The organism is Shewanella sp. 6_MG-2023 (assembly GCF_030547195.1).
Lineage (GTDB): Bacteria > Pseudomonadota > Gammaproteobacteria > Enterobacterales > Shewanellaceae > Shewanella.
In genome coordinates this window covers 1-57,671 of sequence record NZ_JAUOQU010000031.1, presented here as the reverse complement: position 1 = coordinate 57,671, position 57,671 = coordinate 1, and the positions used below count along the sequence as shown (strand labels likewise).

The window sequence follows — 57,671 nt, the reverse complement described above, 5'->3', positions numbered from 1 at the left end:
GCGGCCGTTACTCATGACAGCAGCGACTCAAGATGAAGACTTACAAAGCCTTGAAACCTATGTCGGCGCTGAATTTACCCCATTAGTGGTTAATGGTGAGCGTTATCGTGGCGTATTAGCCATGTTTGGCCATCGCTGCCAAACCTTAGATGCTCAACTAGGGTTTCACCTTTATTTATCTATTGATAGCCTAGATAGAGCGCCAGCGGAGTTTGTCAGCTTACTGCGGCAATGGCAGCAGCAATCTATTAAGCCCTAAAGCGATTATTTGTAGATATTGCTAACTTATAGCCAAAGCGCTAATTAAAAGTGCTTACAAAAAGAGATGTGTTTAATTATTAAATAATAACTTATCGAACGAATGCCAAACGTCGATGTTTGGCATTCGTTTTAGATATTCATGAAGGATAAGCCAAACGCTGAAATTGACTATGCCGATACAGCTGCAGTGAGTTGAGGCTTTTCTTTTTCAGTTTCAACAGTGGAAACCAATTTTTCATTATTTTCTAATGCTTTGCTTTGTTTATCGTAAGCTTTTCGATAACCAAGGAACTGGCCGTTATCTAAAATTTCCATACGCTTACTATATACTTCACCATCAAAAGTTCCGGTATTGCTAATGGTGAGTTTTTCGCAATTAATATTACCTGTCATTAAGCCAGAAACCGTCGCTTCCACACAAACAACACCACCGGTGACAACCCCAGTAGCTTCAACCGTTATGTTACCAGAAGCGCGAATTTCGCCATCAACTTTCCCTGCAATAAGTACGTCGCCGTTAACTTTGATATTACCGCTTAATTCACAATCATTGGCAATAAAACTCAGGTTACTTGTGGGACTTTTTTTACTAAACATATTCGCTCTCTTTATGCATTTTTGACCGCAATGACCAGGATAATTATGCGGTTAAATTTATTTTGTTGTTAGTATTTAACATTTAATATAGCGACAATTAATCGCAAAAAAAACAATTAAATTTTGACTATTAAGACTTTTTTGACTACCAAGACTTATTGACACAGTTTATTGATACAGCTTAGCTAAAACAGCATTAACTCGTAACGTTAAGCTCAATGACACTGATAGAAGCTGATGGGCAGGGGGCAACACAAGCGCCGCAGCCTGTACAAGCCTCAAGATCAATCATAGGTTTGGGTACTTGGCCAATGGCCATCTTAAAGCTTATTGCTGCGGGATCGCAGGCATCTTTACAGCTTTGACACCATACGCCTTGATAGGTTAAACAGCTGTCATTGACGCCGGCTTTTATGTTCCAAGGCGTGAGTTGAGAAAGATCAAAAATGGGCTCTTTGCATACTGTGGCGCATTGCTGACAGAATGTGCACTCGTCGTTTGTGAATGATATTTCAGGAAAACCACCATCACCTTTAATGATTACCTTAGTTTCGCAGGCATCGATGCAAGCATTACAGCGAGTACATTCGTCAGTGAACTCAATATCAGACTTAACCCAAGGCGGTCTTTGGGCATCAATTTTACGTCTGCGAAATAGGTTTCTGCGGCTGTGATTGACTGACTGACTCATACTTCTTCCACTATTTTTGGCTAACAATAACAAGGCTAACATTAATGAGACTAAAGTTAGCCAGTAAATATCTACAGGGCTTAAATAAATAGGCTCAAAAAGCTATGTCAACTAACCCCTTAACTTCGGTAGCCGTCAGGATTTTTAGATTGCCAATGCCAGCTAGATTCAACCATGGTTTCAAGGGACAGCTCAGCGTGCCAATCTAATGCCGTTTTCGCGTGAGACACGTCAGCAAAGTATGCCGCAAGATCGCCCTCTCTACGAGCACTAAAGCAATAGGGTATCGCTTTACCGGTTATTTGCTCAAAGGTATTAATAATTTCGATAACGCTGTACCCACGGCCTGTGCCTAAATTGTAGGTGGCAATGCCTGAATTACTGTTGAGCTTAGCTAATGCTTTTAGGTGGCCTTGGGCTAAATCAACCACATGGATGTAATCTCGTACACCTGTGCCGTCAGGGGTAAGATAATCATTACCAAACACCTGTAATTCTTTTAGCTTGCCCACAGCCACTTGGCATATATAAGGCATAAGATTATTCGGAATATCGCTAGGATCTTCACCGATCAGTCCGCTTGGGTGAGCACCAACTGGGTTGAAGTAGCGTAAAATAGTGATATCCCATTGATTATCAGCAGTATGTAAGTCAGCCAGTAGTTGTTCCACCATCAGCTTTGACTGACCATAAGGGTTCGTGGCTCCGGTTGAATCGGTTTCTTTAATAGGCAAGCCATCAGGGATGCCGTATACCGTAGCTGAAGAGCTAAAAACTAACTTTTTCACCTGATGTTCCGCCATGACTTGGCACAAAATTATTGTGCCGGTGACATTAGTTTCATAATACTGCAATGGCTTACACACTGAATCAGCCACCGCTTTTAAACCAGCAAAATGAATTACTGATTCAATGACATGATCAGTAAATATTTTATGTAATAGCGCTTTATTTAGCACACTGCCTTGATAAAAAATGCAGCTTTTACCGGTAATTTGTTCAATGCGAGATAAGGCGATGACATTGGCGTTGGATAAATTATCGACAATGATAACCTGTTGATTAGCATTTAACAGTTCAACTACAGTGTGGCTTCCTATATATCCGGCTCCGCCAGTGACTAAAATTGCCATGAAATGTCCTTAACTGTGGATGACATAAAATTGAATGCAAAAATGACAGTCTACTTAAAAGTTTAACTATAGCGCCAAAGTAAAGCGAGTTAATTGCTTGGATTTTATTCTACTTAAGTTATCAAGCTCACTAAAAAAGGTATCAAGCTTTAACCTGTTTAAAGCTTAAAAGTTTTATCCATTGACTTAAGACAGAATCGGGAGATGAGTTGTTGGCCACTTTGTAATTTAAAGGTGGCAGTTTATATGACTAATTTTATTAAGTTAAGTTTAGTAGAAACTGCTAATGTAGCGTTTTGTTTACGAATTGTACTGTCAAATCACTGAAGAATAAAACCCCAAGCAGTTAACAAAATGTGATCCTTAGCACACTATGAAGGGAGTGAAGTTTACGTAAAGTGGCACTTATGAGCAAAGTAACAAATTACACCGCGAAGATCCCTGATAGTCAGGGTTACATCCAATATACCGATGAAGAACATGACATTTGGCATCAGTTATATCAGCGCCAAGTGAACAATATGCCAGGCAGAGCTTGCGAGGCATATATGCATGGCCTTGATGCTTTAGCTATGCCCACGAATCGGGTACCGCAATTAAATGAAATCGATAAGGTGTTACTTGCATCTACAGGCTGGCAAACTTCAGGTGTGCCGGCACTTATTTCATTCGGTAAATTTTTTGAATTGTTGGCCAATAAGCAGTTTCCTGTGGCGACCTTTATTCGCTCAAAAGAAGAGTTCGACTACCTACAAGAACCTGATATTTTTCATGAAATATTTGGTCATTGCCCGTTATTAACCAATCCGTCATTTGCACATTTTTCGCATATTTATGGCCAATTAGGTTTGGCGGCATCTAAAGAAGAACGGGTGTTTTTAGCGAGATTATATTGGTTTACGGTCGAGTTTGGTTTAATGAAAGCCAAAGATGATCAACTTAATATCTATGGTGGCGGTATATTAAGCTCGCCAGGTGAAACCTTATACGCATTAAGTGATAAACCGGAGCGTAAGCCTTTTGAGCTACTGGATGTGCTGAGAACCCCATATCGAATAGATATTATGCAGCCGATTTATTACGTTATCGACAATATCGACTTTTTAGATGAAATCACTCGAATGGATATTATGGCTGAAGTCGCTAAAGCACGGCAGCTAGGTTTGTTTGCGGCTAAATTTGCCCCAAAACCCAACCCAATAGCCGTTTAGGGACTCGTTAAAACTAGTCATTCATTTATACATTAATAATATAAACACTAGATTAAACTAGTGTGATAATACAGGAGCTGTTATGTCAGATTTATCCGAACTAAAATGTGAGGCTTGCCAAATAGATGCCCCAAAAGTAACCGAGCAAGAGCTGGTTGAATTTAGTCAAATGGTACCCCAGTGGACCGTTGAAAACCGTGATGGTATTAATCAATTAGAGCGAGTTTTTAAGTTTAAAAACTTCAAACTGGCGATGGAATTCACCAATAAACTCGCTGATGTTGCTGAAGCTGATTTTCACCATCCGGGGATCTTAACTGAATGGGGCAAAGTGACAGTGACTTGGTGGTCACATTCCATTAAAGGTCTTCATAAGAATGATTTCATTATGGCGGCGAAAACCGACCAGTTAATTAACTAAAATCTTAGTTAATTATATCAGCAGGTTACGTTAACGTAACCTGTTTTAGCACGTCCTCTGTTACAATTATGCTGTAAACAACACTTGCCACGCGCCCGATAACCTTTTAACGTATCGCTCACAAATTAAGAAGGGCACCCTGACATGGTCAGAATCGAGTCCTCGGATATTCCAGAAAACAATATAATAGGGAATAGTTGTTTATGCGTTTGGAAGTCAGTTGTTTAGATCGTATCGGCCTTGCGAAAGATATTCTAGAAGTGCTAGAAAACTATGGCATTAACTTAATTGCAATTGATGCCAGCAATAGAGGCTTTTTGTACCTACAGTTTGCCGAAATTGGCTTTGAAACCTTAAGTGAATTAATGCCTTTAATTCGCAAAGTAGAAAGCGTCCATGATGTTCGTACCGTATCGTTTATGCCCTCCGAGCAAGAACATTACGCGCTCAAAACCTTATTACAAACCCTGCCAGACTCCGTTTTTTCAATTAATGCTAAAGGCCGTATTCGTATTGTTAATGAATCCGCATTATTAACCCTTAATATGCAAGAGCATGAAGTGATTGATGAATCGCTTAATCATTGGGTGCAAGGATTTAACTTTTCTCGCTGGTTAACTGAAGCCCCTGTATTAGCGCAAGCCACTCGGGTGCAAATTGGTAATAATGAATATTTAGCCGAAATGCTGCCTATCTATTTACCTGATGAAAACAATGCCAGTATTTTAGCGGGCGCGGTGGTGTCGCTAAAATCACCAGCCCGTGTCGGTAAGCAATTTAATGCGCTGCAAAATCAAACCACAGGCTTTGATAATGTGTTGGCCGTTAGCGATAAAATGAAAGATGTGCTTAAACAAGCCAAACGTATGGCCCAACTGGATGCACCGTTATTAATAACTGGTGAAACGGGTACTGGTAAAGAGTTGATGGCCAAAGCGAGCCATGATGCCAGTATGCGCCGAGAGCACGCCTTTATTGCTATTAACTGCGCTGCATTACCAGATAGCGTGGCAGAAGAAGAATTGTTTGGCTTTGTGTCAAATGGCCAAGTGGTAAAACGTGGCTTGTTTGAAGAGGCGAAAGGTGGCACTGTTTTCTTAGATGAAATTGCCGAAATGTCAAAAGCTGCTCAAGTAAAACTATTGCGTTTACTACAAGATGGCACTTTTAGACGCATTGGCGGCGATGAAGAAGTGCGCGCTGATGTACGTATAATTTGTTCTACCCAAAAGAACTTGGCAGAACTGTGCCAATCAGGTGAATTCAGAGAAGATCTTTACTATCGCATTCATGTACTTAGTTATCACATGCCGTCGCTCCGTGAACGTAAAGTGGATGTTATTCCGCTCACTGAAATGTTTTTAGAGCATTATAGCCAGCAGTTATCGAGTCCATTACGACGTATTTCAGCATCATGTCGGGACTACTTGTTCACCTATGCCTGGCCAGGTAATGTGCGTCAGCTTAAAAACGCTATTTTTAGAGCGGTATCGATGTGGGATGGCTCGGCAGAACTAACCGTTGAGCAACTTAAGTTACCTTCTTATGCTGAAGGCTTTGGCTACTTTGATGAAGAGTTTGAAGGCAGCTTAGATCAAGCCATGAAAGAATATGAGGCAAGCTTATTAAGGCGCTTATATCCAGCTTATCCAAGTACCCGTCAATTAGCTAAAAAGCTGGGTGTTTCTCATACCGCTATTGCTAACAAGCTGCGCGACTACAAAATATCTAAAAAACGTTAATTAATCGTAGCGGTTATTTTTAGTGTAACGATTTCATGCCATCAAAATGTCAGTAAGCCACTGGCATTTTGAGGTTTACCAGCCTGAGATCCGCATTCTGATACTGGGATCTCATTCTGTATTGAAACCTTTACAATTTAACTCTCAAGCAAACAAAGTGTGATTTATCTCACGCTATATTAATTCGGTTAAGCTTAGGGTATTTGTATCGTTAACAACGCTATTTTAGTTGTTATTACTCAGCATAGGCGCTTTACAGGTAGCATATTTGATTTAATCGAATTGCCAAGCCAGTTAGCACGTCTTGTAATCACATTGTCTTGAGTAGTAGCAACATTATTTGTACCCATCTAGGAGTCAAAATGAAACTTGCAAGTTATAACAACGGTCGCCGTGATGGCCAACTGATGTTGGTCAGTAAAGATTTAACCAAAGCCGTTGCCGTACCTGCTATTGCGCATACTATGCAGCAATTATTAGATGCTTGGGATTTATTAAACCCGCAATTACAAGAATTATATGAAGCATTAAATGCCGGTATGATGGACAACGCCGTTGATTTTGATGAAGCTAAATGTTTATCGCCATTGCCTCGTGCATATCAATGGGCTGATGGCAGTGCATACGTCAACCACGTTGAATTGGTTCGTAAAGCGCGCGGCGCAGAAATGCCAGCAACGTTTTGGACTGATCCATTAGTATATCAAGGTGGCTCAGATTGCTTTATCGCGCCAAAAGCCGATATTGAAATGGCCAGTGAAGAGTACGGTATTGATTTCGAGTCAGAAATCGCAGTGGTCACTGACGACGTTAAAATGGGCGTAGATGCAGATAACGCTGCCCAGCACATCAAATTATTGATGCTAGTGAATGACGTATCGTTACGTAATCTTATACCTGGGGAGTTAGCGAAAGGGTTTGGCTTTTTCCAATCAAAGCCTTCAAGTGCGTTTTCGCCAGTGGCGATTACCCCTGATGAATTAGGTGACAGATGGCAAGATAGCAAAGTGCACTTACCATTGGTAACTCATTTAAATGGTGATTTATTTGGTCGTCCTAATGCGGGCGTAGATATGACGTTTAACTTTAGTCAATTGGTCGCTCATGTTGCTAAGACCCGTCCATTGGCAGCGGGAGCTGTGATTGGTTCTGGTACTATTTCAAATTATGATCGCAGTGCCGGTTCTAGCTGTTTAGCTGAAAAACGCATGCTAGAAATCATTGCAGACGGTAAAGCTTCAACGCCATTTATGCGTTTTGGCGATACAGTAAGAATTGAAATGTTTGATGATCAAGATAACTCAATCTTTGGTTCTATCGATCAAAAAGTGGTTGAATACAAAGCTTAAATAAGTGTTTTCTGTGATAAAAAGCAATAGCGTCTAACGTTATTGCTTTTTTTATATCATCAATGCTAACTCAGTTAATTTGATAAGGATATACAATGAAATTATATGGTTATTGGCGCTCCAGTGCGGCATATCGGGTGCGTATCGCGCTTAATCTTAAGCAGCTGGGTGCAGAGCAAATTTCAGTGCATTTAGTCAAAAATGGCGGTGAGCAGCATAGTGATATGTTTGCCCAATTGAACCCACAGCATTTGGTTCCGGCATTGGTTGATGAAGATGACCATGGAGAGTTTAATTTAACCCAGTCATTGGCAATTATTGAGTATTTAGAAGAGCAATATCCGCAATATAGTTTATTGCCACAAGGGGCTAAAAATAGAGCCGTAGTGCGTGCCATGGCGCAATTGATCGCTTGTGAGATCCACCCACTGGACAACTTACGGGTATTACAGTATCTCGTAAAAGACATGGGCGTATCTGAAGAAGACAAAATGAACTGGTATCATCATTGGATCCATTTAGGTTTTGCGGCGCTAGAAAAGCAATTAGCTGTTCACTCTGGTAAATTTAGTTTTGGCGACAGTCCAAGCTTGGCAGATATTTGTCTTATCCCTCAGGTTTACAATGCCTATCGCTTCAACGTAGATTTATCTGCATACCCTAATATTGTGCGGATTTGGCACACATGTCAGGCTCACCCAGCCTTTGCTGCAGCTGCGCCTGAGCAGCAAGATGATGCCAGTTAACCCAGCATTTTTTAGATAAGCTCGAGTAAAATATGGACTATGAAGCTCAGTTAAAAAATTGGATTGTAGCAGACAAGATGCGCATTAGTGCCTTGCAGCAAGTTGCAGCGCTTTTTACTGAGCTTAATATTACAGATTGGTACATTGCTGCAGGATTTGTGCGTAATTTAGTGTGGGATAAACAGCATCAAATAGCGCCCAGTGCGTTAACTGATATTGATGTGATTTATTATTGCAGCAAACAAACCAGTGCCTATCGTGATAAGTTAATCGAAAAAGCATTATCTGAGCGGATAAAACTGCCTTGGTCGGTGAAAAACCAAGCCAGAATGCATAAAAGGAATCATCACCCAGCCTATACATCAACCCTTGATGCGATGTGTTATTGGCCTGAGCAACAAACAGCGGTAGCGGTAAAACTGGATAATGATGGCAAGTTAGTGCTAAAGGCATTATTTGGTTATGAAAACCTATTTAGCCTATCGGTGAGCTATAACCCCAATGCCGATAAACATGTGTTTATGGAGCGTGTTGCCAGTAAACCTTGGTTTAAGCAATATCCTAAGCTTTCACTTGAGCTCTAACCTCCCCGTAACCCCTTGTCATTTATCACTAGTCAATTAGCTCTTGAGTTTAAGTTATAGCCTTTAGCTGCACCTTTTATGTCATTTTTATGTCATTTTTTTATGTCAGCTTTAACACTTGTGAATGTTTTGCAGTGGCATTTTCATGGAAAATATCATCAAGATAACCTGCAAGCTCTGTTTCTTTAAGCTCAGGTGGAATGATGACCTCATGGATGCGCGATCTAAGCCCGGTGCCTGAATCACGAAACAGTAGCCATCGGGGCTGATCACTTTGTCTATCTTGGCGCTTAATTGACAAGGACTTACCAAACACATCAAATTTTATAAATTTTTCATTCATCATCTTGTCCTCTTGGCGGTGGTTTAGCTAATCGGCATAGAGTTAAATATTTTGAAATAAAAACTCTATGGTAAAGGTTAGCACCACTTGATTGATGCGCACTTCATCATCTTCTTTAGTCCAAGTATATTCAGGCGTGATGGCAAAAAACAACCAATCTCGGACAAAGTTTTGTCGGTAAGTTAAGCCAATTTTTGCACTATCAATATATTTATAGGGCTGGTCGACGCCGTGTATGTGGGCTTGATAACTAATGGCTTGTTTATCACTGATATATTGATATAACTGCAGACCTGAGCCTAGCTCCCAACCATTATCGTTAGTTTCATATTGAAACGCAGCACTCCAGCGCAATAAAAAATCATCGTTAAAAGAGTGTTCAATATCGAATTCAGTAGACTCACCAGTGAGATTTTTCTCTTGATACAGCTTTTGGGTGATGCGGCTGATGGTATTTTCTGAAATAGGATAGGTATAGCGATAACGAGCTTCGATTTTAGGCTTAAAACTGAGCTTTATATTAAAACTACTTCTATTTCGAGCTAGCCAGTCATAGCGTAAGCTAAATTCCCTGTCGTTGTTATCGTCAGGGCTGCGTATAAATGAAAATGGATCATCTTCTCCAGTTGAATCAAAAATGAGTTTTAGCTTTTTAGTGACTCCAGGTAAATTAACCCGCGCATTGACGTTAGCATGATATTTAAAACCTTCTTTTTCATAATAGGAAAAATCATTATACCAACGGACAATCGTGCCAGCTCTGGCATCATCTTCAATGCGATCATCGACAAAGAAGCTGTCAAACCAAATGGCCGGTTGGCAGAATTTGGTGTTGAGATAATCAAAAGCCTTATCAATTTTCTCATCAGTTTGTGAACGGCTATAACAAGCTGATGGCTCGACTTCATCATCTGACTGGGTTTCATTCAAAGGTGATTTTTTGTCGGTGATGGTCTTTTCAGAGGTAGGCTTATCATCAGAGATGGGCTCATTATCAAAGATAGCATTAGCGATGTCCTTGGGCTGTGATGCAGCTAAATCAGCTGCAATAAACAGCGTGAGGCTAAACAGTGATGTTATCCATATTTGTGTCATTGAAAGATAATTACAGCCTATAAACAAAGGTAAAGGTATTTTGTTCAAGGGTAGCACCTTTGTAACAACAATTGAGGGGGTTTATCTTTTAATCATTGGCAGCGGCGTTTATTTTATGAGTCTTTTTATAGACAGGCTTTAATAGGCAGAATTTTTATAGGATTGATTAACAAGCAATACCGCTATTAAATGTTACAAAAAGGTAAATAGTTATTGCTTAGTTAATATCAGGCTCATACTTTGCTCATGAAAGTGCCTGGTTAAAAAATCAACGTTTTCATCAGTTAAACTGGCATTTTAAAAGCTTCTTAGTAGATAAAGTTCAAGCTAAATGTGATCTAAGTCAATAAAGCGTTATACCTAGTTTGATGTAAATAGCTTTGTTGATCTGGATCAAGATTGTTAAAGGTTTTATCTGGCAGTGTAGCGGCAATTGTTAAAGGTGTTTATCGAAAGCGCTAATTATGTTGTACACATGGAGTTGTCATAATGAATAAAAAAATAGCCCTTAGTCTAGTTGCTGCCAGTTTATTATCTGCAGGTGTTTCTTCAGCTGCGGTTGCTCATCAAGCTGGTGATTTTATCTTTCGTGTTGGTGCGGTAGCGGTTGTGCCAAATGAGTCTAGTCCAGTTGTTGCTAATGTTGCAGAGTTTACAGTCGATGATAATACCCAAGTCGGCTTAAACTTTGGTTACATGCTAACTGATAATTGGGGTTTAGAATTATTGGCAGCAACTCCTTTTAGTCATGATGTTTCTCTTGGTGAGTTAGGTAAAATTGCTGAAACTAAGCATTTACCACCAACCTTAGTGGCGCAGTATTACTTTGGTAATGGCCAATCTAAATTACGTCCTTACATTGGTGTTGGTGTTAACTTTACTAACTTTTTTGATAACGAGTTTACCAATGACTTAGACGGCGCATTAACTGATTTAAGCATGAGTAACTCTTGGGGCTTAGCGGCACAAGTTGGGCTTGATTATCAATTTAATGATAACTGGTTAGTAAATGCATCGGTTTGGTACGCTGATATCTCAACGGATGTTAAATTCAATTTAGGTGAAGATGCTATTTCAGTTGAAACTGATATTGACCCATGGGTATACATGGTCAGCATTGGTTACACCTTCTAATATTTGAAAAATATTTAGAGCAAAAAAACAGGAGCTAGGCTCCTGTTTTTTTATGTGAGCTAATAACGGAATAAGCTACTTTTTCTTTTTAACCTTCCAATGGCGAGTATTATAAATAAACTCAGGTAAAAGTAAGGTTAACCAAGCCACTAAGCGCCAGCGTTTAGTGACATAGACTTTGCGCTTGCCTTTTTGCATCGCGCTGACAATTTGTTTAGCCACTTTTGGCAATGGCGGCAACCACAGTTTACTTTTCTGCATTGCAGCTTTATCCAATAGGCCTAGCTGAATATCGGTAATAGTGATTGGTAACTTTAATCGCTGCGCATGCATGCTTAAGCCTTCAAGGTAATTTTCTGCAAAGGCTTTTGATGCATGATAAGCCACACTTGGGCCACCACGTAAACCGGCAATAGAGTTGATTGCAGCAATTTGACCATAGCCTTGCTCGCGCATTAATCGAAAGGTGGTATTACAAATTGCGGCAAAACCACGCACATTGACGTCAATGATATCTTGTTCGATTTCCCAAGGCAGTGCTTCACTGTAGCCATTAAGTCCAGTATTCACTAACACTAAATGCGCGCCTTCAAGGCTTAACCATACTTTTTCAAGCTGGCTGATAATGGCTGTTGGATTTTCAATATCTAACGGTAGCACATCAACTTTTGTCGGTAAGCTTGCGGCAAACTCGGCCATGGCATCGGGATCTTGTACAAATAGCACTAGAGAAACTTTCTGCTCGGCTAATTGACGGGCGATTTCTTTACTAAGGTGTGAGCTAGCGCCCACTATTATTGCGTTTGCTGTAGTCATGTGCTTTTAGACGACGAAATGATGGCCTATGATAAAAACAACTGCGAGGGATAACAAGCAAGAATATTATTCAATATGAGACGTATAGACTTCTAGAAGTCTTAATGTATTATAAGGACAGGATATATGAACATCATCAAAGCATTTATCAGCAAAGCATGTATTTCTTTAATGCTGCTAGGCGGATTATTCGGCTGCAGCTCTGTAGATCATTTAGTGTCTATAAGTGGTGATGTGAGTTATCGCGAGCGCATGGCATTGCCAGACAACGCAATACTCACGGTGCAAGTGAAGGATGTGTCTTTGCAAGATACCAAAGCGATTGTTATCGCTGAAAAAGTGTACCAACAAGTGAACGCGCCGCAAGCATTTGAGTTTCAAATAGCTGCAGACCAATTTATTGCTGGTCATAGTTACTCAATTGGGGCGCGAATAGAAGTAAATGGCAAGCTGTGGTTTATCAATACGCAAACGTATAGCATTGATGTCAATGAGACACAGCCCATAAATGTGATTGTTAATAAAGTCGGTGGCTAGTCTTTTCATGGCTATGCACTGGGTTATTTTGTATTAAAAAGGTGCTCCTATGCCGGTTAGAATTCCAGATGATTTACCTGCAGCTGAAATCTTAGAGTCTGAAAATATCTTTGTGATGTCGGAAACTCGCGCTGCAAATCAAGATATTCGACCTATGCGGGTATTAATTCTAAATTTAATGCCCAATAAAATTGAAACCGAAACGCAACTATTGCGCTTATTAGGTAATACCCCGCTGCAAGTGGATGTTGACCTATTGCGTATTCATGACAAAGCATCTAAGCATACTTCTGTCGATCATATGAATGCTTTTTATCGGGATTTTGAAGCGGTTAAAACGAACAATTATGATGGGTTAATTATTACCGGTGCGCCACTTGGGCAGCTGGATTTTGAAGATGTGGTGTATTGGGATCACATTAAAGAAATTATTGATTGGTCTCAAGAACATGTTACTTCAGTATTATTTTTGTGCTGGGCAGGTCACGCGGGGTTATTCCATCTTTATAATTTACACCGAAAACTATTAGCTAAAAAACGCTCAGGGGTATTTAAACATAGCCGCTCATTAAAGCCGCATCCGCTACTTAGGGGCTTTGATGATGAATTTTATGCGCCTCATTCGCGTTTTGCTGAAATGGATGTAGAACTTATTAAGCAGCATCCTGACTTAGAAGTGTTAGCTGAATCTGCAGAGGCAGGGGCCTATATTGTCCTTAGCCGTAATAACAGAAACTTATTTGTGATGGGTCATCCTGAATATCAAAAATCGACCCTTAATGACGAGTATCAACGGGATTTAGCGCAAGATTTAAATCCAGATGTGCCGCTAAACTATTATCGAAATGATGATCCAAGCCAAGAGCCCATTGCTCGCTGGCACAGTCATGGCAGTTTGTTAGTGAGCAACTGGCTTAACTACTATGTTTACCAGCTTACGCCTTATGATTTATCAGATATGAGCGCAAGAACGCCGTGGGAATTGAAAAGCTAATCACAGATTGATTAAGGTGTTTAAACAAAATATGGCGTAAATTCGGCCAAACATCATGCTACAAGTATTAATAAAAAGGGCGATATCGTTTTCGATATCGCCCTTTTTTATGGCAAATCTCCTCAAAAACACCTTGATAATTTAACGCTGGCTATGACTTTTTTAGTGGGATTTATTACATTTTAGCTATTTTAAATCAGGGCTTTACGCTTGATGTAAATCTTCAGTGACACTCATAAAATATTCACTATTGATAATCACATTCAAACTACTTGCTTTACGTTAGCGTAAACGTCAGAGTGTAACTATTATTTTATAGTTGAACTAGATCACATTTTTGCTGATTTTGTCCGCTTACTTACCAGCAGTTTAGACCGGAGAAGTTATGAGTACAGACCAATCACCCCAAGATATTGTCATTGTTGCAGCTAAACGCACCGCAATGGGGGGCTTTCAAGGCGCACTATCAGCCGTACCAGCGCCAACCTTAGCGGCCAATGCAATTAAAGGCTTAGTCAATCAAACTCAAATCAATACTGATTTAATTGATGAAGTGTTTATGGGTTGTGTATTACCGGCAGGCTTAGGTCAAGCGCCAGCAAGACAAGCGACATTGGGCGCTGACCTACCTTTGAGTGTTGGCGCAACAACCGTGAATAAGGTTTGTGGTTCAGGCATGAAAACCGTGATGTTAGCTCATGATGCAATTAAGTCTGGCAGCAGCGAAGTGGTTATTGCTGGTGGTATGGAAAGTATGAGTCAAGCGCCATATTTACTTGATAAAGCGCGCGGCGGTATGCGTATGGGGCATGGCAAAGTGTTAGACCATATGTTTCTTGATGGATTAGAAGATGCCTACACTGGCGGCGCTATGGGCACATTCGCGCAAAAAACTGCAGATGATTTCGGCCTCACCCGAGAGCAAATGGATAACTTTGCCTTAAGCTCACTTGAAAAAGCCAATAAAGCGATTGATTCAGGTGCGTTTAAAGCTGAAATTGTGCCAATTACCATTGCAAATCGCCGTGGAGATGTGACCGTTGATACCGATGAGCAACCTGGCAATGCCCGCCCTGAAAAAATCCCGACATTGCGCCCCGCTTTTACTAAAGACGGCACCATTACCGCCGCCAACTCAAGCTCGATTTCTGATGGCGCCGCAGCAGTAATGCTAATGACCCGAGAAAAGGCAGCGTCATTAGGCTTGGAAGTGATGGCCACGATTAAAGGCCATAGCACTCACTCACAAGAGCCATCAATGTTTACCACAGCGCCAGTGGGCGCGATGAACAAATTATTCGACAAGGTTAACTGGGCAAAAACAGATGTTGATTTATTTGAAATCAACGAAGCCTTTGCCATGGTGACCATGTTAGCAATCCAAGAGCTACAACTTGATGCCAATAAAGTGAACATCTATGGCGGAGCGTGTGCATTAGGTCATCCAATTGGTTGTTCTGGCGCCCGTGTATTAGTGACCCTCATCCATGCGTTACAAGCTAAAGGTTTGGCTAAAGGCACAGCTAAAGGTGTGGCGTCATTATGTATTGGCGGCGGCGAAGCAACTGCTATGGCGATTGAAGTTTAACCTCGTTGTAATTGATTAAGATTTAACAAGACTCGTTGTTAATTGCGTCACTTTTGATGTTGGCGTTATTAACAACAAATAAGCACCAGTAAAGGCTATGGCAAATAATCATCATAGAGTGATGCTAACAATAACTGCTTGGTTGGTGCTTATTATTACTCAAGAGCTTTGGGGCTCAACAATAATCTGTAACAGGATTTAGGAAGCAAGATGACCATACAAGTTAAACATTATATTGCCGGTGAATTCACCGAAGGTACAGGTAGTCAAAACATTGATGTTACTAACCCAGCTAACAACAGCGTTATTGCCAATATTAACGCTGCTACGGTTGCAGAAGTTAATCAAGCCATAGACAGTGCAAAACAAGCATTCACTACGTGGAAAGAAGTACCTGTGTCAGAGCGTGCTCGCGTAATGCTCCGTTATCAACACCTTTTAAAAGAGCATCACGATGAAATCGCCACTATTCTGGCCCAAGAAACCGGTAAAACCTTTGAAGATGCAAAAGGTGATGTTTGGCGTGGTATTGAAGTGGCAGAGCATGCTTGTAATATCGCCTCAATGTTAATGGGCGAAACCGTTGAGAATGTGGCGCGTAATATTGATACTTATAGCTACACCCAGCCATTAGGGGTGTGTGCGGGTATTACCCCGTTTAACTTCCCGGCGATGATCCCGTTATGGATGTTCCCGTTAGCGATTGCTTGCGGTAATACCTTTATTTTAAAGCCTTCAGAACAAGATCCAATGACGCCGCAGCGTTTAGTTGAATTGTTTGTTGAAGCGGGCGCGCCCAAAGGCGTGCTGCAGCTTATTCATGGTGATAAAACCGCGGTGGATATTTTGTTGGCAGATCCTGACATTAAAGCGATTTCATTTGTTGGTTCTGTGGCTGTAGGGCAATACATTTACAAAACGGGTACTGATAACTTAAAGCGTGTTCAAGCCTTTGCTGGCGCGAAAAACCACTGCGTGATCATGCCTGATGCTAATAAGCAGCAAGTGATCAATAACATGGTTGGCGCATCAGTTGGCGCTGCTGGTCAACGTTGTATGGCGATTTCAGTGGCAGTATTTGTTGGCGCTGCTAAAGAGTGGATCCCAGAGCTTAAAGAAGCACTAGCAAAAGTACGCCCAGGTTTATGGAATGATGACAATGCCGCCTATGGCCCAGTTATTAGCCCCGCTGCCAAAGAGCGTGTACTTAAGCTTATTGCCCAAGGTAAAGCTGAAGGCGCGGACTGTTTACTCGATGGTAGCGACTTTACGGTTGAGGGCTATGAGTCAGGTAACTGGATTGGTCCAACCATGTTCGACAAAGTCACTACCGATATGAGCATTTATAAAGAAGAGATCTTCGGTCCTGTATTGTGCTGCATGGAAGCTGACAACCTTGATGACGCCATTGAGTTAGTCAATAACAGTCCATATGGTAACGGCACTTCAATTTTTACCGCATCCGGCGGTGCAGCGCGTAAGTATCAACACCACATCGAAGTGGGCCAAGTGGGCATTAACGTGCCAATTCCTGTGCCATTACCATTCTTCTCATTTACCGGTTGGAAAGGCAGTTTCTATGGCGATCAGCACGCTTACGGTAAACAAGCGGTGCGTTTTTACACTGAAACTAAAACCATCACTTCACGATGGTTTGATGACGAAGTGGTGAGTGGCCCGAATATGAGCATCAATCTTAAGTAAATGTACTGGTCTTCTGATGGGAGAAGACCAGTTAATTATTCAGACAAGCAAACCACAAGACTCACTTAATGATCACTGTGCGTGTAACCAAATAGCGTGTAACTAAAATGCGGTTAGCTATAAGCATTTAGTAAAAATCAGTTTGCAAAAGTCACTCAGTTTTTGCAAACACGCTCACATAAAAGCACAGGATTGTTTAGCCATAAAATGACCTAAAGAGTCATAGTAAAAGGATTAACACCATGGACTTTAATTTAACCGAAGACCAACGCCAATTCGCAGAATTAGCCCGTCAATTTGCCGCAGATGAGCTGGCACCCTTTGCCGCAAAATGGGATGAAGAGCATTACTTTCCAAAGGATGTAATTCACAAGGCTGGCGAGCTAGGTTTTTGCTCTTTGTATTCGCCTGAGTCAGAAGGTGGAATGGGGCTAAGCCGATTAGATTCGTCGATTATTTTTGAAGAGTTATCACAAGGCTGCACAGCAACTACCGCCATGTTGACTATTCATAATATGGCCACATGGATGGTCACCACTTGGGGTAGTGAAACATTGCGCCAGCAGTGGTCTGAAGGTCTAACCACAGGTCGATTACTCGCATCATATTGCCTAACAGAGCCGGGTGCAGGCAGTGACGCTGCATCACTTGCGACTAAAGCGGTTCGTGATGGTGATGATTACATCATTAATGGCTCAAAAGTGTTTATTTCTGGTGCGGGTGAAACTGAGCTATTAGTAGTGATGTGCCGTACAGGCGAAGCGGGCGCAAAAGGTATTTCAGCTATAGCTATTCCAGCAGATACTGCTGGTGTAAGCTATGGTAAAGCCGAAGACAAAATGGGCTGGAATGCCCAGCCAACACGTTCAATAACCTTTGAAAATGTCCGCGTGCCAGTGGCTAATTTACTCGGTGAAGAAGGCCAAGGTTTCACTTTTGCCATGAAGGGCCTCGATGGCGGTCGTATTAATATCGCCACTTGTTCTATCGGTACAGCGCAAGCTGCGCTGAGCCGTGCCACAGAATACATGAATGAACGTAAGCAGTTTGGTAAGCCCATTGCGGCATTTCAAGGATTACAGTTTAAGTTAGCTGATATGGCGACAGAGTTAGTCGCTGCAAGGCAGTTGGTGCGCTTAGCTGCTTTCAAATTAGATGCAAAAGATCCAGAAGCCACAGCTTACTGCGCAATGGCAAAACGATTTGCTACCGACATTGGTTTTCAAGTGTGTGATAACGCCCTGCAACTTCACGGCGGTTATGGCTATATTCGTGAGTACCCATTAGAGCGTCATTTTAGAGATGTGCGGGTACATCAAATTCTTGAAGGCACTAATGAAATCATGCGCTTAATTATTGCTCGTCGTTTGCTAGATGAAAATGCGCACGCTATTTTGTAACAGTTACTAGCCAAGCGCTTTATGTTGGCTAATGAAATTAGCCAACATGGGTATTTACCCTAGTCGCAATGATAGCTTGGATTACCGGAAAATAAGCCTTAATAAGCTGTAAAACAATATACTGAATTGGAATAATAGCTAATGACTCAAGATGTAATATTTCAAACTCTAGGGACCCTGTCTGGTAAATCAATTGGGGTGGTAACCCTTAATATTGAAAAGGCCTTAAATGCCTTGAATTTAGACATGGTCAATGCCATGACCAAGCAGCTGCTTGCTTGGCAGCAAAATGATGATATTGCTTTTGTTGTGCTTGATGGCGCAGGGGATAAAGCCTTTTGCGCTGGCGGTGATGTCAGGGCGATTTACCATGCATCGATTGCTAATCCTAATACCATGACTGCAGAAGCATGCGATTTTTTCACCCAAGAGTATCAATTAGATTATTTACTACATCAGTATGGTAAACCAGTGCTGGTGTGGGGCGATGGCATTGTTATGGGCGGCGGTTTAGGGCTAATGGCGGGTGGCAGTCACCGAGTGGTGACAGAGCGAAGCCGCATTGCGATGCCTGAAATATCCATAGGTTTGTACCCTGATGTAGGCGGCAGTTATTTCTTAAATCGTATGCCGGGTAAATTAGGCTTATTTTTAGGCTTAACCGCTTATAACATGAACGCCGCCGATGCTTTGCATGTTGGACTGGGCAATCACTTTTTAGCAAGCGATGATAAACAGCCGTTATTTGATGCCCTTGCTGACGTCAGTTGGAGCGATGATGCTGAGTTAAATCATCAGCAGCTAAGTATGGTGTTAAATACCCAGCAACAAAATACCACAGCTGAAATAGGCCAAAGCCCACTTGAGCAATTTCAAACTGAGATTGATCAATTAATGTCGGGTGAAATTGAAGAGGTGCATCATCAACTCACCAGTTTAGACACTGAATTAGATTGGCTTAAACGGGCTCAAAAAACGGCTTTAAAAGGTAGCCCATTAAGTTGGTTTTTAATTTTTGCTCAAGCCAACTTAGGTACGAATAAAACATTAGCAGAGTGCTTTAAGTGGGAGCTAGGTATTAGCGTCAATTGCTGCTCCTATGGCGATTTTTGTGAAGGGGTAAGGGCATTACTCATTGATAAAGATCGCAATCCACAATGGCGATTTAGTCATGCAAGTGAAGTGACCGCAGAAGCAGTGACCCAATTGCTGACATCACCTTGGCAAGCCGATGACCATCCGTTAAAAGGCATCTAAGTAAAAGGCATCTAAGTAAAAGGCATCTAGCTAAAAGACATCTAAAAGGAACTTATCATGGCAACAGTAGCATTTATTGGTTTAGGTAATATGGGCGGCCCAATGGCAGCCAATTTAATTAAAGCAGGCATGACAGTCACGGTATTTGATTTAGTACCAGCGGCGGTTGAGGCATTAACTAAACAGGGCGCGTTAAGCGCAAAAACCGCTTGCGGCGCAGCGGCAGCAGCAGATTATATCATTACCATGTTGCCTGCAGGTAAGCATGTACACAGTTTATATATTGGCGATGATGACAACAAAGGCTTACTGGATGTGGTCGCTAAAGATGCCATATTAATTGATTGCTCCACCATAGATGCAGGCACGGCGCAAACGGTTGGGGCACAAGCTGCAGCCAAAGGCATTGAGTTTATGGATGCGCCAGTGTCAGGCGGCACAGCGGGCGCAGCCGCTGGCACACTAACATTCATTTGTGGCGGCAGTGATAACGCCTATGATAAAGCGCAAACAGTATTAACGGTTATGGGGGCTAATATTTTTCATGCAGGTGCGGCAGGCGCAGGCCAAATTGCCAAAATCTGTAATAATATGCTGTTATCAGTATTAATGGTCGGCACCAGTGAATCTTTGCAGCTAGGTATTGATAATGGTTTAGACCCTAAAGTGTTATCTGATATCATGAAAGTCAGTAGCGGCGGCAACTGGACCCTCGAAAAATACAACCCGTGCCCTGATGTAATGGACAATGTGCCTTCTTCAAATGATTATCAGGGCGGCTTTATGGTTGATTTGATGGTGAAAGATTTAGGCTTGTCACAGCAAGCATCGCTGGCATCGAATTCCAGCACTCCTATGGGGGCATTGGCGCGCAGTTTATATGTTAACCATGCCCGTCAAGGCAATGGTCGCCGTGATTTTTCAAGTATTTTTGAACAGTTTGCTAAAGCAGATGAAGATAAATAACAGCTGCTTGAAGGCTGGTTGAGCCATTCAACCGCGCCGGAATGTGAGTATGCAAAACACTAAATAAATAGAGAAAGGATCCAGTTAATGGAAATTAAAGATAAAGTTGTTGTCATTACTGGCGGTGCAGGTGGGTTAGGTCTGGCTATGGCGCAAGAGTTTGCCGCCCAAGGCGCAAGATTAGCACTTATCGATGTTGATCAAGAAAAGCTAGAACGTGCTTGTGCTGATTTAGGTGCAAGTACTGAAGTGCAAGGCTATGCGTTAGATATCACCGATGAAGAAGATGTGGTGGCGGGGTTTAATTTCATCCGTGAAGATTTTGGTCAGGTTAATATTCTTATCAACAACGCTGGGATCTTGCGTGATGGCTTAATGGTTAAGGCAAAAGATGGCAAGGTTACTGACCGTATGTCATATGAGCAATTCCAGTCAGTTATCAATGTCAACTTAACCGGTACTTTCCTGTGTGGCCGTGAAGCTGCGGCTGTGATGATTGAAACCGCGCAGCCTGGGGTGATTATTAATATCTCAAGTGTCGCTAAAGCAGGCAACATGGGTCAGTCTAACTACTCAGCTTCTAAAGCGGGTGTGGCTGCCATGAGCGTAGGTTGGGCGAAAGAACTAGCCCGTTATAATATCCGTAGCGCAGCGGTAGCACCTGGTGTGATTGCCACTGAAATGACCGCAGCAATGAAACCAGAAGCCCTAGAGCGAATGGAGAAAATGGTGCCAGTTGGGCGTTTAGGTCAAGCTGAAGAAATCGCATCAACGGTTAAATTTATCGTTGAGAATGATTACGTTAATGGCCGTGTGTTTGAAATTGATGGCGGTATTCGCCTTTAAGTCGCATTAGCGATAACAATATTAGTCGCATTAGCGATAACAATATTAGTCGCAGTAGCGATAATAATATTGGCTCATTAATAGTATTAATCCCTGCCGGTTTTCTGGTAGGGATTTTTTGTTTTTGAACCGCAAGTATGCGCACACAAGATTATAAGCGTTTATTTATATTGGTTAATTTAGGTGGCGGGTTACAGCTTAGGCGAGCACAAAAGCAAAGAGATAAGTTTTTCTGGGTTTCTAAAAATGTTACCCTGTGGTTATATTTTTTGCCTTAGGTTTATTTCAATCGAAATAAAGCTGTATCTCGGCAGTGCTCAATGACAGTAAGGATAGTTGTGAATATTGTACGCTTAGAAAGTTTGATGAAAAAAGTCATGTTAGTGGTGGGCATTATTGGGGTTATCGTCATGTATGGCGGCTTTTTGTATTTCTTTTTTAGTGGCGTACCAACAGCAGCATTACCTTGGTTTTTATTAATTTGCCCATGGGTTTGTATTTACTTTGGCCTAACGAAAACACAGCAAATTGCCAGTCTTAGTTGGCTTAAAAACAAATTTACCTTTACCAATAAATAACTCCTCGCGTTATAACCGCAACAGGTAGATAGCTTATTTTATTGGCGGCAATGGGTATTTAGCCCTAATGGCAGTTTTTCGTTACTGACGTTTGTGGTTATCATTTACCTAGCTGCGAACACCCTGTTATCCGCAAATGAACCACCACTTAAATAGAAATTGTGCTGACATTGCGATAGGATTCAAAGCAATGAATAAGAGAAAGACAGCAAATAAGGTATTTTTTATGTCAAGTTTCCCCATTGGCACCCCAGGCAAACCTTGGAATGCACAAGAAAAGGCCCAGTGGCTTGCCCAAGTAACCATTAAACGTAGCTATCAACAAGAAGTGCTAACAAAATTAGCGCCTTTAGCCTCACGCTTTGAACAAGTGCAATATGGTGCTCTAGCTTATGATGCCGACAAATATCCGCTATTTGCATTTAAATCTAAACATTGGGATAGCAGCAAAAAAACTATCTTAGTAACTGGCGGTGTTCATGGTTATGAAACCAGTGGCGTACATGGCGCGATTCAGTTTTTAGCGACTCAGGCTGAGCATTACAGCCAATACTTTAATATTGCGGTAGCGCCGTGTGTGAGCCCATGGGGTTATGAAACAATTAATCGCTGGAACCCATACGCAGTGGACCCAAACCGTTCTTTTTATGCTGACAGCCCAGCCAATGAATCGGCAGATTTAATGGCATTTGTAGCTAGCCTTGGTGACGTTTATGCCCATATTGATTTGCATGAAACCACAGATACTGACGAGCTAGAATTTCGCCCCGCATTATCAGCTCGTGATGGCAAAGACTATGAAAAAGGCGTTATTCCAGATGGTTTTTATTTGGTTGGTGACTCAGAAAATCCAACTCCTGACTTTCAACAGGCGATTATTGAGTCGGTAGCCAAAGTAACCCATATTGCCCCAGATGATAATGGTCAGTTAATTGGTGTTGATATTGAGCAGTTTGGGGTCATTAACTACCCAACTAAAAAGCTTGGCTTATGTGCGGGGATGACAAACAATCACTATAATACCACCACTGAAGTGTATCCTGATAGCCCATTGGTCAATGACCAAGAATGTAATGATGCCCAAGTGGCAGCAATTACTGGTGGTTTGGATTATATTTTAACCCAGTTAAACTTAATCTAAGTCAGTGATTTATATCTAAGCCTCGAACGAAATTTCGAGGCTTTTTGTTGATTTGGCATTACAGTTAGCGTCATTGCCCTTACTACTCAAGCGAAAAGAAATGATTATTAGCCAAGAAGATATGCGCACAGCATTAAATGAATTAGATTGCCGTACCAATTTCACCATTAGTAATGTTACCGAATACATGCTGCCTAAGCTTAAAGAGCCGGTGTATTTACATATTGACAGCAACACTCCGGTACTCATTATTCGCCCGGCTTTTGAAGTGTTCTCTGGTGAGTTAGCCACATTAGACGGGGTACATGCACAATATGACTATCACCATAATGCGCAGATGACCCGTTTCCCGACTCGTCGCCATAAAAGCTTAAAAGAAAGCCACTATGGTTTAGCTTTTAAGTTTGAAACGGCTGAATCAGTTAAGTTGTTTATTACAAGATTAATCGAAATTGTGAAAGGCTAACGTTAGCTCAGTTTAGATTACATCTTGAGTTAATCATGAGTATAGCTACTGCAACAATCTGACAAATAGGCAAAAATAAATCAATCAATATTCTGGCTGTAAAGCTTGAGTCGAATAATGTATAATCGCGACAATTTTTCGTCCAAAAACTAATGGAATCTCCTACGTGATATACAGCAACAACATCACCATGCAGTTCGGCAGCAAGCCGTTATTTGAAAATATCTCTGTCAAATTCGGTGGCGGTAATCGCTACGGTCTAATTGGTGCAAACGGTTGTGGTAAGTCAACCTTCATGAAGATCCTTACTGGCGATCTTGAGCCAACAAGCGGTAATGTATCAATCGATCCTGGTGAACGTTTTGGTAAATTGAATCAAGATCAATTTGCTTATGAAGAGTTCTCAGTGGTTGATACCGTTATCATGGGCCACAAAGAGTTGTGGGAAGTGAAGCAAGAGCGTGACCGCATTTATTCACTCGCAGAAATGAGTGAAGAAGACGGCATTAAAGTCGCTGAGCTTGAAATGGAATTTGCTGAGATGGACGGTTATACCGCTGAATCTCGTGCTGGTGATTTATTAATGGGCGTAGGTATTGGTGTAGACCAGCACTTTGGCCTAATGAGTGAAATCGCACCAGGTTTTAAACTGCGTGTACTTTTGGCTCAAGCCTTGTTCTCTGATCCAGATATTTTGCTACTTGACGAACCAACCAACAACTTGGACATCGACACCATTCGCTGGTTACAAGAAATGCTTAACCAACGTAACAGTACCATGGTGATTATTTCCCATGACCGTTACTTCTTGAACTCAGTTTGTACCCATATGGCTGACATCGATTACGGTGAACTACGTGTTTACCCAGGTAACTACGATGAATACATGATGGCAGCCCAGCAAGCTCGTGAGCGTTTACAATCTGACAATGCTAAGAAAAAAGCCCAAATTGCTGAGCTACAAGGTTTCGTAGCACGATTCTCTGCTAACGCTTCAAAAGCTAAGCAAGCAACATCTCGTGCTAAGCAAATTGACAAGATTAAGCTTGAGGATATCAAGGCTTCAAGCCGTGTGAATCCGTTCATTCGTTTTGAGCAAGAAAAGAAATTATTCCGTAATGCTTTAGTGGTTGAGCAATTAGCGAAAGGCTTTGATAAGCCATTATTCAGCAAACTTGACCTGATGGTTGAAGTTGGCGAGCGTGTTGCTATCTTAGGTGATAACGGTGTGGGTAAAACCACCTTATTACGTACTTTAGTGCATGACATCCCGCAAGATGCAGGTACGGTTCAATGGTCTGAAAACAGTAACATTGGTTATTACGCGCAGGATCATGAAGCTGATTTTGCTAATGATATGACCTTATTTGACTGGATGAGCCAATGGCGTAAACCTGAAGATGACGACCAATCAGTACGTGGCATCTTAGGCCGCATGTTATTTGGCTCAGACGACATTAAAAAATCAGTTAAAGTGTTATCTGGTGGTGAAAAGGGTCGTATGTACTTTGGTAAGCTCATCATGCAAAAGCCAAATATCTTATTACTTGATGAACCAACTAACCACATGGACATGGAATCAATCGAGTCATTAAACAATGCATTAGAATTGTATGAAGGTACATTAATGTTTGTGTCTCATGACCGTGCATTTGTATCGTCACTAGCAACACGCATCATTGAAATTACTGCTGATGGCATCAATGACTTTAAAGGTACTTATGATGAGTTCCTTGCCAGTAAAGGCGTTGAAGGATAATTAATTAAAGTTTTTTACATTAAGCCGAAAACCTGTAAAGCGATTTACAGGTTTTTTTTTGCCTAAAAAAGATAATTATAAATTTTAGAATTTTAGAATACATATTTTAGAAAATCCTGTCGCTGTAGTTACATTAATGAATGTAATTTCAATTAGAAACATAACACACTTCTTAAGGGTCACAGCTGTCATGAAATGGATTATCGATCTCAATACTCGACTCAAACTTTCACTATTAATTATTCCTCCACTGTTAATCTGTTTAATTTATGGTGGCATGTTTGTGCACAATAAATATGAAATACAAACAGAGCTTAATACGGTACTTTCGTTAAGTGAACTGGCCGTTATCAACAGCGCCCTAGTACATTAATTACAAAAGGAGCGTGGCATGAGTGCAGGTTTTCTGGGCTCTAAAGGTCAATCATTTGCTCAGGATTTACCTCAGCAACGCTCAATGACAGACCAACAAGTGTCTAACTTTTCGAGTATTCCAGCTGCAGATCACTTTCCTGCAAAAATCAGTTCAACATTAAGACAAATAGACTCGCAATTACAACAACTTCAAAGTATCCGCCGCTCGGTAGATAATCTAAGCATCTCAGTGGCTGAAGAAGTGAAATATTATTCAGATTTAAATAAAACCCTATTATCCGTGGTTGATGAAACCGCTATGCAAAGTACCATCAGTGAGTTGTCTTTGAAACTCGCTTCATTCGGGGCGTTTTTACAACTAAAAGAACGTGCGGGTATTGAGCGAGCGGTATTAAGTTCGACCTTTGGACAGCAAGGTTTTAAAGCGGGTGGTTATGCAAAGTTTGTGACCTTAGTGGCTGAGCAAAATACCTATGCAGAACGCTTTAGCACTATGGCGACAGATTTGGCATTAACGCGGTTTGAACAAGATAACCGTTCAAAAGAAGTTAATGCTGTTAATGCCATACGACAAATTGCATTTTCACAAAATGCTGAAGAGATTAAAAATCAACATCCTGAAGTTTGGTTTAAAACATCCACTAACCGAATTAATCTATTGGCTAAATTTGAACAATACCTCGCCACCGAACTTGTAACACTTACCCAGCACAAATTGAGCACGGCTAGTCAACAAATGTGGAGCTCGCTCATTGCATTAACGGTATCGGTATTATTACTAGTTTGGCTAAGTCTATCGGTCTCTAGATATTTAAGTCGCAGTTTAAATCAATTATTTAATAAGGTTAGCCATGCTGGTAATAACTTTGATTTGAGCACGAGAATTGATCACGACTCAACCGATGAGTTTGGTGAGCTAGCGAAAGCCTTCAATGGGATGATGGCAGATTTTGAAACTGTGATTACTCAAGTGAGACACAATGCCAGCCAGCTGGTTAATGTGGTTGAGCAAGTTAATAGCTATGCAAGCAGCATGAGACAAGATATTGAACAAGGCCACTTAGAAGCTGAACAGGTGGCGTCAGCGATGACTGAAATGAGCGCAACCGTTACCCAAATTGCCGCTAATGCTGTACAAGCATCCGATGCATCAAGCTCCGCCAATAAAGAAGCCAATATCGGTAATATTGGCGTATCAAAAACGGCGGTGTCTATTAAGCATCTTGCTGGTGAAATTAATGATGCTTCAACGGCGATAAAGACTTTAGATCAAGATGTGCAATCCATTGCTAGCATTTTAGAAGTGATTAGTGCGATTTCAGAGCAAACTAATTTGCTAGCGTTAAATGCCGCTATTGAAGCGGCAAGGGCGGGTGAGCAAGGCCGAGGTTTTGCGGTGGTAGCCGATGAAGTGAGAACCCTCGCCCAAAGAACACAGTCTTCAACAGACGATATTAAACGCATGACTGAACGTTTAAAATCTGGCGCTCAATTAGCGGTGCAAACCATGGAACGTGGTATGGTTAGTGCTGATGAGAGTGTTATTGAAGTTGAACAAGCGGGTAATGAATTACAGCAAATAGTGGCAGAGATAGATACCATTGACAGTATGAATCAGCAAATTGCATCAGCAACACATGAACAAGCGGCAGTGGCCGAAGAGGTAAATCGCAATGCCATGCAAATTAGTGAAATATACAGTCAAACTCAAAACGTTGCGACTGCTTTAAGTCAGCTCAATGAAACCTTATTAGAAGACGCAGCGGCAATGTCTGAGCAAGTACAAAAGTTTACCTTAAGCTAGAAATACGCAGATATTCCCTCGAGCCGACAATTTTTATTGTCGGCTTTTTTTTATATCCGTAAGATACATTTTTCGGCATAATGTTTATCATTTGTTTGCTAACTGTGTCCTATTTGGTCGCAGGTTAAGCAGGCGCTAATTATAAAATTGTATATTTATAAAATACACAATATTAATAATGACTTACAAGGCTTTGATGATGGATTATGTTTCAGTTAATAAGCATGCTTGGAATGAAAGAGCAAAAGTGCATTTTGATTCATCATTTTATGATGTGGCTGGTTTTTTGAAGGGGAAATCTTCATTAACCGAAATTGAAACAGCTGAACTTACTGATGTTAATGGAAAATCTTTATTACACCTGCAATGCCATTTTGGTCTTGATAGCTTATCTTGGGTTCGTAAAGGTGCAATTGTCACTGCAGTTGATTTATCGGATGTTGCCATTGCTAAAGCTAATGAGCTGGCATTGCAATGTGAGCTAAAAGCCGAGTTTATTTGCGCCGATGTGTATCAATTTGGCGATCAAAGTTTGCCCCAATTTACCGATAAGCAAGTCACTGATTTTGACATTGTATTTACCTCATACGGCACCATTTGTTGGCTGCCTTGTCTTGATCGTTGGGCAAACATCATTGCCAAGAGTTTAAAGCAGGGTGGCTGTTTTTATATGGCTGAGTTTCATCCACTACAGGATGTTTTAGAAGGTTATAGTTATTTTCATAAAACTGAGGCTGATGTGGTGGTTGAGGGTAGTTATACCGAATCACATGGTAATTTCGAGTCTGAATCTTCACCGCAATCAACAGCTTCGACACCACAAACTATGCTGACTTGGCCGCATTCATTAAGTGATGTTATTAATGCGCTAATCAAAGCAGGGATCAGAATTGATAGTCTTAACGAGTATCCATTTAGCCCCTATAACTGCTTTGAAAATTTGATAGAGCAAGCGCCTAATCAGTTTCATTCTATTGTTAAAGGTAACTCAGTGCCTTTAGTGTTTACAGTGAAAGGAACCAAAGTCTAAATGGTTTTTACAAAGGGTAATAAACTTAAGGTCGTGACTGGCTGGAGGGCACTATTTGCCAAAGTGTCGATATTATTATGCGGGCTTATTTTATTAATATATTGGTCGTACTTATATCTCAGTCCCAGTTTGACCATCAGTAATCAATCAGCTCAAGGTGTTGAATCAGCGGTGGTAAAACTTCCCCATAGCCGCTTAGACTTTGGTGACATCGCCGCCATGCATACTAACACCCTGTATTATGATTTAGCGCAGTTAGATGGCGCATATCGTTATCACATAGAGCTTGATAGTGGCGAGATCATCGCAGGTGAGTGCGGTTATATTACTAATTTTGAAATTCATAAAAGAGTGGTAATTACGATTTCAGAGGCTGCGACAATGAGTTGCAGCGTTAATTAATAACCATTTCTAACAATCGCGTCTCAACAAGGTTATTAGGTTTGTTATAGATTTGTTTGTTTTTATATTCAAAAACATTATGACTGTAAACCTGATGGAGAAATTGCGTATTAAGTGCTTATGTTTAAATGAATTTATTTTTATATTGACGGCTTTTAATATAAATTCAGCTTCCGTCTATACTATGCCCAGCTTGGTATTTTTTGTACAAAATATCAACGCTTTATTGTCAGTACACTATAATAGCTAAAGTTGAATTTATTCAGTTTATAGCCTATTAAAGAATCATGGTTATTCAAGGATATCCCTACATGATGTTAAGAGTTTTATCAGGTATTTTTTTAGGTTTTACTGCTTTTGCCACTCAAGCAAACGTGAATGCGTCCGTTAACGAGTCGGTTACAGAAGCTGCGGATGAAGCTATCGAAGTTCAGCCTAAATATGACCGAGTTTTTCCTATTTGGGCACAAGATGCCATTGATTTAGGCTATGAGTTACCTAAGCCGTATGGCATAGGGGTGACCTATATGAATATGGATCAGCCATTGGTGGTAGAAAATGTCAGTTTCTCGGGATTAGGTCTGCTTGATGAAATTGTCTCAATTAAAGGCAGTGAAGCGATTCAAGAGTCAGAAACAATTACCTTTCGTGCTGATATGTGGGTGCTGCCTTTTTTAAATTTATACGGCATTATTGGTAAAACCTCAGGTAGTAGTATTGCAAATGTCACGGTCAACTTAGATCTTCCTCCTCCATTTAAGCCGGTAGAAACCGCTCCTTTTGACTTTGCCTTAAATTTTGAAGGCTTAACCTATGGCGCCGGTGGCACCATTGTTGGCGGTATTGGTAACTGGTTTGCCTTGCTCGATGTTAATTATACCAATACAGATTTAGATATTTTAGAAGGTGAAATCAGTTCAATTGTTGTTTCACCAAGAGTTGGCTACCGTTTTGATATCCGTGGTCACGATACCCAAATTTGGATTGGCGGAATGTACCAAAATGTTGAGCAAACCTTCAGTGGTTTTTTACAGGATATTGGCGTGCCTATTCCTGGTGCTAAATTCGAAGTTAACCAACATTTAGCCGATAAATGGAATGGTTTAATTGGTGGCCAAATTGAGTTGGGTAAAGGGTTTGATTTACTGCTTGAGGGCGGTATTGGTACTCGTACTAGTTTTATGGCAGGTATTGGATATAGGTTTTAATATTGATGAGACTCATAATCCTTAGTTTTTTTGCGCTATTGCTTAGTGGCTGCAGCATTGTTGCCATGGTTGATGATCACCAACAAAACAATTTGCTCAAAAACGGTTTTGAGCGTCATCAAATGTCATTGACTGAGGGAGGCGAGTTACATTACTGGCAAGGGGGCGATAGCGCTAAACCCACTTTATTATTACTACACGGTTTTGGTGGTAATGGCATGACCAGCTGGTATGAAATGATGCTCGACTTGAGTGAGGATTATCAAGTGATAGTGCCGGATTTACTGTGGTTTGGTGAGTCCTATAGCGCTGCACCTGCCACTATCAGTAGTGAAACCCAAGCTATGCAACAGTTGATAAGCCAATTAGCGTTAAGCAGCGTTAACCTGGTGGGTATTTCTTTTGGTGGTTTTGTCACTTTTGATTTAATGATCCACGAGCCCAAAGTGGATAAGGTGGTGATGCTAGCAAGTCCTGGACTGATATTTTCAGATGAGGATATGCTAGCAATGACTAAGCGTTTTGGTGCCGATGTGCCTGAAGCGGTGTTTGTGCCTAAAAATGGCCCTGAAGTAAGACGTTTACTTGAAAAAACTTTCGTTGATTATCCATGGATGCCAGCGTTCATCGACCAGCAGGTTTATGAATATTACTTTGCCGACTCTCTGCCACAAAAAGAATCTCTTATTACCACCTTGCCGGCTTATCGGGATCAATTAAACCCCGACGAATTTGCCGACTCTTTACCGTCAACCATCTTAATCTGGGGGGAAAAGGATGTGGTGTTCCCATTAGATAACGGTCGTCGTTTTGCTGAGTTTTTAAATGCACCTATCATAGTTATACCTGACGGTGTTCACGGATTGAGTAATGACTTTCCTAAACAAATTAATAAAGAAATCAGGGCTTTTATTCAATGAAAATCATAAAAATTCCCGTAGCGATATCATTTTTAGGCTTAGTTATGACCTTAGGCGCTTGCTCTAGTAATGAGTGGCAAGTGCGCGCATTACCCACAGATATTGCGGTCAGTGCCGCTTTAGATGATATACCTGATAATGCCTTAGTCAGAGATATTACCCTTCCTGAAAATGCAGCACTTTCAATGCCCGCCAGTGTCAGACCTTGTTGTGCTTTTGGTTTTGACCAAAAAGTCGCTATGGGGTTATTACCGATCCCTTTTTATCGTCACGCTAACACAGTAGCGCTTGAGGATATTGGCGCACATGCATTTGATGCCGGTACATTTAGTTATGAAAAAGGCTCACCTGATAGCGGTAAGAGCATGGAAAACAATGGCATGCTTTATACCCGTAAAGGCGGCTTTATTGATTTAGCCCATGTGCGTGATACCGCTGATAATGCTATTGCCCTGTTTTATCTTATTCAGCCTAAACTGGGTCAGGCACAGTCAATTGAATTACCATTAGAAATTGGCCATAGAACCTTTGAACTTGCCGCTTTTGATGTGAGTTATTTATCGGCAGATGACCGTTGGGAGTTAGCGGCGGCCATGGCGGTACGCTTAGCCTTTACTATGGCTGAAGCCCATGAAATATCCCAGTGGCATGGTTATCGCAGTTTTGCCTTATGGACAGAAGCGGTATCGGCTTATTCGTTAGAAGATTTATATTCAAACATGCTGGGAGCCAAAATTGCGTTAGCAATCCTGACCAACAATTTAGCCATGACCAAGCAGCAATATGATTATCATATGACGGGTTGGTTAGCGGCCACATTGGCTTGGTTGGAGCCTTTATCTAAAGAGCAAACCAATGCGCTCTTTAGGGCAATCGATGGTGACTGGTGGGACTCAAACGAGCCACTACCAAATAAATTCGTATTACTTAAACGTCATTACCTACTCGGCGACAAACAATCACCTTATTTGGTCAGTAAAGAGCAAGCTCAGGCGAGTGATCAATGGGACAAGGTAGCAGCAGTTTACGACGCGCCTGCATTACCACAACACTTATCATTAGCCGTTGAGCTTTTTGGGATTAACTTTGATGAAGTGGCTGTGCAGCACATTAGTGTAGATAAAAAGTTTGCAGGTTCATTTAGCCACGTACCAGAAGAATTATGGCTTGATGGCTTTACCCATTTGCAGTTTGTAGAGATTGCTAAATATGATGAACGTGAGGATTATAAGTTGTTAAAGCAGCATTTAGCTGAAAACCCTCATTTGACCCATCAACAAACGCCGCTAGATGACTTGCCAGACACTCGCGAACAAACAGAGCCTCAAAATGCTGCAGACACTGGTGCAGCTATTAATGACGCTGCCACAATTGAACCAGCAATAGGTGCGCTGTTAAATGAAAATAATTAGTCCGTTTGTTACTCGCCTACTGATTGTAAATTGTGCCAGCTTTTTTGCCATCAATGCCGCTATTGCTGCCCCATTAACGGAGGCGAATGCGTCTATTTCTGCCAACGCAGAAATAAATTCACAAGTAAATTCAACAATAAAACCAGAAACGTCAGCGCCAATAACAACAAGCGAAGGAGAGGCGGTATTGGTTGGCGCTGATCAGCTTGAAACCATAACCGATGAAGCTGAAGATCAAGGCTGGTTTGAAAACCTACTGACTAACCTCGGTGCCGATGGTGAGTTTGATCCAGATAAGGGCATTGATTTTAGCTATTTACCTGGGCCATTTTATAACCCTGAAATGAGTTTAGGTGTCGGGATATCTGTGGTTGGGCTATATCAAGTCGACCCAGAGGATACTGTAAGTGATTTATCTTCTTTGGTTATTAATGGTTTAGCCTCAATCAATGGCGCGCTAGGGGTCGGGATTGAAAATAAAACCTTTTTTAATGGCGATAACCAACGTCTTTATTTAAATGCCAATGTGTATGACATACCGGATGTGTACTACGGCGTAGGTTATGAATTTAACCAGCAAGACTTAAATCGGGTTGAATTTAATAGTCAAACATTTCAAGTTAACCCTATGTTCCTGCAGCGCATATCCGCCCATAGTTTTGTGGGAGCAGGTTTTGATTTTACCTATGCAAAGGCCACGGATGTTGATGTGGTCTCAATTGATGTGGATGTTGACCCTTTACAAGAAGTTTCTCGTAATGTTGGGGTCAATTTATTAATTAACTATGATACCCGCGATCATGTGCTTAACCCGCAGCAGGGGAGCATTAGCCAGTTTGAGATTGGCGTGTATCGCGAAGATTTTGGCGGCAAGCACGACTTTGAAGTCTATAACGCTTTATACAGTGCCTATTATCCAATCCTTGATGATGACACCATAGCATGGCAAGTACGCGGACGCTTCACCCACGGCGATGTACCTTGGGATCAGCTATCTAAAATCGGTGGAGGTAATTCATTACGGGGCTACACCACTGGTCGCTATCGTGACAAACAAATGCTGCTGGCTCAGGTGGAGTATCGACAACATTTAACTGGCAGGCACGGCATGGTTTATTGGGTTGGTGCTGGCAGTATTGCAGACAAAGTGGGCGAATTGTCCTTTGATGAGTTACTGCCTAATATTGGTATAGGTTATCGTTTAGAGGTTAAGCCTAAAGTCAATTTACGCCTAGATTTAGCGTTTGGTGATGGTGACAGCGGCTTTTACTTTAACGTCAATGAAGCCTTCTAGCGGCCCTTAGCAGTGCTAACTCTGTTTGCACTGCTTTAATAACGCTTCAAAAAAGTCGCTGCCTTTTCTTTCTGCAAAAGCAATATTACGCTCTGGTATGGTTTCAGGTTCGTTATATTCGGCTAAGGCGGCTTCCATACTGGCTTCGCGAATAATATGGATGGTTGGATAAGGCGCACGATTGGTATAGTTTGCTGCGCTGTCTTGGGGCTCTCCCTCAAAACAATAGTCAGGGTGAAAACTTGCTAACTGATACACCCCTTCATAGTCATGCTCAAGTAACTTGTCATTGGCCAAGTCAACAATATCAAGATAGCTGTAAAACCCTTCAAAGCCACGAGGCAAGATAAACAGTGTGGTTTCTGCTTGTGGATTTTCATCCAAATACTGACATTCAGTTAAAAAATCCTTCATTACCTGCTTTACTTTTGTTTGTTCACAAGTGAAATAGCGAATGCTATTGCGTTCGATTTCACGGCGGGCAAAAGGACAAATATTGTATTTCATAATCACTTTAGAAACCCAGTTGGCAGTTTCTAATTCGACTTGGCTAATTTCAGACATATAAACCTATTGTTACTACTTGGGTTAACTATTGGGTAGGATCATCGGAATGATCGACAGCACTAATAACACTGCCATCGAAACATTGAAAATGCGTTGCTGTCGTTGATTTTTTAATAACTTTTTCAGCCCAACCCCAAAACTTAGCCACACAGAGCCACAGGGCAGTGCGATACATAAGAAGACCATGGCAATAGTGAGCACTTGAGGTGTTAACGGTTGCTCAATGTTCGTGAAAGTCGCAATGGTACCAATTGCAATTATCCAGCCTTTAGGATTGACCCATTGAAAGGCTGCAGCTTGTATAAAGCTAAAGGGTTTACTGGTTTGTTTACCTTCTAAATTACTGTTGTTGTTAGCAATTAGCCAAGAAAGGTAAAGTAAGTAAGTGATCCCAACGACTTTTATAATTTGGTGCATGATGGGGTAGGTTTGAAATAAGCTACTTAACCCCAGACCAATGGCCAGTATCATGGTCGGAAAGCCCAAAGAAATACCCATCAAGTGGGGAATACTACGTTTAACACCAAAGTTCACTCCTGAGGTCATCAACATAATATTGTTTGGCCCAGGGGTTATACCGGCTGAAAAGGCGAATAATGCAATAGTAAAAATTAATTCCATATAAGGTTTTGTTTTGGGGGTTAGGATAAAAGATTTTTGAACTGCATATTAGCCTTAATTTAAACAGTAACCTAGTGAAAATTAATCCCTGAATGATGCGAATGACAATGCCAGCATTTTTTGTGAGTTACATTGGTTTGCTAAATGATGGGTTTGAGTGGCGCTGGTGTTACGCCTGTGTTTTGTTTTATAAGTGCTTGGATGGTGAATACTGGCTATTAAGATTGTGATCTCGTTGAATTTCAGTCAGGTTAGGTTATGGTTTATATGGTAGATTTATATTAATAAGAGGTTTTGTAACCTTCTAAACTACCAATCTGGTTGAAATAGATAGTTGAGGCGTAAATGATAAAGAAACAACATTTTTTATGGGTGAGTTTATTATTGATTTTCTTAACTGGCTGCACCAGTAAAGAGGCCACAGAAGTCCATGTGCCAACAAGTGTTACTATGGTTACCACTGGTGATTTAGGCGCAATATCGCCTTATGGCAAAACCTTTGCTTGGCATCCAACGATGTTTAGTGTTCATACTGCTAATAAGCTAGATGATGAAGAACTGATCCGCCATATGCGGCAGTCAATCACCAAAATTATGGATAAAAAAGGCTATTCATTGGTGAGTGAAGCGCAGTCGCCAAGTATGGTCATAGGTTTTGGCATGGCGTTAGAGTCTGAAATGAGCGATAAAGAAATTATGGACAAGGCTGGCTTAGTCGCTGGACTATCAACAGCAGGGATAGATGACGAGTTTGAAAAGGGTTCTGTACTTGTAGCGATATTTATTCCTAATAGTCAACAACCTATTTGGCGTGTACTTGCTCAAGGTTTCACTGAAACAGATAAACCGGTTCAAAATCGAGAACAACGCTTTGATAAATTAACCACCATGATGCTAAGAGCTATCCCACATAATGACAGCTACTGAATTATTTAATAATTAACAAGGCTTTAATTAAGCAATTGCGTCCAAAAACTAAAAACCGCCGACAGTGATGTCGGCGGCTTTTTTGTTAAAGCAAGCTGTTAGTATTAATCTAAACAATCACATTTATATGAAGAATTAACGCAAGGTGACTGGCTATTGCGCGATTTCTACTTCGTAAGATGAAAACTTTCTGATGTTAATCACCCCAGTGTCAAAGATTAAGTACTGGCCTTTGATACCTTGTAAAACCCCGGTGACCTCAGGTGTTTTATCAAAGTTATGCGACTTAACTTTTTTAGGAAATTCAGTGATAGGGAAATGAATGCTTTGTATCGAATTATCGAGCCTTTCGATAACAAAATCAGGGTTTTCTTGCTGCAGTTCAACGAGTCTCTGCTCTACTTCAGGCATTAATTGCTGAGCCATTTCTACTAAATCAACATCATCAGCATTGCCCTTTAACATGGCTTGCCAATTAGTTTTATCATTGATGAGTTTAGCAAACTCAACTTCCACTAAACCTGACAATTGGCGAGTTGAGACCTTGAAAATAGGTAGCCCTTGGGTGGCACCTTGGTCAATCCAACGCGTGGGGATTTGGGTGTAACGGGTAATGCCGACTTTGATGCCTGAAGTATTTGATAGGTAAACAAAGTGAGGCACAAAACAATGAGTTTGCGCCCATTCTGGCTCACGGCAAGTACCTTGATCAAAATGGCAGGTTTCAGGTTTCATGATGCATAAATCACAGCTTGCCAGCTTTTGCATGCACACATAGCAGTGGCCCTGAGAGTAGCTCTTCTTGGTTTTTTTACCGCAATTACAACAGAAAATATTGCCTGTATGGCTAAGGGTTAGGGTTTTACCAATTAATGGGTTTAGCGCAACGCTATTATCGCCAACCGGCAGTTCGTACTGCACTTCATCTTGTTCATTAAGGTGAGTGCGCATTTTTGATAAGGTGCCTAACATCGGTATTCTCTTATATTGTGGTGTTATTGTTGATTATGTCATGCAGTCTACCAGATGAATGCCCGTTAGATTAACCGCTTTTTTAGATTGGCTTTAGGGAGAAATACTCCTTAAATACGCTCAAGTAGGGGATAAAAAGTCATGGACTTGGCCATGACTGATTATTTTGCATCTCAAGCTTTCAATACTTCTGAATATGCTGTTCAAGTGCCTTGAAAAATATTGACTATTAAGCGCTTTTACTGAGCTTATCTAATACCACATCATCACCTAACTCATACAAAGAGTCAGTAAGTTGCTCTTCTTGGCATGGATCTGATAACCCCAAGCCCATTGTAGCCCTGAACAAGGCGATGCCTGTGTGGCCAGCAGTTTCTTGTTTGCTACTAAATTGCTCGATGTTGATCCCAAGGGCATTGATCTTATTTGAGATTTCCAGCACTAAGCCTTCACGGTCATAAGCGACTAAATTGAAGCTGAGACGTTTTATTGGTACAGGGGTTTGGCTGGTTTTATTAAAGCTGCAGGTTAGGCCGTCAATGCACTCTAAAGCATCTAATAATGCGTCCCATTTAAGGGCTGATACTTCTAACTGTAATATTGCCGCAAAAATGCCATCAATATGACGCATTTCTGAGTCCAGCCAGTTACCGTTATGACGACTTATTACATTGGCGATTTGTTCAACTAATCCTTTTCTATCAGGTGCTTGAAGGGTTATCAGGTAATGAAGCATAAAATAAACTCCCAAAATTTTAACAAATAAATCTGCTGTAACACTACTGTCATAAAGACGTCATATAATTCAGCTCAATAAAATATGGCATTTATAGTCTGCCATAAACACAAGCTAAATAGCTGTTTTAAAACTGGCAATTTGCTTAAAGAAAAAACAGTTCGCTTAAGTAAAAAGCACCGTTTAGTTAGTAACACAGCGAATCAAACAATCATAGCGAAATATCGTTAACGATTAATTATAGAGGTTCTTAATGGAAAGTCAGGTAAGTCAGCCTGGTTCTGCGGCGAAGAGTTTGTTAGTAAACAGACAAACCAGCCGTAGAGCGTTTATGGATAAGGCAGCTGAAGTGGGTGTCACTGTGGGTGGCACCATGGTATTTGTCGCTTTGTTGCTGATTTTCTTTTATTTATTGTATGTGATTAAACCTATATTTGATGGCGCCGATGTTGAGCCTATTTCAACCATCAGCTATCAACAAACTGAGGTCGCGACCTTAATGGTCGGCAGTGATGAGCAAAATGAAATTGCTTATCGGGTATTAGTCGATGGCCAAGTTGATTTTTATTCAGTTGCAGGGCGTCAGTTAATCACCAGCTTCAAACCTAAGCTTCCTAAGGGCGCAACGGTTGTTAGTAGCGCTAAAGCTAAACCTAACGAGCAACGTTTTGCCTTAGGCTTAAGCACTGGTGAAGCATTAATCGTCGGGGTGGATTTTGGAGTAACTTACCCAGATAACAAGCGCACCATTACCCCAAGATTACGTTATCCACTGGGTGAAACACCGATTATGGTGGATGAAGGCCAAGCCCTTAACAATCTGGTTTTTGATTATATCGATAATCGTGTTGGTTTTGCTTATCAAGATGACAATGGCTCGTGGAAGCTAAGTCGCCTTGAAGGCGAAGAAAACATGATGACTGAAGAAATCGAATGGTATTCAGATTTAACCTATATCAAAGATGCACCCAATAATGCCTTTACGGCCTTAATGACACCGGATCATCGTCAATTGATCCTGCCAACATCGAATAAACTGTTTATTTATGATATTCGCAATAGTGACGAACCTAGCTTGTTGCAAGTTATCGATGTGAAAAATGGTAAGTCAGTGGTGTCGAAAGTGATGCTGCTAGCAGGTGCTAGTTCAATTTTAGTCAGTTATGATAATGGCTTAATTGACCAGTATTTCCAAGTCAGTGGTCGCAGTGGTCGTTTGTATCAAAAAATAAGACACTTTGACAATGACGCTAAAGTCGGAGCCATGACGACAGAGTTTTACCGTAAAAGTTTTGCGGTAGTCAGCCCTGAAGGTGAGCTATCACTGCTTTATACCACCAGTCAGCGCAACTTATTCACTGAAACATTTGATATCGCCAACCCGGGCGCGATGGCATTTAGCCCTCGTTCAAACGCCTTAGTGGTTGAAGCTAATAATAAGCTCAACATTTTCGCGGTTGATAATGCTCACCCTGAAGTGTCTTGGAGTGCTTTGTGGGAAAAGGTCTGGTACGAAGGTTACCCAGAGCCACAATATGTATGGCAGTCAACCTCGGGCTCAGATGATTTTGAAGCAAAATTAAGCTTAATGCCGTTAGCTTTTGGCACCATGAAAGCGGCATTTTATGCAATGTTATTTGCCGTGCCACTGGCCATTGCAGGGGCGATTTATACCGCCTACTTTATGTCGCCAAAAGTGCGCGGCGTGGTTAAGCCGACCATTGAAATCATGGAAGCACTGCCGACAGTAATTTTAGGCTTCTTAGCTGGCCTTTGGTTAGCGCCATTGATTGAAGATCACTTACCGGGCATTTTAGTGTTACTCACATTACTGCCCACCAGTATTTTAGTCAGTGCATTTACCTGGAGTAAATTGCCAGCGAAATGGAAGCAACGCCTACCTGAAACCTATCAAGAGATCATGTTAATTCCAGTGATTTTGTTTGTGGGTTGGTTCTCATTTGAGATTAGCCCTGTAATCGAAATCGCCTTCTTTGATGGTAATACCCGTCAGTTCATTACCAATGATTTAGGCATTACATTCGATCAACGCAACGCCTTTGTTGTGGGTATTGCGATGGGTTTTGCGGTTATTCCAACAATTTTCTCCATTGCTGAAGATGCGATTTTCTCAGTGCCACGTCATTTATCAAATGGTTCACTGGCACTGGGCGCGACTAACTGGCAGACCTTAACCCGCGTGGTGCTGCTTACGGCAAGCCCAGGTATTTTCTCTGCCATCATGATGGGTTTAGGCCGCGCAGTGGGGGAGACCATGATTGTATTAATGGCAACAGGTAACACCGCAATCCTTGAGTGGAGTGTGTTTGAAGGGATGCGTACTCTAGCGGCAAATATCGCCGTCGAGATGCCAGAGTCTGCCATTGGTAGTTCCCATTACCGTGTGCTATTCCTTGCGGCATTTGTGTTGTTTGTATTCACCTTTGTCTTTAACACCATTGCTGAAGTGGTACGCCAACGTCTACGTGAACGTTATAGCTCACTTTAAGGAATGAAGATGAACAGAGTTTTTAATATTTCGCCAATCGCCTTGAGAGGTTTGTGCAATGGGTAAGTGGTTTAAATCAGGTTCTCCATGGATTTGGATGACTGGCGGTGCGGTGAGCATTTGTTTGATTGCAGTACTGGGTTTGTTGTTATTGATTGCGTGGCGCGGCTTAAGTTACTTCTGGCCTGCCGATATTTATCAGTGGCAGCTAGAAGACAATAATGGCGTTAAAACAACCCTAATTGGTGAAATCTACGACCGTGAAGAAGTGCCCACTGAACGTTTAATTGCAGCGGGTCATCAGTTTGATGAACATCCTGGCGAGTTTGTGACTCGTTACTTAGTTAAAACCGGTAACCGTGAATTCGTTGGCTTAGATTTTCGCTGGATCCTCGGCACCGATATCGTCAGCCGTGAAAAGCCAGCTGATGTGGCCATGCTCGAAAGGGCTAAAAATGGTAACTTTTACGGTTATCCAATTGCGGTCATTGAAGACGGTAAGCGCTTAAATATTACCGGCGAGGCCATTGAAACTTCGTTAGTAGCACATATCAAGCGTGCAGTTGATATTGCTGATGAGGCGCTGGCACTGCAAAAGTCTGAAATTGGTTCAGTGAACTATGCCTTAGAGCGTTTGCGCCTAAAAGAGCGTAAATATGAACTGGATGGCAAACTCACTCCAGCGATTAAAGCTGAGATGGACGCCCAAGCAGAGCAGTTAAACCAAGACTACTTAGTCATGGAAAAAGACTTATTTGCCCTGCGCGACAAAGCGGCGCGAGATTCAGTGGTTGTGCGTGATATGCGCGGTGAAGAGGTCACCTTAAAACTCGATAGCGTGCTTGATGTTAGCTATGTCAATCACATGAACATCGTCGATAAACTCGGTCATTGGTTTGTGGGCATGGGGCGTTTTATTAGCCAAGACCCACGTGAAGCTAACACCGAAGGCGGCGTGTTCCCTGCTATTTTTGGTACGGTATTTATGGTGATGCTCATGGCGGTTATCGTGACCCCATTTGGCGTAATCGCGGCAATTTATTTACATGAGTACGCCAAAAAAGGGCCAATTACTAAGATGATCCGTATTGCGGTGATTAACTTAGCCGGTGTGCCATCAATCGTTTATGGTGTATTTGGTTTGGGCTTCTTTGTGTATATGCTTGGTGGTTCGTTAGATCAGCTGTTTTACCCTGAAGCATTGCCTGCGCCAACGTTTGGTTCTCCAGGGGTGATTTGGTCAGCCTTAACCTTGGCTATCTTAACTTTACCTGTGGTGATTGTATCTACGGAAGAGGGCTTAAGCCGTATTCCAAGTGCCGTGCGTCAAGGCAGCTTAGCCTTAGGGGCAACCAAATTTGAAACCTTATGGCGCATTGTTATTCCAATGGCAAGCCCTGCGATTATGACCGGACTTATTCTTGCGGTCGCCCGAGCAGCAGGTGAGGTAGCACCACTGATGTTAGTGGGCGTGGTAAAACTGGCGCCGACATTACCGATTGATATGAACTTCCCGTTTGTGCATTTAGAACGTAAGTTTATGCATCTTGGGTTCCATATTTATGACGTTGGCTTTCAAAGCCCTAACGTTGAAGCGGCGAGACCATTGGTTTACGCGACTTCATTCTTATTAGTATCTGTGATTGTGACACTTAACTTAACAGCAATTAGTGTACGTAATCACTTACGTGAAAAATTCCGTTCGCTAGAACATTAATTAGCGATATCCTGAGGAAAATACAAAAATGATTTCAATTGATCAACGCGCAACTAAATCTAACATTATTGATTTAGCAAACTTACCCGCACAGGATACTGCCCTAGAAATTCGTAACCTTGATTTACGTTATGGTGATAAGCAGGCGTTATATAACGTTGGAATGAAAATTCCTAAAAAACAAGTCACCGCCTTTATTGGCCCAAGTGGTTGTGGTAAATCAACCTTACTGCGTTGTATTAACCGCATGAATGACTTGGTTGAAACCTGTAAAATCAGTGGTGAAATCTTACTGAACGGGCAAAATATTTATGACAAAAATGTTGATGTCGCTCAGTTGCGTCGAAATGTCGGTATGGTTTTCCAGCGCCCAAACCCATTTCCTAAATCAATTTATGAGAATGTGGTTTATGGCTTACGCCTACAAGGGGTGAGTAATCGCCGCGAACTAGACGAAGCTGCTGAAATGTCATTACGTGGCGCTGCGATTTGGGATGAAGTGAAAGATCGCTTACACGATAATGCTTTTGGCCTATCGGGTGGTCAGCAACAACGTTTGGTTATTGCTCGCGCTATTGCTATTGAGCCTGAAGTGTTATTGCTTGATGAGCCCACATCAGCACTGGATCCTATTTCAACCTTAACCATCGAAGAGCTGATCACTGAGCTTAAATCGAAATACACAGTAGTGATAGTGACCCATAACATGCAACAAGCGGCGCGGGTTTCTGATCAAACCGCCTTTATGTACATGGGCGAGTTGATTGAATATGCGGATACCAATACCATTTTCACCACGCCGCAAAAGCGTAAAACCGAAGATTACATCACAGGTCGTTACGGTTAATAATAACGAAGTGAGTAAGCTGGCGCTTATGGCAAGTCATTGGTGAGAAAGTCAGAGATAATTAAGGTAATAAAGTAATGGAAAACAAAAGTTTAAATAAGCATATTTCTGGACAGTTTAATGCTGAATTAGAAGATATTCGTAACCGTGTTTTGGCCATGGGCGGTTTAGTTGAGCGCCAACTTGAACAAGCCCTTGATGCTCTTGGTAGCTTAGATGCCGAGCTTGCCCAAAAAGTGATTAATGGCGATCACCGCGTAAATGGCATGGAAGTGTCAATTGATGAAGAATGCACCCGCATTATTGCTAAGCGCCAACCAGCGGCAAGTGACTTACGTTTAATTATCACCATAACTAAAACTATTACTGATTTAGAGCGTATTGGTGATGCTTGTGTACGTATCGCAAAAGCAGCATTAGATAAACGTTTAAACAATCAACAGCCATTATTGGTGAGTATTGAAAACATGGGTCGCCATGCAACCCGTACCTTGCATTCGACACTGGACGCGCTTGCACGTATGGATGCTGATAATGCCTTAGAGTTACACAAAGAAGATGCCAAACTAGACAAAGAATATGAAGGGATTATTCGTCAGTTAATGACCTATATGATGGAAGATCCTCGCTCAATTCCTGGTGTGTTAGATGTACTTTGGGCTGCGCGGGCGGTTGAGCGTGTGGGGGACCGCTGTAAAAACATTTGTGAGTACATTATCTATTTCGTTAAAGGTAAAGATGTTCGCCATACTTCCTATGAAGAGATGGAAAAAGATCTAAATATGTAAGCTATGTTTGCCTGCAAGCAAAAAATAACAGTCTCATTATGGTTAATGGGACTTTTTTATTGCTGTCACTTTTATGCTGGTAGTGCTAATGCTGTGAGCCAACTCACAAAAGTTAATTAGCCTTTGCTCAACAAGGGGGCTAAATAGGCTGGAGCATTAGCAAACTGTGTTAAAATTTCTGTAATTCCTCGTTCGTTTTGTAGGCTCAATGAAAAACACCCTTTCTCGTGGTTTAACTAACTTACTGCCAATGGCACTGAGTCTGTGGTTATTCTGGTCATTATTTATTTCTTTAGATGGTTTAGGCCATTTACTGCTGGATATTGTTAATTTAGAAAACAGCTTTGTCGGCGCCGGGTTTATTTTGGTGGCAGTGTTAGTGTTTATTTCAGGGCTGTTATTTTCATTTAGCCCATTTGCTTGGTTATACGCTTGGCTTGAGCGTCAATTAATGAAGTTCCCGCTGTTTAAATCTGTCTATGGCAGTATTCGTGATATTGCGAACTTAATGAAACGAGACGGTAAGCCAAAGAATCAAAAAACCGTATTGATCAAGCAAGCCAATGGCGGTTATGTGGTTGGCTTTATCATGAATCAACAGGCGCCTAAACCGCTTACTGAAGCCCTACCTGAAGGTGATTGGGTGCCAGTATTGTTTCAGCTTAGCTACCAAATGGCTGGGGTGACGAGTTTAGTCAAGCGTGAAGATTTAATTGAAGTCGATTGGTCATTTGAAGATGCCATGCGCTTTAACTTAACTGCGGGGATCTCGATTGCTAATGCCAATACTAATACAAACGCTAATGCCAATACTAATACAAATACAAATACAAATACAAATACAAACGCTAATGCCAATAGTGATATAAACGCAAATGCTAGCGGCAATGCAACTAGCGATGAAGCGTCAGCTAATGAAACTTTGGCGTCAGATAATAGCACTTCAGCAACTAAGAAATAGTGCTTTTTAATCCCAATGCGCACGAGTACAAATTTACCCCTCAATGATTACGTTAAACGCAATCCAATAGAACCAGCCTATACTTATGCAATTGTCAGCGCAATTGTTACCTATGTAGCTGTGTTCATTATCCTATTTACAGGTCTCAATCATGTTTAAGAAAGCGAGTGTTAACCCTCCGGTTTTCTTCCCTTCAGTATTGCTTATTTTTGTCATGGTATTTATTTGTGCCGTTTGGCCAAATGAAGCTAGCCAATTTTTTAAAGCCATTCAAAGTTGGTTAGAAGTTAAAGCGGGCTGGTTGTATATTGTTGGGGTGGCTATTTTTCTCATCTTTATTATTTTTGTCATGATGAGCCGTTTTGGTGACATCAAACTAGGTCCAGATCATTCCGTGCCTGACTACAGCTTTAAAAGCTGGGTATCTATGCTGTTTTCTGCAGGGATGGGTATTGGATTAATGTTCTTTGGCGTGGCAGAGCCAGTGATGCATTATTTAGCCCCACCTGATGCAACGCCTGAGTCACTGGAGGCTGCAAAAGATGCCATGAAGATTACTTTTTACCATTATGGCATCCATATTTGGTCAATCTATGCCGTAGTGGCTTTAAGCTTAGCGTATTTCTCATATCGTCATAAACTGCCTTTACTGCCACGTTCTGCCTTATATCCACTCATTGGCGAGCGTATCTATGGCCCTATAGGGCACGCGGTTGATACGTTTGCGGTGATCGGCACCATGTTTGGCGTTGCAACCTCATTGGGCTTTGGGGTGCTACAGGTCAATTCAGGCTTAAGTTATTTAATTGATGGTTTGCCAAATAACATCACTGTGCAAATTATTATCATTATGGCGATTACCGCGATAGCAACGGTTTCTGTTTTTGCAGGCTTAGATAGAGGCGTTAAACGTTTAAGTGAGCTTAACCTTGCGTTAGCACTGCTATTGCTTGTGGCAGTTTTAGTTCTTGGACCAACAGTGCTGTTACTGCAAGCATTTGTTCAAAATACCGGTGGTTATTTAAGTGATATTGTGGGTAAAACCTTTAACTTATACGCCTACGAGCAAAAAGATGATTGGCTTGGTGGCTGGACATTATTGTATTGGGGCTGGTGGATCTCATGGTCGCCATTTGTAGGTACTTTTATTGCTCGTGTCAGTCGTGGGCGCACTATTCGAGAATTCTTAGTCGGGGTGTTATTTTTCCCAACTGGCATCACTTTCCTATGGATGACAGTATTTGGTAATAGCGCCATTGATATGATTAGAAACCATGGGGCGAGTTATCTATCGGATGCGGTTTCTAATGATGTATCGGTGGCCTTGTTTCGATTTTTTGAGCATCTACCATTTTCATCAGTATTGTCCATCATTGCCATATTCTTAGTGGTAACATTTTTTGTTACTTCATCAGATTCCGGCTCGTTAGTGATTGATAACTTGACCTCAGGCGGTAATGAACAAGCGCCAGTAGGCCAGCGAGTTTTTTGGGCGATACTGCAAGGTGTTGTCGCGAGCGTATTATTACTCGCTGGTGGCTTACAAGCGTTACAAACAGCAGCGATTGCCAGTGCAATGCCAATCATGATTGTGATGCTATTGATGTGCCTTGGCTTGTATAAAGCCTTACAAGATGATCGCTTGAAATTAGAAAGTGTGCAGCAACACAATACCAGTGTGCAATTTGCTAAAGCCAACATGAGCTGGGAAGATCGTATTGATGTACTGGTCTCTCACCCCAGTCAAGAAGATGCGCAGCGATTTTTAGATAACATCGCCAAACCGGGACTTGAACAAGTCAGACAAATATTTTTAGCTAAAAATATGCCTGCTGTCATCACCCAAGATGATGAAAGGGTACGTTTATTGATCGGTAACAACGAAACCCTGCAGTTTGCTTATGGGCTGCGTATTCGAGCATTTACCATGAATGGTGCCGATGTCGAAGGCTTTGCTAGTGAGCAAGACTATTATCGGGTGGAAGTGTTCTTAGAGCACGGCGGTCAGCATTACGATGTGATGGGTTATACTCAAGAGCAAATTATTGCAGATATCGTTAATCAATATGAACGCTATTTACACTACCAGCATTTGTCTAATTCAGAGTTAGTGACTTACTAGCGGCTGCTTGTTTTAAGCGGTGCTTGTTTTAAGTGATGTTAGTATTACTCGAGCAGTGCAATTGTGATAGAAAACATTGCCCCAACCGATAACAGCGCTTATCCTTGGGGTAATTTTGTAATGAAAGTAAATTGGAAAGTCGATGTCAGCTACTCAAAGTAAATTAGATAAAGTATTAGCAGAAGCCAGAGATTACAAAGCCACTCGTGAAAAAGGCTACCGTGAACAAGCCTTAAAACTCTATCCTTGGATATGTGGCCGTTGTACACGTGAGTTTACTCATAAGAATTTATCTGAGCTGACGGTACACCATGTTGATCATAACCATGATAACAACCCGTCAGATGGCTCGAACTGGGAATTGTTATGCTTGTATTGCCACGATAATGAACATTCTCGATTTGAAGAGTTGATCCGTTATGGCAATACCACTGAAACCAAGCAAGAAGCCGCTACCTATAATCCATTTGCAGATTTAAAAGCAATGATGAAAAAGTAGCTTTGTTTACTGATACTCAGATGAAAAGCCCATATTTATGGGCTTTTTTGTGCTTGGCTGAAAGCTTTATTGCTCAGCTTTACAATTCAAGGCTGTTCAATTTCCGCTTGGGCTTTTAACCACTTCTCACGGCTGATGATCTGGCTATTATTACCGCCTTTCATTCGTTCTTTTCGTTGTGGCAGTTGTTGCCATACCGCTTGTTTTTTCTCTTCACTGGCTTGTCCCCAGCCAACAATTTCATTGATGTGGCGAAAACAGCCCATGCAGTAATCTGCTTCATTTAAGCCGCATTTGGCGACGCAAGGTGAGTGCATTGTTAATCCTTTACCGTTCTAAAGTCTTGGCATTTATTGATTAAACCATATAGACAAATTAAATAAATAAAACTAGGCTGCGACTAGCTATAGTTTATTGAATTAATTAAGTTATTTGCAAGTTTAATTGGTTGTAACTATGGCTTTGTTGTCAGTGTTTCGTTGGTTTTTTGCTATAATAAATAGCCAACTTGCTGCTTTATTGTGTCGCTATTGCGTGGAGAGTACCATGAAATCATGGTTTAATTTAGCTGTAAAAAATCTTGCTAGCCTGAGTAGTCGTTGCTGGTTTGCTCAGTTTCACCCCCTTATTATCACCTGTAAAAAACTGCTTAGCCTTATGAGTATCGGCTTGTTATCTTTAAGTTTAACGGCTTGTTCACTGCTAGAAGTTAAGCTTGAAAGTGGCGTTGAACCCTTACCTAAAGAGCAGATAAACATGCGTATGTTTAGCCGTGAATTTAGTTATAGCTTTTATGCTGAAATTGAAGCCACCGCAGACCGCATTGCAGCTAATAGCGATGATGACAACGTTAGAGCTAACACCTTAATGTGGAAAATTTACGCTGAGCAAAGCCTGCAGCGGGCTATATTCCAAGCCTCTCCAGTAGCGGCAATGCTCGATACTTGGGTGTTGACCGAGCAAATGAAGCAGTTTTATGAAACTGGTGCTGGCAGTGAGTTATTCGGTGAACAACAGCAGCTCGCGATAGATAGCAGTGAAAAATTAGCGGATCAATTCGTCTCGACAGTAAAAGGCTTTATTAGCAACCAAAAGTTCAAAAATAATCAAGCGTTTGTGAGCCAATATGTGGCTGAAAATCCGCTTGAGGATATTACCTTTACCCGCACTACTGCCTTTAATGCTTGGTTGGCTTTTAGCAATATTTCAGAGTTTGAAGCCATTACCACTTTTGGTTCAATGCCTGAGGTGATGAGTGATATGTCTGATCGTATGGCGATGACCACTGAGCAGATGCCAAAAATTCTTGGCTGGAAAGCCGAGTTATATGCACTTCATGCTGATGTTAGCGCCGCTGATATAGAATTAGCCCTTAAAAATATCAGTGAAACCACCAAAAAATTTCAGCAGTTAATGCAGCAAACCCCTGAAATGATGACCATGCTTGCCGGTGATATGCGAGTGGAGCTGGCGCCATTATTAGATCAACTGAGTGATGTCACAGATGATAAACTGCAGCAGTTATCAAAAGAGCGTGAATCACTAGCCTTAATTATTGTTCACGAGCGAGAAGCGTTAGCGCAAATGATTGCTGATGAACGCAGCGCTGCTATTCAAGATTTAGATGCACTAACCCAAAAAACCGTTGAATTAGTGTTTGCCCAAGTGATTGAGTTAATTAAAAGTGTGATTGTGTATTTCATTTTATTCTTAATTGCGATATTTTTTGCGCCTCTAGCTATGGGGGTTTGGTTAGGTAAACGCATGGCGGTTCGAAAGTCTGAACCCAAATCTAACCCTAAATCAGCTATCAAAGTCGCAGGTAGTGAGTAGTGAGAGTGCTTAATGATGGTGTAAACCATCAATCACACCAATAAACCATAGGATGCCAATGAGCACACAGATTGCCATGAACTGCGCGACAGACGCTAACAATTGTAGCGACAATAGCGCCAAGCTAGGCCAGCTTAGCGAGTGCTTACTAAAGCTAAATAGTTTGTGGCAAGTGAAAGCCTTTGATTGTCAGCAATTACCTTGGTCTGAGCAGTTTCCTTGCTTAGCCGCAAAGGTTTGGGCCATTGCTGATACTGACATAGAGGCACTAGATGTAGCTCAAGGGGCATTGGTATCGGCGTTACTGCCGTCATTGATGCAAGATATGCAGCAGTTGGGGATGAAAATTGATGGCTTAGCCGCGATGTTAAGCACATCGACAAATGGTGATGTATCGTTAACGAGACCAGAACCCAAATCGTTTGAAGCACACGCTGTAGAAATAGGCCTGTCTGACACTGAGCTTAGCCATTTCAGCGCCCATATCAAAGGCCGAAAGTGGCAGCAAATTACTGCTTTTTCAGCGCATATTCCTAAAGGAAACCCGATTGTTGAATGGTGTGCAGGTAAAGGCCATTTGGGACGTTATATTGCTAAAACCCATCAAGTTAAGGTTAGCAGTTTAGAGTGGCAACAAAGCTTGTGTGAGCAAGGCCAGCAGTTTGCAGACAAGTGGCAATTGTCGCAGCAGTTTCATTGTGTTGATGTGTTTAACTTAGCCAATAGTACATTAGGGGCCAACCCGCTAAGTTCAGAGCAACATGCCATTGCGTTACATGCCTGTGGTGATTTACATGTTAGGCTGCTGGAGTTAGCCGCTCAAGCAAACACCAAACAAATCTCGTTTTCACCTTGTTGTTATCATCTTATTCAAGCTAATTACTATCAGCCGCTATCCCATGCTGCAAAAAACAGTGGCCTTAAGCTATCGCGACATGATTTACAGTTGCCGCTGCAGCAAAGTGTGATTGCCAATGACAAGCAGCAAGCATTACGACATCAAGAAATTGCTTGGCGCTTAGGCTTTGATAGCTTGCAGCGAGATATTAGCGGTAATGATCGCTATCTGCCGATCCCCAGTGTTAAACGAAGCCAGTTATCGGCATCATTTAGTGATTTTTGTTATTGGGCTGGGGCGCAAAAACAAGTCAATATCGGCGCTGTAACCGACTTTGATGCCTATCTTGCTCAAGGGGTAGCTAGGCAAAGGCTAACTCAGCGTATCGATCTAGTCGCACACCTGTTTAGGCACGCTTTAGAGCAGTGGTTATTACTGGATAGAATGTGCTTTTTACAACAGCAGGGTTATCAAGTTACCATGGTTGAATTTTGTGCAAACGAAATCACACCAAGGAATTGGTTAATTCAAGCTGAAAAATTAACCTAATTAAATAATTCTGTTCGAATAGTTTTCTAAGGTACTGTTTAATAGTTTTTATTTTAAATCCTCTTGATTAACCCCTTTAGTGATACAGTTAATACCCCAGCGATAAACTGCGGCTTTGGTAGATTTATATATTACTAATTGTGGTTTTGTATTGAATATTGAAGCTTTTCTTGTTCAAATGGCGGGTTAGTAGCAAATACCAATAAATTCGGTTGCCTAAGGCGGCCTTAAAGTGAGCGATTGATACGGTTTCATGAAATATTCCCGCGTTTTTATTAATAGTATGGCCTATGAGTTAGCACCCCAAGTGGTGTCTAGTCTAGACCTAGAATCTCGTCTTGCGCCGCTTTATCAAAAGTTTCGTATTCCAATGGGGCAATTAGCCGCTTTAACCGGTATTAAGGAACGTCGCTGGTGGCCAAAAGGTTATCGTTTATCTGACGGCGCTATCAGTGCTGCCCGTAAAGCGGTTGCTGAAACAGGTATCAATGTTAGTGATTTAGGGGCAGTTGTTTACACAGGCGTGTGCCGTGACCAACATGAGCCCGCAACCGCGTGCCGCGTGGCTGCAGAGCTTGGTGTGTCTAAAGATACCGCGATTTACGATATCAGTAACGCTTGTTTAGGTGTGCTTTCTGGCATTTTAGATATCGCTAACCGTATTGAGCTTGGACAAATTAAAGCCGGTATGGTGGTATCTTGTGAATCGGCGCGCGATATTGTTGAAGTCACTATCGACAATATGCTCAATGAGCCGACAATGCAGAATTTTGCCCAATCGCTAGCGACCTTAACCGGTGGCTCTGGTGCGATTGCGGTTATCTTAACTGACGGTAGCTTACCGCTTAAAAATACTCGTAATCATCAGCTATTAGGTGCCAGCCACTTATCGGCGCCTGAGCATCACGAGTTATGTCAGTGGGGCCTACAAGAAACCAGTCAAAAGTTATATCGTGAGTTTATGCGTACCGATGCCGTCACCTTACTTAAAGAAGGGGTTGATCTGGCTAAGCATACTTGGGAACACTTCTTAACTCAGCGTGAGTGGTTAGTGGATCAAGTTGATAAAGTGATTTGTCATCAAGTGGGCGCATCAAACCGCAAACAAGTGTTAAATGCTCTCAATATTCCTCATGAAAAAGAATTTCCAACTTATGAAACCTTGGGCAATATGGGCACGGTTTCGCTGCCAGTAACAGCGGCGATGGCCCACGACCAAGGCTTTTTAAAATTAGGCGATCAAGTGAGCTTTCTAGGCATAGGCAGCGGGTTGAACTGTATGATGCTAGGCATCAAGTGGTAATCATTTCGCTGGTTATAGAATAAGTATTATAAAATTGTAGGAAGCATCATGTTAGAAAATCTGTTGCCTTTTGATAGCCATTATTTAGACCGCAGTGGTAACAAACTGCATTATGTTAATGAAGGCCAGGGTGAGCCAGTGGTTATGGTTCATGGAAATCCAAGCTGGAGTTATTACTACCGTAACTTAGTCAGTGCATTAAGCACCAATTATCAGTGTATTGTGCCTGATCATATTGGTTGTGGTTTATCGGATAAACCTGATGACCCACAATACGATTACACATTAGAAAATCGTATTGATGATTTAGAAGCGCTGTTAGATCATTTAGATGTCAAAGAAAACATCACCTTAGTGGTTCATGACTGGGGCGGAATGATTGGTATGGGCTATGCTGCCCGTTATCCTGAGCGCATTAAGCGCTTAGTATTTTTAAACACAGCAGCATTTCACTTACCTGAATCTAAGCCTTTTCCTTGGGCATTATGGGTTTGCCGCGAAACTATTTTAGGGACGTTTTTGGTCAGAGGCTTTAATGCCTTTTCATCCATTGCATCCTATGTGGGTGTTAAACGTCAGCCAATGGCCAAAGCAGTGCGCGAAGCCTACGTTGCGCCATTTAATAGCTGGAAAAACCGTATTTCAACCTTACGTTTTGTGCAGGATATTCCGTTAAAGCCTGAAGATCGTAACTATGAGTTAGTTTCAAATATTGCTGATAGTTTATCTAAATTCTCTGAAGTGCCAACACTGATTTGTTGGGGACTACAGGATTTTGTATTTGATAAGCACTTTTTAGCAAAGTGGCGTCAATATATGCCCCATGCGCAAGTAAGAGAGTTTGATGACTGTGGTCATTATATTCTTGAAGATGCTAGCGAAGATGTCATCGGGCTTATTCAGAACTTTATGGCTAACAACCAGCAAAGCTAAACAGCGACCTTGGGCGTGATGAAATACTCATTATTCACGCCCAAGTTATAAACCAATGACATCAGGCTTATGACATTAAAAACGGCTAACATCTGTCGGCATTTACAAGATGCGGCAAATAACTTTCCTTCTCAATTAGCTGTCGCGGTGCAAACAGCGACATCTGCCAATCAAGCCTCTCACGCTTTAACTTATCAAGACGTCGATTTTGGCTCCCTAAACCAACAATCTGATGATATTGCCTATCGTTTAAATGCCTTTGGCCTTCAAGCTGGCATGAAAGCTGTGTTGATGGTGACCCCAAGCATTGATTTTTTCGTGCTAACGTTTGCGTTATTTAAAGCGGGCGTAATTCCTATTCTGGTCGATCCCGGTATGGGGGTTAAAAACTTAAAACAATGTTTTGAAGAGTCACAACCCGATGTGTTTATTGGTATCCCTAAAGCCCATATTGCCAGAAGAATATTAGGTTGGGGTAAATCTTCGGTTAAGCTTTGCTTAAATGTGGGCGGCAGTAGTATTCAGCGTTGGTTATCAGGCGCAGTGAGTATTGACGCCTTGCCACAGGTTAGTGGATCATTTGCCAAAGCTTACCCCATGGTCACACTGTGTGATGATCAAATGGCGGCAATTTTATTTACCAGTGGCAGTACAGGCACCCCAAAAGGTGTGGTGTATTCCCATGGCATGTTTGAAGCGCAAATTAGCGCCCTTAAACATGATTACGGCATTAAGCCCGGTGAGCGCGACTTAGCGACTTTTCCATTATTTTCATTATTTGGCCCTGCACTGGGTATGGCATCTATTGTGCCAGCGATGGACGCCAGTAAACCCATAACCGCTAATCCTGAGTATTTATTCGCAGCGATTGAGAAATATCAATGTACTAATATGTTTGTTAATCCGGCATTGCTGGAGCGCTTAGGCGCCGCTGCTGAAACTAAAACCGCAGCCCAAAACCAAGCATTTACATTACCAAGCGTGCAAAGAGTTATTTCAGCAGGGGCGCCAGCAACCATCTCATCAATAAAGCGTTTTAGCAAAATGTTAGCAACAGGAGTTGAGGTGCTCAACTCTTATGGGGCGACAGAGTCTTTGCCGATTAGCATGATGCCAAGCAGTGAACTGTTTGATACCACCGCCGCAACCGATGCAGGTAAAGGTATTTGTGTGGGCAAAGCCATTGATGGTGTTGAGATTAGCATTATCGATATTACTGAGTCAGTTATCAGCCATTGGGATGAAGCCGATATTTTACCTGTAGGAAAGATTGGTGAAATCGTCGTAAAAGGGCCGATGGTAAGTCGTGAGTATTATCATCGCGATAGTGCAACTAAGCTGGCCAAAATTACTGATGCTGACGGTATTCGACACCGCATGGGTGATGTCGGTTACTTGGATGAATTAGGGCAATTATGGATGTGTGGCCGCAAGGCCCATCGAGTTGATCAAACTCTAAAAGGTAGCCTTAGTAAACGTTATTTTTCAATTCCCTGTGAGCGGGTATTTAACACCCATAAACAAGTAAAACGTTCAGCACTGGTGAATATTGTCAACAATGGCAATATTGAACCACTGTTATGTGTCGAACTTGATAAAGCCATGACTTGCTCAAACAGTAAAGCGCTATACCAAGAGTTAGTTGATATCGCTGAAAAACATACACATACAATGGGTATTTCACGTTTTTTAATTCATCCAGATTTTCCTGTGGATGTCAGACACAACGCGAAAATATTCAGAGAAAAATTAGCTGTTTGGGCTCAAAAACAGTGGAAAGAATAGTGCAAATCGTTGCTGAAATGTTTGCCAACAATCAATTTTTATTAGCGTTCTCAATTAGGTAAATACATGCTTGAACTCGAAATGTTATTAAAGCCAGAACAGGCAGCCTTAGCTGCGCTTAAAAGTCGGGTTAACAAAGTATTTGTCACCGGGGCAGGTGGTTTTTTAGGTAAAGCGATTTGTACTCGTCTGCGAGCAGCAGGCATTGAAGTTAATGGTTTTGCTCGTGGTGAATATCCTGCATTAACGGCGATGGGCGTTAACATGTATCAAGGTGATATTAGCGATTCAGATGCGCTAGCAGCGGCGATGCAAGATTGTGATTTAGTGTTTCATGTGGCGTCAAAAGCGGGTGTTTGGGGCGATAGAGATAGCTATTTTGCCCCTAACGTTAATGGAACCGCTAATATCCTGCGTGCGTGTAAAGCATTAAAGATCAATCATGTGGTTTACACCAGTACTCCAAGTGTCACCTTTGCGGGTGAAGATGAAGCCGGTATTGATGAATCTTCCCCTTATGCCGCTAGCTTTTTAAACTTTTATGGTCACTCTAAAGCCATTGCCGAAAAAATGGTGCTAGAAGCCAATGGGCCGCAGTTGAAAACCACCGCATTAAGACCGCATTTAATTTGGGGACCTGAAGATCCACACTTGGTGCCAAGAGTGATAGCGCGGGCGAAAATCGGCAAGCTAAAGTTGGTGGGTAAACAAGATAAACTGGTTGATACCATTTATGTTGATAATGCCGCTTATGCGCATATTCTTGCGGCAGTAGACTTAACGCAACAAGCTAAGAGTGCAGGTAAGGCATATTTTTTAAGTAACGATGAACCTATCACTATGGCGGCCATGCTCAATAACATTTTAGCCTGTGTTGATATTGCTCCAGTGACGAAACGAGTTCCTGCTGGTGTGGCGTATAGCGCGGGTGTGGTATTAGAAACCATCTATAAAATACTTGGTAAACAGCAAGAGCCGATTATGACAAGGTTTGTCGCAAGACAATTATCCACCTGTCATTATTTTGATATTAGCGCCGCTAAAAACGATTTAGGTTATGAAGCGCTGATCAGTATTGACGAAGGTATGTTGCGCTTAAAAGCATCACTAAATTAAGCCGATAATTTAAATCGCTAATTTAAGTTGAAATTTAAATTATCAGCAAGGGATTACCAGTATACATGTTGTTGCTGGTGATCTTGTTTCATCACATCAGTTGTATATTATCTGTCATTATTATTAAAGCGCTGTGCAAATCACTAATCACTATAACCACTAGAATCCTCGTTGACTCATTGTTTATAACCGCAGTCACAATCTAAAACTTTAAATATGTAAAAACAACATCTTGCGCGCCATTCTTGGTTGTGATGTAACATTGTGTTTACAATGTGTTCAATATGAATAATCGCTAAACTATTGGTTAAAATTTTCAGCGCGCTATCTTAAATTCCTGTCCACACACATAGTAAAATAATTTAAATTCATATGTGGGCCTGGGAGAGCGAGATGCCAGATCAATGGAAACCAGCCACAGTAGCGATTCATGGTGGTCATATAAAGGAAGCGTTTGGCGCATTAGTCACGCCACTTTATCAAAGTGCCACCTTCGTGTTTGACAATGCCCAGCAGGGCGGAGCCAGGTTTGCCGGTGACGAACAAGGCTACATTTATACGCGTCTTGGTAACCCTACTACCGCAGAGTTAGAACGTAAAATGGCCTTACTTGAAGGGGCAGAATCTGCCGCTGCATGTGCCTCAGGCATGGCTGCTGTTTCAGCGGCGTTAATGACTCATCTGGAGGCTGGCGATCATTTAATTTCATCAAATGCGGTGTATGGCTGCACTTTTGCTTTGTTGAGTAGCCAACTAAAACGGTATGGCGTGGATACAACATTTGTAGACTTTTCAGATCCCTTAGCAATTGAAGCGGCAATTCAGCCTAATACTAAATTGGTATTTTGTGAGAGCCCTGTCAATCCGCATTTACAAGTATTTGATTTAACCGCAATAGCAGCTATTGCAAAGCGCAATAATTTGATAAGTATTGTTGATAACACCTTTATGACGCCTTTATTGCAACAGCCGCTGACTTTGGGTATTGATATGGTGATCCACAGTGCAACCAAATACTTAAATGGTCATGGGGATGTCATTGCAGGCATTGTTTGTGGAAGTGAAGCGCATATTCATCAATTAAAATACCAAATTCTTAAAGACTTTGGCGGTGTTATTTCGCCCCATGATGCATGGCTAATTTTAAGAGGATTAAAAACCTTAGATGTCAGGTTAAGCCGTCATTGTGACAATGCTGAAAAGTTGGCTGTTTACCTTAATCAACATACAAAAGTAAGCAGTGTTTTTTATCCCGGGCTTGAAAATCATCAAGGCTTTAAATATGTCGGCAAACAAATGCGTCGAGCGGGTGGGGTAATCGCTTTTGAATTAATAGGGTCCGAACAAGATGCGATTAACTTTGTAAATAAATTAAAACTGTTCACGATAGCCGTGAGTTTGGGCGATGCGGAGTCACTTATTCAGCATCCTGCATCAATGACTCATTCACCCTACACCCCCGAAGCGAGAGCAGAAGCGGGGATAACCGATAATTTATTACGGATTTCAGTTGGGTTAGAAAACGTAGAAGATTTGATTATCGATATTGAACAAGCACTTTAGGTAATAAAACTTTTGAAAGCGATTTAAATACGGCTTTAGCAAGTAAAATTATTAGAAGTTTTTTGAAATTTAATGAGGATATTTTGAAATTGAAGAAGAGTATTACTATTTGAAAGTGATTTATATTGGTTGCGGGAGCTGGATTTGAACCGACGACCTTTGCAGATTTATTAGGGTTGAGCCCGAACTGAGGATCTAAAAATCGACGCAATACACTTGAGCTTGAAAAGTGATGAAGAATATTTTGAAATTAAGAAGGATATTTTAAAATTTAAGAAGAGTATTACTATTTGAAAGTGATTTAAATTGGTTGCGGGAGCTGGATTTGAACCAACGACCTTTGCAGATTTATAAGAGTTGAGCCCGAACTGAGGATCTAAAAATCGGCGCAATACACTTGAGCTTGAAAAATGATGAAGAATATTTTGAAATTAAGAAGGGTATTTTTAAATTTAAGAAGAGTATTAATAATTTAAAATGATTTAAATTGGTTGCGGGAGCTGGATTTGAACCAACGACCTTCGGGTTATGAGCCCGACGAGCTACCAAACTGCTCCATCCCGCGTCCGATTAAAAACTTACCTGTTACACTGCATTAAAAAGAATTGGTTGCGGGAGCTGGATTTGAACCAACGACCTTCGGGTTATGAGCCCGACGAGCTACCAAACTGCTCCATCCCG

Annotated in this window: 51 protein-coding genes, 1 tRNA gene and 2 pseudogenes (1 of these 54 running past the window's edge); 42 read left to right on the top strand and 12 right to left on the bottom strand. The window is 41.6% G+C overall.

The window, feature by feature from the left end:
• Window positions 1-259 carry the 3' portion of a DUF2982 domain-containing protein gene (locus Q4533_RS16390; protein WP_102437749.1) on the top strand. The gene continues 434 nt to the left of window position 1, outside the view, so 259 of the gene's 693 nt are visible here — the last part of the coding sequence; the start codon falls outside the window, past its left edge; the stop codon is at window positions 257-259.
• Between the two features lie 170 nt (window positions 260-429).
• Here the strand turns inward: Q4533_RS16390 and Q4533_RS16385 are convergent, their stop codons facing one another.
• From Q4533_RS16385 to galE, 3 genes are all read right to left on the bottom strand, one after another.
• Window positions 430-858 carry a polymer-forming cytoskeletal protein gene (locus Q4533_RS16385; RefSeq protein ID WP_303503352.1) on the bottom strand — a complete coding sequence of 143 codons (429 nt, stop codon included), beginning with the start codon at window positions 856-858 and terminating at the stop codon, window positions 430-432.
• A 196-nt stretch (window positions 859-1,054) separates the two neighbouring features.
• Window positions 1,055-1,549: a ferredoxin-type protein NapF gene (gene napF / locus Q4533_RS16380; protein ID WP_102437745.1), complete on the bottom strand. Its 495-nt coding sequence runs from the start codon at window positions 1,547-1,549 to the stop codon at window positions 1,055-1,057.
• Between the two features lie 119 nt (window positions 1,550-1,668).
• Window positions 1,669-2,682 carry a UDP-glucose 4-epimerase GalE gene (galE, locus tag Q4533_RS16375; RefSeq protein WP_303503350.1) on the bottom strand — a complete coding sequence of 338 codons (1,014 nt, stop codon included), beginning with the start codon at window positions 2,680-2,682 and terminating at the stop codon, window positions 1,669-1,671.
• A gap of 407 nt (window positions 2,683-3,089) precedes the next feature.
• Here galE and phhA point away from each other — a divergent pair, with 407 nt between their 5' ends.
• From phhA to Q4533_RS16345, 6 genes are all read left to right on the top strand, one after another.
• Complete coding sequence (gene phhA / locus Q4533_RS16370) at window positions 3,090-3,893, top strand: phenylalanine 4-monooxygenase (protein WP_303503348.1); 804 nt, start codon at window positions 3,090-3,092, stop codon at window positions 3,891-3,893.
• An 82-nt stretch (window positions 3,894-3,975) separates the two neighbouring features.
• Window positions 3,976-4,314 carry a 4a-hydroxytetrahydrobiopterin dehydratase gene (locus Q4533_RS16365; RefSeq protein WP_102437739.1) on the top strand — a complete coding sequence of 113 codons (339 nt, stop codon included), beginning with the start codon at window positions 3,976-3,978 and terminating at the stop codon, window positions 4,312-4,314.
• Between the two features lie 203 nt (window positions 4,315-4,517).
• Complete coding sequence (gene tyrR, locus Q4533_RS16360) at window positions 4,518-6,056, top strand: transcriptional regulator TyrR (RefSeq protein WP_102437737.1); 1,539 nt, start codon at window positions 4,518-4,520, stop codon at window positions 6,054-6,056.
• A 362-nt stretch (window positions 6,057-6,418) separates the two neighbouring features.
• Window positions 6,419-7,405 carry a fumarylacetoacetate hydrolase family protein gene (locus Q4533_RS16355; RefSeq protein WP_076539825.1) on the top strand — a complete coding sequence of 329 codons (987 nt, stop codon included), beginning with the start codon at window positions 6,419-6,421 and terminating at the stop codon, window positions 7,403-7,405.
• Between the two features lie 95 nt (window positions 7,406-7,500).
• Window positions 7,501-8,151: a maleylacetoacetate isomerase gene (gene maiA / locus Q4533_RS16350; RefSeq protein WP_303503345.1), complete on the top strand. Its 651-nt coding sequence runs from the start codon at window positions 7,501-7,503 to the stop codon at window positions 8,149-8,151.
• A 32-nt stretch (window positions 8,152-8,183) separates the two neighbouring features.
• Window positions 8,184-8,735, top strand: a complete 552-nt coding sequence (locus Q4533_RS16345; protein WP_102532224.1) for a nucleotidyltransferase family protein — start codon at window positions 8,184-8,186, stop codon at window positions 8,733-8,735.
• Window positions 8,736-8,835: 100 nt separating this feature from the next.
• Here Q4533_RS16345 and Q4533_RS16340 read toward each other — a convergent pair whose 3' ends face one another.
• Complete coding sequence (locus Q4533_RS16340) at window positions 8,836-9,081, bottom strand: hypothetical protein (protein WP_303503341.1); 246 nt, start codon at window positions 9,079-9,081, stop codon at window positions 8,836-8,838.
• 39 nt (window positions 9,082-9,120) lie between these two features.
• Complete coding sequence (locus Q4533_RS16335) at window positions 9,121-10,221, bottom strand: hypothetical protein (RefSeq protein ID WP_241904127.1); 1,101 nt, start codon at window positions 10,219-10,221, stop codon at window positions 9,121-9,123.
• 441 nt (window positions 10,222-10,662) lie between these two features.
• On the opposite strand from Q4533_RS16335, the gene ompW reads away from it, so the two are divergent.
• The gene (gene ompW / locus Q4533_RS16330) at window positions 10,663-11,307 is read left to right on the top strand and encodes an outer membrane protein OmpW (RefSeq protein ID WP_102437727.1); all 645 of its coding nucleotides are present in this window, start codon (window positions 10,663-10,665) and stop codon (window positions 11,305-11,307) included.
• Window positions 11,308-11,382: 75 nt separating this feature from the next.
• Here the strand turns inward: ompW and Q4533_RS16325 are convergent, their stop codons facing one another.
• On the bottom strand, window positions 11,383-12,123 hold the full coding sequence (locus tag Q4533_RS16325; protein WP_102532226.1) for an SDR family oxidoreductase: 741 nt from the start codon (window positions 12,121-12,123) through the stop codon (window positions 11,383-11,385).
• 126 nt (window positions 12,124-12,249) lie between these two features.
• Between Q4533_RS16325 and Q4533_RS16320 the strand changes: the two genes are divergently transcribed.
• From Q4533_RS16320 to Q4533_RS16230, 19 genes and pseudogenes are all read left to right on the top strand, one after another.
• Window positions 12,250-12,660, top strand: a complete 411-nt coding sequence (locus tag Q4533_RS16320) for a YbaY family lipoprotein (protein ID WP_303503338.1) — start codon at window positions 12,250-12,252, stop codon at window positions 12,658-12,660.
• Window positions 12,661-12,709: 49 nt separating this feature from the next.
• Window positions 12,710-13,654, top strand: a complete 945-nt coding sequence (gene metA / locus Q4533_RS16315) for a homoserine O-succinyltransferase (protein WP_303503336.1) — start codon at window positions 12,710-12,712, stop codon at window positions 13,652-13,654.
• A gap of 385 nt (window positions 13,655-14,039) precedes the next feature.
• Window positions 14,040-15,242, top strand: coding sequence for a thiolase family protein (locus Q4533_RS16310; protein WP_303413979.1), 1,203 nt, complete (start codon window positions 14,040-14,042; stop codon window positions 15,240-15,242).
• 210 nt (window positions 15,243-15,452) lie between these two features.
• Window positions 15,453-16,946 carry a CoA-acylating methylmalonate-semialdehyde dehydrogenase gene (locus Q4533_RS16305; protein WP_102437717.1) on the top strand — a complete coding sequence of 498 codons (1,494 nt, stop codon included), beginning with the start codon at window positions 15,453-15,455 and terminating at the stop codon, window positions 16,944-16,946.
• Window positions 16,947-17,188: 242 nt separating this feature from the next.
• Window positions 17,189-18,346: an acyl-CoA dehydrogenase family protein gene (locus tag Q4533_RS16300; RefSeq protein ID WP_303503334.1), complete on the top strand. Its 1,158-nt coding sequence runs from the start codon at window positions 17,189-17,191 to the stop codon at window positions 18,344-18,346.
• A gap of 141 nt (window positions 18,347-18,487) precedes the next feature.
• On the top strand, window positions 18,488-19,603 hold the full coding sequence (locus tag Q4533_RS16295; RefSeq protein ID WP_102519009.1) for an enoyl-CoA hydratase/isomerase family protein: 1,116 nt from the start codon (window positions 18,488-18,490) through the stop codon (window positions 19,601-19,603).
• Between the two features lie 57 nt (window positions 19,604-19,660).
• Window positions 19,661-20,569 (top strand): 3-hydroxyisobutyrate dehydrogenase, encoded by a 909-nt coding sequence (gene mmsB / locus Q4533_RS16290; RefSeq protein WP_102437711.1) that lies wholly within the window; start codon window positions 19,661-19,663, stop codon window positions 20,567-20,569.
• 87 nt (window positions 20,570-20,656) lie between these two features.
• On the top strand, window positions 20,657-21,415 hold the full coding sequence (locus tag Q4533_RS16285; RefSeq protein ID WP_076539852.1) for an SDR family oxidoreductase: 759 nt from the start codon (window positions 20,657-20,659) through the stop codon (window positions 21,413-21,415).
• A 377-nt stretch (window positions 21,416-21,792) separates the two neighbouring features.
• Window positions 21,793-21,993, top strand: a complete 201-nt coding sequence (locus tag Q4533_RS16280) for a hypothetical protein (protein WP_102437762.1) — start codon at window positions 21,793-21,795, stop codon at window positions 21,991-21,993.
• A gap of 190 nt (window positions 21,994-22,183) precedes the next feature.
• Entirely contained in the window at window positions 22,184-23,134 is a 951-nt protein-coding gene (locus tag Q4533_RS16275) for a M14 family metallocarboxypeptidase (RefSeq protein WP_241904128.1), read from the top strand.
• 121 nt (window positions 23,135-23,255) lie between these two features.
• Complete coding sequence (locus Q4533_RS16270; protein WP_102437760.1) at window positions 23,256-23,600, top strand: hypothetical protein; 345 nt, start codon at window positions 23,256-23,258, stop codon at window positions 23,598-23,600.
• A gap of 166 nt (window positions 23,601-23,766) precedes the next feature.
• Window positions 23,767-25,359: an ABC-F family ATPase gene (locus tag Q4533_RS16265; protein WP_102437707.1), complete on the top strand. Its 1,593-nt coding sequence runs from the start codon at window positions 23,767-23,769 to the stop codon at window positions 25,357-25,359.
• A 190-nt stretch (window positions 25,360-25,549) separates the two neighbouring features.
• Window positions 25,550-27,538: pseudogene (locus tag Q4533_RS16260) on the top strand (methyl-accepting chemotaxis protein).
• 199 nt (window positions 27,539-27,737) lie between these two features.
• Entirely contained in the window at window positions 27,738-28,568 is an 831-nt protein-coding gene (locus Q4533_RS16255; RefSeq protein WP_303503327.1) for a class I SAM-dependent methyltransferase, read from the top strand.
• Window positions 28,569-28,970 carry a hypothetical protein gene (locus Q4533_RS16250; RefSeq protein WP_102475670.1) on the top strand — a complete coding sequence of 134 codons (402 nt, stop codon included), beginning with the start codon at window positions 28,569-28,571 and terminating at the stop codon, window positions 28,968-28,970.
• Between the two features lie 311 nt (window positions 28,971-29,281).
• Window positions 29,282-30,178: a virulence protein gene (locus Q4533_RS16245; RefSeq protein WP_241900939.1), complete on the top strand. Its 897-nt coding sequence runs from the start codon at window positions 29,282-29,284 to the stop codon at window positions 30,176-30,178.
• Between the two features lie 5 nt (window positions 30,179-30,183).
• Window positions 30,184-31,098: an alpha/beta fold hydrolase gene (locus tag Q4533_RS16240; protein WP_102437699.1), complete on the top strand. Its 915-nt coding sequence runs from the start codon at window positions 30,184-30,186 to the stop codon at window positions 31,096-31,098.
• A complete protein-coding gene (locus Q4533_RS16235; RefSeq protein ID WP_303503325.1) occupies window positions 31,095-32,510 on the top strand; it encodes a DUF4056 domain-containing protein in 1,416 nt (471 codons plus the stop codon). Before Q4533_RS16240 ends, Q4533_RS16235 begins: the two co-directional genes overlap by 4 nt.
• Window positions 32,497-33,804: a BamA/TamA family outer membrane protein gene (locus tag Q4533_RS16230; RefSeq protein WP_303503322.1), complete on the top strand. Its 1,308-nt coding sequence runs from the start codon at window positions 32,497-32,499 to the stop codon at window positions 33,802-33,804. Before Q4533_RS16235 ends, Q4533_RS16230 begins: the two co-directional genes overlap by 14 nt.
• Before the next feature lie 15 nt (window positions 33,805-33,819).
• Here Q4533_RS16230 and Q4533_RS16225 read toward each other — a convergent pair whose 3' ends face one another.
• Together Q4533_RS16225 and Q4533_RS16220 are read right to left on the bottom strand one after the other, a co-directional pair.
• The gene (locus Q4533_RS16225) at window positions 33,820-34,368 is read right to left on the bottom strand and encodes a DUF1415 domain-containing protein (protein ID WP_102437695.1); all 549 of its coding nucleotides are present in this window, start codon (window positions 34,366-34,368) and stop codon (window positions 33,820-33,822) included.
• A 24-nt stretch (window positions 34,369-34,392) separates the two neighbouring features.
• Window positions 34,393-34,992 carry a LysE family translocator gene (locus Q4533_RS16220; RefSeq protein WP_102437693.1) on the bottom strand — a complete coding sequence of 200 codons (600 nt, stop codon included), beginning with the start codon at window positions 34,990-34,992 and terminating at the stop codon, window positions 34,393-34,395.
• 345 nt (window positions 34,993-35,337) lie between these two features.
• Between Q4533_RS16220 and Q4533_RS16215 the strand changes: the two genes are divergently transcribed.
• On the top strand, window positions 35,338-35,919 hold the full coding sequence (locus Q4533_RS16215) for a DUF4136 domain-containing protein (protein WP_303461765.1): 582 nt from the start codon (window positions 35,338-35,340) through the stop codon (window positions 35,917-35,919).
• Between the two features lie 153 nt (window positions 35,920-36,072).
• Here Q4533_RS16215 and Q4533_RS16210 read toward each other — a convergent pair whose 3' ends face one another.
• Together Q4533_RS16210 and Q4533_RS16205 are read right to left on the bottom strand one after the other, a co-directional pair.
• The gene (locus Q4533_RS16210) at window positions 36,073-36,891 is read right to left on the bottom strand and encodes a DUF2797 domain-containing protein (RefSeq protein ID WP_102437689.1); all 819 of its coding nucleotides are present in this window, start codon (window positions 36,889-36,891) and stop codon (window positions 36,073-36,075) included.
• A 229-nt stretch (window positions 36,892-37,120) separates the two neighbouring features.
• Window positions 37,121-37,627, bottom strand: a complete 507-nt coding sequence (locus Q4533_RS16205) for a glycine cleavage system protein R (RefSeq protein WP_102437687.1) — start codon at window positions 37,625-37,627, stop codon at window positions 37,121-37,123.
• A 253-nt stretch (window positions 37,628-37,880) separates the two neighbouring features.
• Between Q4533_RS16205 and Q4533_RS16200 the strand changes: the two genes are divergently transcribed.
• The 7 genes and pseudogenes from Q4533_RS16200 (at window position 37,881) to Q4533_RS16170 (ending at window position 47,070) form a co-directional block, all read left to right on the top strand.
• Window positions 37,881-40,136 (top strand): ABC transporter permease subunit, encoded by a 2,256-nt coding sequence (locus Q4533_RS16200; protein WP_102475668.1) that lies wholly within the window; start codon window positions 37,881-37,883, stop codon window positions 40,134-40,136.
• Window positions 40,137-40,194: 58 nt separating this feature from the next.
• On the top strand, window positions 40,195-41,853 hold the full coding sequence (pstA, locus tag Q4533_RS16195) for a phosphate ABC transporter permease PstA (protein ID WP_102437683.1): 1,659 nt from the start codon (window positions 40,195-40,197) through the stop codon (window positions 41,851-41,853).
• Window positions 41,854-41,881: 28 nt separating this feature from the next.
• Window positions 41,882-42,700 (top strand): phosphate ABC transporter ATP-binding protein PstB, encoded by an 819-nt coding sequence (gene pstB, locus Q4533_RS16190; RefSeq protein ID WP_102437681.1) that lies wholly within the window; start codon window positions 41,882-41,884, stop codon window positions 42,698-42,700.
• A 77-nt stretch (window positions 42,701-42,777) separates the two neighbouring features.
• Window positions 42,778-43,488: a phosphate signaling complex protein PhoU gene (gene phoU, locus Q4533_RS16185; RefSeq protein ID WP_102437679.1), complete on the top strand. Its 711-nt coding sequence runs from the start codon at window positions 42,778-42,780 to the stop codon at window positions 43,486-43,488.
• A 208-nt stretch (window positions 43,489-43,696) separates the two neighbouring features.
• Window positions 43,697-44,260 (top strand): annotated as a pseudogene (locus tag Q4533_RS16180) (DUF502 domain-containing protein); the annotation flags it as partial.
• A 340-nt stretch (window positions 44,261-44,600) separates the two neighbouring features.
• On the top strand, window positions 44,601-46,571 hold the full coding sequence (locus Q4533_RS16175; RefSeq protein WP_102437675.1) for a BCCT family transporter: 1,971 nt from the start codon (window positions 44,601-44,603) through the stop codon (window positions 46,569-46,571).
• A gap of 142 nt (window positions 46,572-46,713) precedes the next feature.
• On the top strand, window positions 46,714-47,070 hold the full coding sequence (locus Q4533_RS16170; protein WP_076539886.1) for a YajD family HNH nuclease: 357 nt from the start codon (window positions 46,714-46,716) through the stop codon (window positions 47,068-47,070).
• A gap of 86 nt (window positions 47,071-47,156) precedes the next feature.
• Here the strand turns inward: Q4533_RS16170 and Q4533_RS16165 are convergent, their stop codons facing one another.
• Window positions 47,157-47,387: a DUF1289 domain-containing protein gene (locus Q4533_RS16165; RefSeq protein ID WP_102437673.1), complete on the bottom strand. Its 231-nt coding sequence runs from the start codon at window positions 47,385-47,387 to the stop codon at window positions 47,157-47,159.
• A gap of 229 nt (window positions 47,388-47,616) precedes the next feature.
• Here Q4533_RS16165 and Q4533_RS16160 point away from each other — a divergent pair, with 229 nt between their 5' ends.
• The 7 genes from Q4533_RS16160 (at window position 47,617) to megL (ending at window position 56,990) form a co-directional block, all read left to right on the top strand.
• Entirely contained in the window at window positions 47,617-48,903 is a 1,287-nt protein-coding gene (locus tag Q4533_RS16160; RefSeq protein ID WP_347230786.1) for a chemotaxis protein, read from the top strand.
• A gap of 76 nt (window positions 48,904-48,979) precedes the next feature.
• Window positions 48,980-50,290 carry a methyltransferase gene (locus Q4533_RS16155; RefSeq protein WP_102476875.1) on the top strand — a complete coding sequence of 437 codons (1,311 nt, stop codon included), beginning with the start codon at window positions 48,980-48,982 and terminating at the stop codon, window positions 50,288-50,290.
• A gap of 253 nt (window positions 50,291-50,543) precedes the next feature.
• Window positions 50,544-51,593: a 3-oxoacyl-ACP synthase III gene (locus Q4533_RS16150; RefSeq protein WP_076539890.1), complete on the top strand. Its 1,050-nt coding sequence runs from the start codon at window positions 50,544-50,546 to the stop codon at window positions 51,591-51,593.
• Between the two features lie 48 nt (window positions 51,594-51,641).
• Window positions 51,642-52,526, top strand: a complete 885-nt coding sequence (locus Q4533_RS16145) for an alpha/beta fold hydrolase (RefSeq protein ID WP_102437671.1) — start codon at window positions 51,642-51,644, stop codon at window positions 52,524-52,526.
• Window positions 52,527-52,595: 69 nt separating this feature from the next.
• Complete coding sequence (gene oleC / locus Q4533_RS16140; protein ID WP_303503319.1) at window positions 52,596-54,311, top strand: olefin beta-lactone synthetase; 1,716 nt, start codon at window positions 52,596-52,598, stop codon at window positions 54,309-54,311.
• A 66-nt stretch (window positions 54,312-54,377) separates the two neighbouring features.
• Entirely contained in the window at window positions 54,378-55,427 is a 1,050-nt protein-coding gene (oleD, locus tag Q4533_RS16135; RefSeq protein ID WP_102437667.1) for a 2-alkyl-3-oxoalkanoate reductase, read from the top strand.
• 393 nt (window positions 55,428-55,820) lie between these two features.
• Window positions 55,821-56,990, top strand: a complete 1,170-nt coding sequence (gene megL, locus Q4533_RS16130) for a methionine gamma-lyase (RefSeq protein WP_102437665.1) — start codon at window positions 55,821-55,823, stop codon at window positions 56,988-56,990.
• Window positions 56,991-57,478: 488 nt separating this feature from the next.
• Here megL and Q4533_RS16125 read toward each other — a convergent pair.
• A tRNA-Met gene (locus Q4533_RS16125) sits at window positions 57,479-57,555 on the bottom strand.
• Window positions 57,556-57,671 lie beyond the last annotated feature (116 nt).

What these genes read in the sequence shown, in the direction of transcription:
- Q4533_RS16385 (WP_303503352.1), bottom strand. Translation starts at nt 858, where the DNA reads ATGTTTAGTAAAAAAAGTCCCACAAGTAACCTGAGTTTTATTGCCAAT.
- napF (WP_102437745.1), bottom strand. Translation starts at nt 1,549, where the DNA reads ATGAGTCAGTCAGTCAATCACAGCCGCAGAAACCTATTTCGCAGACGT.
- galE (WP_303503350.1), bottom strand. Translation starts at nt 2,682, where the DNA reads ATGGCAATTTTAGTCACTGGCGGAGCCGGATATATAGGAAGCCACACT.
- phhA (WP_303503348.1), top strand. Translation starts at nt 3,090, where the DNA reads ATGAGCAAAGTAACAAATTACACCGCGAAGATCCCTGATAGTCAGGGT.
- Q4533_RS16365 (WP_102437739.1), top strand. Translation starts at nt 3,976, where the DNA reads ATGTCAGATTTATCCGAACTAAAATGTGAGGCTTGCCAAATAGATGCC.
- tyrR (WP_102437737.1), top strand. Translation starts at nt 4,518, where the DNA reads ATGCGTTTGGAAGTCAGTTGTTTAGATCGTATCGGCCTTGCGAAAGAT.
- Q4533_RS16355 (WP_076539825.1), top strand. Translation starts at nt 6,419, where the DNA reads ATGAAACTTGCAAGTTATAACAACGGTCGCCGTGATGGCCAACTGATG.
- maiA (WP_303503345.1), top strand. Translation starts at nt 7,501, where the DNA reads ATGAAATTATATGGTTATTGGCGCTCCAGTGCGGCATATCGGGTGCGT.
- Q4533_RS16345 (WP_102532224.1), top strand. Translation starts at nt 8,184, where the DNA reads ATGGACTATGAAGCTCAGTTAAAAAATTGGATTGTAGCAGACAAGATG.
- Q4533_RS16340 (WP_303503341.1), bottom strand. Translation starts at nt 9,081, where the DNA reads ATGATGAATGAAAAATTTATAAAATTTGATGTGTTTGGTAAGTCCTTG.
- ompW (WP_102437727.1), top strand. Translation starts at nt 10,663, where the DNA reads ATGAATAAAAAAATAGCCCTTAGTCTAGTTGCTGCCAGTTTATTATCT.
- Q4533_RS16325 (WP_102532226.1), bottom strand. Translation starts at nt 12,123, where the DNA reads ATGACTACAGCAAACGCAATAATAGTGGGCGCTAGCTCACACCTTAGT.
- Q4533_RS16320 (WP_303503338.1), top strand. Translation starts at nt 12,250, where the DNA reads ATGAACATCATCAAAGCATTTATCAGCAAAGCATGTATTTCTTTAATG.
- metA (WP_303503336.1), top strand. Translation starts at nt 12,710, where the DNA reads ATGCCGGTTAGAATTCCAGATGATTTACCTGCAGCTGAAATCTTAGAG.
- Q4533_RS16310 (WP_303413979.1), top strand. Translation starts at nt 14,040, where the DNA reads ATGAGTACAGACCAATCACCCCAAGATATTGTCATTGTTGCAGCTAAA.
- Q4533_RS16305 (WP_102437717.1), top strand. Translation starts at nt 15,453, where the DNA reads ATGACCATACAAGTTAAACATTATATTGCCGGTGAATTCACCGAAGGT.
- Q4533_RS16300 (WP_303503334.1), top strand. Translation starts at nt 17,189, where the DNA reads ATGGACTTTAATTTAACCGAAGACCAACGCCAATTCGCAGAATTAGCC.
- Q4533_RS16295 (WP_102519009.1), top strand. Translation starts at nt 18,488, where the DNA reads ATGACTCAAGATGTAATATTTCAAACTCTAGGGACCCTGTCTGGTAAA.
- mmsB (WP_102437711.1), top strand. Translation starts at nt 19,661, where the DNA reads ATGGCAACAGTAGCATTTATTGGTTTAGGTAATATGGGCGGCCCAATG.
- Q4533_RS16285 (WP_076539852.1), top strand. Translation starts at nt 20,657, where the DNA reads ATGGAAATTAAAGATAAAGTTGTTGTCATTACTGGCGGTGCAGGTGGG.
- Q4533_RS16280 (WP_102437762.1), top strand. Translation starts at nt 21,793, where the DNA reads ATGTTAGTGGTGGGCATTATTGGGGTTATCGTCATGTATGGCGGCTTT.
- Q4533_RS16275 (WP_241904128.1), top strand. Translation starts at nt 22,184, where the DNA reads ATGAATAAGAGAAAGACAGCAAATAAGGTATTTTTTATGTCAAGTTTC.
- Q4533_RS16270 (WP_102437760.1), top strand. Translation starts at nt 23,256, where the DNA reads ATGCGCACAGCATTAAATGAATTAGATTGCCGTACCAATTTCACCATT.
- Q4533_RS16255 (WP_303503327.1), top strand. Translation starts at nt 27,738, where the DNA reads ATGGATTATGTTTCAGTTAATAAGCATGCTTGGAATGAAAGAGCAAAA.
- Q4533_RS16250 (WP_102475670.1), top strand. Translation starts at nt 28,569, where the DNA reads ATGGTTTTTACAAAGGGTAATAAACTTAAGGTCGTGACTGGCTGGAGG.
- Q4533_RS16245 (WP_241900939.1), top strand. Translation starts at nt 29,282, where the DNA reads ATGATGTTAAGAGTTTTATCAGGTATTTTTTTAGGTTTTACTGCTTTT.
- Q4533_RS16240 (WP_102437699.1), top strand. Translation starts at nt 30,184, where the DNA reads ATGAGACTCATAATCCTTAGTTTTTTTGCGCTATTGCTTAGTGGCTGC.
- Q4533_RS16235 (WP_303503325.1), top strand. Translation starts at nt 31,095, where the DNA reads ATGAAAATCATAAAAATTCCCGTAGCGATATCATTTTTAGGCTTAGTT.
- Q4533_RS16230 (WP_303503322.1), top strand. Translation starts at nt 32,497, where the DNA reads ATGAAAATAATTAGTCCGTTTGTTACTCGCCTACTGATTGTAAATTGT.
- Q4533_RS16225 (WP_102437695.1), bottom strand. Translation starts at nt 34,368, where the DNA reads ATGTCTGAAATTAGCCAAGTCGAATTAGAAACTGCCAACTGGGTTTCT.
- Q4533_RS16220 (WP_102437693.1), bottom strand. Translation starts at nt 34,992, where the DNA reads ATGGAATTAATTTTTACTATTGCATTATTCGCCTTTTCAGCCGGTATA.
- Q4533_RS16215 (WP_303461765.1), top strand. Translation starts at nt 35,338, where the DNA reads ATGATAAAGAAACAACATTTTTTATGGGTGAGTTTATTATTGATTTTC.
- Q4533_RS16210 (WP_102437689.1), bottom strand. Translation starts at nt 36,891, where the DNA reads ATGTTAGGCACCTTATCAAAAATGCGCACTCACCTTAATGAACAAGAT.
- Q4533_RS16205 (WP_102437687.1), bottom strand. Translation starts at nt 37,627, where the DNA reads ATGCTTCATTACCTGATAACCCTTCAAGCACCTGATAGAAAAGGATTA.
- Q4533_RS16200 (WP_102475668.1), top strand. Translation starts at nt 37,881, where the DNA reads ATGGAAAGTCAGGTAAGTCAGCCTGGTTCTGCGGCGAAGAGTTTGTTA.
- pstA (WP_102437683.1), top strand. Translation starts at nt 40,195, where the DNA reads ATGGGTAAGTGGTTTAAATCAGGTTCTCCATGGATTTGGATGACTGGC.
- pstB (WP_102437681.1), top strand. Translation starts at nt 41,882, where the DNA reads ATGATTTCAATTGATCAACGCGCAACTAAATCTAACATTATTGATTTA.
- phoU (WP_102437679.1), top strand. Translation starts at nt 42,778, where the DNA reads ATGGAAAACAAAAGTTTAAATAAGCATATTTCTGGACAGTTTAATGCT.
- Q4533_RS16175 (WP_102437675.1), top strand. Translation starts at nt 44,601, where the DNA reads ATGTTTAAGAAAGCGAGTGTTAACCCTCCGGTTTTCTTCCCTTCAGTA.
- Q4533_RS16170 (WP_076539886.1), top strand. Translation starts at nt 46,714, where the DNA reads ATGTCAGCTACTCAAAGTAAATTAGATAAAGTATTAGCAGAAGCCAGA.
- Q4533_RS16165 (WP_102437673.1), bottom strand. Translation starts at nt 47,387, where the DNA reads ATGCACTCACCTTGCGTCGCCAAATGCGGCTTAAATGAAGCAGATTAC.
- Q4533_RS16160 (WP_347230786.1), top strand. Translation starts at nt 47,617, where the DNA reads ATGAAATCATGGTTTAATTTAGCTGTAAAAAATCTTGCTAGCCTGAGT.
- Q4533_RS16155 (WP_102476875.1), top strand. Translation starts at nt 48,980, where the DNA reads ATGAACTGCGCGACAGACGCTAACAATTGTAGCGACAATAGCGCCAAG.
- Q4533_RS16150 (WP_076539890.1), top strand. Translation starts at nt 50,544, where the DNA reads ATGAAATATTCCCGCGTTTTTATTAATAGTATGGCCTATGAGTTAGCA.
- Q4533_RS16145 (WP_102437671.1), top strand. Translation starts at nt 51,642, where the DNA reads ATGTTAGAAAATCTGTTGCCTTTTGATAGCCATTATTTAGACCGCAGT.
- oleC (WP_303503319.1), top strand. Translation starts at nt 52,596, where the DNA reads ATGACATTAAAAACGGCTAACATCTGTCGGCATTTACAAGATGCGGCA.
- oleD (WP_102437667.1), top strand. Translation starts at nt 54,378, where the DNA reads ATGCTTGAACTCGAAATGTTATTAAAGCCAGAACAGGCAGCCTTAGCT.
- megL (WP_102437665.1), top strand. Translation starts at nt 55,821, where the DNA reads ATGCCAGATCAATGGAAACCAGCCACAGTAGCGATTCATGGTGGTCAT.